The following is a 57,671-nucleotide window of genomic DNA, read 5'->3' as shown; positions in this document are numbered from 1 at the left end:
CGCGAAGGTTCCGGTCGTCTCTTCCGCCCAGGCGATGTGTTCCATACCGATACCCGCGTCCCGACACTGTCGTTCGAGCCAGTAGCCGTCCGGATCCCGCCCGAGTACCGTGAGCAATTCAACCGGCGTTCCCAGCAAGGCGAGGTGATGGGCGATGTTGCGCACCACGCCGCCCGGGCTCCGGTGCATTTGGGAAGGATTCGAGGTATGCAGGACCGGCTCGAGGTCGCAGCGGAAGGTCAGGTCGACCAGGGATGCCCCAAGACAGACGACCGGACCCTTGAACGGGGTTGCCATAACGGCCGTAAATATCGTGTAAAATAGGGAACGCCGGCTGTTGAAATCCCCAAGGACCGGCGGCTCCGCGGGTTCGCTTACTGCACAAACTTCCGGTACGTAGGTTCGCCATGCCTGACGAAACCCGCGCGTTCATACACCGGAGCACCATCGGTGGTGGCATGGAGTTCGAAATAACTCGCGCCCGCCTGTCGGCCGTGTTCGAGCAACAACTCAAGGATCGCAGTAGCAATTCCCCGTTTACGCCAGGCGCTTCGGGTGTACATGTTCATGATGTAGCCGCTGCGGCCGTTCATCGCGCGAAACCCGCCGGGCTTATCGACCAGCTTCATGCCGCCAACGCCCACCCATTGGTCGCCGTCCATAGCCAACCAGGCCACAAAGGTCCCGGCCGGCAGTTCACGCCGAAAGAAATTTTCCAGTTCGTCCCGCAGCTGCTGCGTTTCCTCTTGACCTTTGGCTCCCCAATACTCCGTCAAAAACTCAACACGCGAATCCACCAGCCAAGAAACCTGCTCCAACCCGACTTGCAAATACCTGATCTCACCCATGATTAGCTAAATAATTCGATTACCAATAAGCACGAGCACAAACCAGCAACCAACCGCACACTATTCGCTATTCGCTATTCGCTGTTCACTATTTACTGTTTACTATTCACTGTTCACTGCCTTCTCCCAAGCGCACCAACCTCCCCCTCCGCTTCACAAGATTCTTATAATCCCATTGAATCTCCCTTGCCTTACCCAGCCAGCGCTTCAGGTCCTTTTTCTTCACCTGTTTAAGCTCAGTATAACGGGCCTCCGCCGCTTTGAAACTCCCTTCCGGTGCGAGGCCGGGTTCGTCGAACGACTGTCCGCTCCAAAATAAAAGCCGTATGCAGTCTTTCAATTTACTATAACCCACAACCGGATTACCGTCCAGGAACCAGACGGGGTGCCGGTGCCAGATCTTTCCTTCGGCTTCAGGAAGGTGACGTTCGATCTCGGTGGCCAGTAGCTGGCAGATTTCGCGCTCCGCTTTGTTCAAGGGTTTGGCGTAGGCGGTGATCGTCTTGTCCATATCAACAGGATTTTCAGCGAACACAAGATAAAACGAATCCTTGTTCGACTCAACTTCCTGGAGCAGCTCGGTCGATCGATCTACGAAGGATCACCTCTGTAGCTGTCCGGTTCACTCTTCCCTCCTCTTACTCAAAGTTTGTTAGTCGATGATGAGCACTTTATGTGACACAACGGCTTCATCACCTACCCGGACCTGCACGACATAGAATCCGGCAGGAAGGTCGCTGCGGCTCAGCACCACTTCGTTCCCACTCATGTTGGTGGCCAGCATCACCGCTTTTCCGCAGTTATCGAAAAGTGTAATCGTCGCCCGGTCAAATCCTCCCGGGCGTTTCAAGTGGAGTTGACGTTGGAAAGGATTCGGAAAGAGGCTGACAGCCCCGGCGTTCATTTCATCGATACCGGTGATGCTCACACAGATCGGGTTCGTATCGAAATTCTGATTGTCGAAGTAGGCCAATCGGTTCGGGATATAAAAATTCACCGTGTCAACGGTCTGCTGGGTCACGCGAAGATTACATTGACGAACCGCCAGCCACATCAGAAATGACTCCGCCACATCTTCGCGCGTTGGATTCTGCGCGGCATAACCGGAGATGAAATTCCCATCGGCATTCTGCGCTGCGATCCAGCCGGAAGATGCCGCGTGCGCGGCATCCAGGGAAGTATGGGATAATTCGTGAATGAGGGTCTCTTCAAGAATCCCATCCGCTTCATATACGGTTGAGTAATCCGTGTGAATCAGGACGGAGTTGTTCCCGCCTCCAAACGCTTCCATGCCCTTGTGTATCCACAATTCGTTACAATCCTGTCGCAGCGCGGTCGGCAGCTGCCCGAGTACTCTTCCGTATTTGTCAGCTTCCACAAAGCCGGCGGCACTGCTGCCAAATTCCGGATTGACGATCGCTTCAGCCGTCAGGCCGTCGCTCCAGACTACATCGTAGAGGTACGCATTGATGGTGACCCAATTGGCAGCCCGGCGGTCATAGACGGTACGGTTTCCCTGGCCGGTATACGTAGTGCTCACATGCAGCGTCGGGTCGTTGGTTCTCACGATGTTGGAGTCAACGAAAATGGTTCCCCAATAGGGCTGCTGGGCCGACAAATTTCCGGTATGCAACAAACAGCATCCCAGGATAAAGGCGAGTGATAGAAATTTTTTCATCGTGAATAGTTCTTTCAGTGGAAATGATGCTTTAGGTCCCGTCTAAAATACAAAAAGCAACCTACACCTGACTCCCGCTGCGTAAAACTACCTCCACCTTGCAGTCCTGCCTCACTTCCCTTTTCCTACCTTTCGTTCCCATGACGCATACGCTCCACGGCACCCTCATCGATATTCTGAATCAACGTTTCGTGCCCGTCACCCTGACGGTCGGACAAGGCCGCATTTTAGAGGTTACCGAAGAAAAGGAAGCACGTGCCGGTACGCCTTACTTCCTACCCGGCTTCATCGACGCGCATGTACACGTCGAAAGCTCCATGCTCGTACCGTCTGAATTCGCCCGCCTGGCGGTGGTGCACGGTACGGTCGCTACCATCAGCGACCCGCACGAGATCGCCAACGTATGCGGCGCGGCCGGCGTGGAGTACATGATCGACAACGGCAAGACGGTACCGTTCAAGTTTCACTTCGGCGCACCGAGTTGTGTTCCGGCTTCCGTCTTTGAGACGGCCGGCGCTGCACTCGACGCCGCTGCCGTCACTGCGCTGCTCGAACGTCCCGAGATCGTCTACCTCAGCGAAATGATGAATTATCCCGGCGTGCTGCACGGCGACCCTGAAGTCCTCGCGAAGATCGCGGCGGCGAAGCGGCTCGGAAAGCCGGTCGACGGTCACGCGCCCGGACTCCGTGGTGAGGATGCCCGGCGCTACATCGCTGCGGGAATCAGCACCGACCACGAATGTTTCACCTATGCCGAAGCGAAGGAAAAGATCGGGTATGGGATGAACATCCAGATCCGCGAAGGCAGCGCGGCGCGCAACTTCGAAGCGCTGATCCGGCTCGTCGACGAGCATCCGGAACGCATGATGTTCTGCAGCGACGACAAACACCCCGACGGACTCGTGTTGAACCACATCGACGAGTTGGTACGACGCGGACTGCGCGACGGCATTCCGCTCTTCAAGCTGTTGCGGGCGGCTTGTATCAACCCTGTGCTGCACTATAAGATGAACGTCGGGTTGCTACGCCCGGGCGATCCCGCGGATTTTATCGTCGTTGATTCACCCGAAACACTGCATGTGCTCGAAACCTGGATCAACGGACAACTCGTCGCCCGGAACGGCCACAGCCTGATCCAGCATGTTCCGGCAGGTACGCTCAATCAGTTCTCGTGTTCACCGAAAAAACCGGAACAGTTTCGGATCAAGACTTCCACTCCTTTACAGACACTGGCGATCGAAGCGCTCGACGGACAACTCATCACGAACAAACTGTCCGTGACAATCCCGGCTCGTAACGGATTCGCCGTTGCCGACCTCGACAACGACCTGCTCCCGATCACCGTTGTCAATCGTTACCGGGAAGCGCCGCCGGCTCTGGGCTGGATCCGAAATTTTGGTATCAAGCACGGCGCAATCGCCTCCTCGGTCGCGCACGACAGCCACAACATCGTCGCCGTCGGCGTTGACGCCCATAGTATCGCAGCCGCTGTCAATGCCGTGATCGAAGTACAAGGCGGGGTAAGTGTATTCGACGGCCGGCAAAGTCACGTCCTCCCGTTGCCCGTAGCCGGACTCATGAGTAACCAGGACGGCTACAAAGTCGCCGAAGCCTACGCGGAGCTGGACAAGAAAGCCAAGGAGCTCGGCTCACAACTCCGCGCGCCCTTCATGACGCTTTCGTTCATGGCGCTGCTGGTGATACCGCATTTGAAGCTGAGTGACCTGGGATTGTTCGACGGGGACCGGTTTTCGCTGGCAGGCGACCAGCGCGCGGACGGAAATTGAATCAGCTAGGGGGGGTGTTTTTCCACTGTTCACTCACACTGTTTCTCACACTACACACTCTTTTTAAAAATTAGTGTGAGAAACAGAAACAGTGGGAGTGAGCAGTGGAAAAACTATTCACTCCTTCGGGTCGCCACCCTTCCCCTCCATCTGCCGGATGATCGTATTCACTTCGCTTTCCGTGGCGCGCAGTTTGTCCTGGCAGAACTTGATGAGGTAGCTGGCGCGCTTGACTTTCTCCGCCAGCACGTCGACCGCGACGGTCTCGTCTTCGATCGCTTCGGCGATCGCTTTCAGCTCGGCAAACGCCTGTTCATAGGTCAGTTTTTCCATCGTGGGATGCTATCGTTTCAATGCGTGTGGTGATGTCGGCCTCGGCTGTGCGTACAAGCAAGGGACGGTCCGGATCGAGCTGCCGGACCGAGGAAAGAACCCGCCCCTCCTGCTCCAGCAAGGCATATCCGCGTTTCAGGATATTGGCCGGACTCACCAGCCGTGTAAGCGAAGCGAAATGCTCGAGCCGCTCGGCCTCATCCTGGATCCGCCGACGCAGCATGGATGGCAGCGTATCCTTCAGGAACATCACCGACTGGAGTTCCGCCGCGATGCGCAGCCGTGGTGTTGTGGTTAACCCGGATGCCAGCGCGTTCAGCTCCCGTTCTTCGCCCAGCAGTCGCTCGCGGACAAGGCCCGTGATCTGCTCGCGCTGATCGCTCAACAGGTCCTTGCAGGTCGAAAGGTACTCGCGCGTACGGGCAGGAATACCCGATTGCGTTTCGATCAGTGCTTCGCGGTGGTCCGCCAGCAATTGCTGCGCACGAATGACCAACTGGCCTTGCAGCTCCAGCACCGACTGCTCGAAACTGCGGTTACGCGCGAGAATGAACTCGGCAGCTTGGGTCGGAGTCTTGGTCTGTGTATGCGCCATCCGGTCGGTGATGCTCACATCCTGGTGATGCCCGATGCCCGTGATCACCGGAACCGGGAACCGTGCCACCGCCTGACTGACGCGATAGGTGTCGAACACCAGGAAGTCGGTCTTCGCGCCTCCGCCCCGGATGATGACCACGGCATCGTACGCTTTCTTCGACTGATAGACGTCGATCAAGGCACGCACCAGTTCATCCTCCGCCTCCGCGCCCTGCACGCTGGTGTAATAGTAGTCGATCGCGAAACGATATCCCGCTTCGTTCTCGTGCAGGGTATGCAGAAAATCCTCGTAACCCGCCGACTTCGGTGAAGCGACCAGCGCGATGCGTTGCACCACCGGTCGCAATGCCAGGCGCTTGTTGTAGGTGACATACTCCTCCCCCACTTTTTCCACATAGCCGGGATTGTCGCGTACCAGCCGATCGAGTGTTTCTCTCCGCTGACGCTCCAACACCCCCAGGGTGAAGGTCGGATCCACATCAAGGATCGTAAGTGAAAGGTCGTGTACCAGGTGATACTCCACGGAAACCTGCACCAGCACCTGGATGCCGTCGGTGAACGATTGTCCGGTCGATTGTTCGAAAGCCCGGATGCGATCCGACCCCTGGCTCCAGGCCTTCGCCTTGATCTTGGCCGTCTCCGCTCCGCCTTCTCCGATCTTCTCGACGAAGCTTAGGTAATGGCGGCCGGTATTCGGATAGTACTTATGCCCGGAAATTTCCGCTACGATCCAATACGTGCGACCGGTGAAATGCTGCTGCACCACATCGCGGATCTCGCGTGTGAGGTCGGACAGACGTAAATAATTGTTCGGACCGGACATGCCCGACGAAGGTACACAAAACGAAAAGGGAAAGACTCAGCGTTCGATCACCAGCTTAAATGCGGCCTGCTCGCCGTCGCAGCGCAACAGCAGCGTATAGACGCCTGCCGGCAGGTGCTCGAGAGAAATTTCCTTCGCGGCACGTGCGGTTTCAAATGAGCTGAACACCACTTCACCGAGCGCGTCGAACACGTTCACTTCATACTCGGCGTACGTATTCGTCGTCAGCCCGATGGTGAAGCGACCGGCTGTCGGGTTGGGATAAACGGAAAAGCGGTCTTTCAACTTACCACGACGCAACGCCACCGGATCGCTGTAGGAAAAGTTGCCATCAAAGTCGTTCTGGCGCAAGCGGTAGTACCACAGTCCGTCACCGGCCTCGGTATCGAGGTATTGGTAATGCAGGGGCTGGCTCGAATTGCCGGCTCCGTCGACGCGCGCGATCGTTGAAAACTCCAGGCCGTCGCGGCTACGCTCCAGGGAGAAGTAGTCGTTGTTGGTTTCCGTGGCCGTTACCCATTCCAGGCGATTACCCGGATCGGTGACTTTTCCGGTAAACGAAAGCAATTCGATCGGAAGCGGTTGCGGGATCTTGGTGTACCAGATGGGCGAGGTCCAGGTGACATTACCATCCGGTTGCGTGATCTCCGCGTAGTAGTAATAGGTACCGGTGCCGAAGCTATGCGTGTACGTCAGCGAGCTCGCGCTGCTCACGGTGGTGAGTGCCGTGGGGTTGGAACCGCTGCCCGGCACGCCGTACATCAGGCGGATCTGCGACACGCTTTCGCCGTCAGGATCTGTGACATTGACGTTGAAGGTCGGGTTGATCGTCTGCGTGATGATCGTACCCATCGGCAGGTTGCCGTTCACCGTATACGTGACACGGATGTTGTAATCTTCCGTCGCGTAGAAACGCATGTTCAGCATGGCATCATTGACGGAAGTCTTGTCGAGTGCGGTAGCCAGTACCACCGTGCGGCCCTGGTTCGACTTGCCCATCGTCGATGAATTGTGATTGTCCTGATCGACCGTCGGGCCCAGGTGATAGCCCTTGGCCAGCATCTGGTTGAAAAAGGAAACGGTGTTACCGGGGGCGGGATCCGAATAGGTGATGTTGGTGGAGGAGAACGGGCCGTTCTTAACCGCACAACCGACGATCGCGTTATCATACGTCGCGTTGTAGGCGGATCCCAGGATGTTACCGAAATCGGTATTGTTCGGGTGACACAGCGTGGTAAACGCGCCGGGGGTCGAAGCCACCATGTTGAACACGGTGTTGTAGTCACCTTTCGCTACATAAACATTGTAATTACCGGTATTCCAACCCAGCAATTGGTTGATGCCGTAGATGGTGACGTGTCCGCCCGTAGATATCGTACCGAACTCCATGCCGTAGAAGGCGATGAAGGTCGGATTGGCGGCGGTATATGCCGTGGCTTCCGAGAGGCCGCTGGCGTATTTGGCGGGCGTCATCACAGGACCTTCGTTGTGATTGTGGTCCGAGATGCCCATGAAATTGAAGTTGAGCGCGGTCTGCCCGATGCTGTAACAACAGGTCGCGCTGCCGGCGCCGTTGCAGGTGTTGTCCATGTCACCGTCGGAATAATCCGAATGCGCATGCATGTTACCGTAGTACCAGTTGTAGGTTCCGATCGCCGGCGTGGTGGCGTTGGCGGAAGCGAGCACCGCGGGGACGTAATAGTTCGAGTTGCAACCCGAGCCGTTCATCTCGAACACGGCGAAATAGTAGGTGGTGTTGGGAATGATGCCGGTGACCACGACACTGGTACCGGTGCCCTGATAGACGATGTACTCGCCCGGAGCGGTCGTTGATCCCAGTCCGTACGCGGCATTCGCGGTGTAACTCTGGCCGTCGATCGGAGGGGTCGTCACCGCGCTGAGTGCCCGGCACACAACGATACAGTAGGTCCCGTTGCCGCGCGTCCAGTTCAACTGCACGGAATTGGAAAGCAGATGCGAGGTGTTCACGCCCGAAGCCCCGACCGTCGGCTCCGCGGCAAGCACACAACTGGCCGTGGATTGCGTACCCGTTGCCGGTGTGGTCAACAGATAGTTGGTGGTACAACCGGTGCCGTTGAATTCGAAAACAGAGAAGCTATACGAAGTGGATGCATTGAGTCCGGTTACATTCACGGACGTTCCCGATCCGCTATAGACCACATACTCGTTCGCGGCCATGAGCGTTCCTGAACCCCAGGTGGAGCTGGCGGAATAGGAAGCTCCGTCAGTTGGCGTACTGGTGACGGCCCCACCCTGTCGACCGATCACGATGACGAAGGTTCCGTTACCACGCGTCCAGTTGACGGTCATCGCACCGGCGCCGATCGACGTAAAGGTCACATTGGTCGCTTGCGTTGTGGGCTCCGGACTGGGACTGCATGCGGAAGGAACATAGATGTTATCAAACAGGCCGGCATCCCCCGCTGCGGTGTTGTGATTCCAGAGGCAACCCAGGTACATCAGATCGACTCCGGTATAGGTGGCATCGGATGCGGAACCGAGCGAAACGTAGGTTGCTCCGCTGACAGGATCCTCGAATACGCCCGCGTTCGTGGTATCGGCTTCCAGGGTCCAGGCGTTTCCTACGGGGTTATATGTGACCCGCACCGCCATGTACTGGTTGGCATAATCGATCGCCGGTGAGATGACGTTGGTTAGGGCGGCGTTGGTGTTCATCCCGCTGGCGAAGCGCACCAGGCGCAGGTTGTCGCCGGACAAGGAGTTACCCAATACCACCGCGTATCCGCTCGAACCGCTTAGAAAGTTACTGGAAGAAGCCCCGAGGACGAACGCGATTCCGAAATTACCCGCGTCGAATCCGCTAGGATCCGTTCGCGACTGGCGCAGATTGAACGCCCAGGTCAGTGTTCCGGTATTGGTGTTCAGTACCGTATTATAATAGGTACTGACATCGCGCCAAACGTAGTCTTTTCCGGAAGTGGTACTGGCTAATCGCAGGTTATTGCCACTGATGGTAGCGCCGGTACCTGCAACGGTTTCGGTCTCATTCCAGCCATTGCCAACCGTATTATTGTTGGCCCGATTGAAGTCGTCGAGCAATACGGTTTGCGCGCTCGCGGTCATCCCGCCGAGCAACAAGCTAAAAAGCAGGGTGTAGCCGTATTGAAAGTCGAGTTTGAAACCTGAACGAGGCATGAGGTGCTACCCGTTTTAACAATTACGCAGGCAGAGGGTTTCGGGTTGTAAAAGTATTGAAATGAGCCCTTTAAAACCTGAAAATGGGATGAGCAACGTAAAAATGATGGTGGAATAGCCGAAATGGACGGCTAAATACCGTTTTGAGTACTCACTTAATGAATAATTAATGTGGAAAGCGATGCTACGGAAGTAAGATGACCCGAATCGTTTGCATCAATCCGTCACGCTCAAAGCGCAAAAAGTAGATGCCAGCGGGCAGGCCGGGAGCGATCCGATTTGTTCCGGCGAATAACCGATCCGTCCGAACCAGCATACCGGTTTCATCGAACCAGCGAACATCGATCCGCTCCGCGCTGTTGATGCGGAGTTCCTGCTGCGCCGGGTTGGGATAAACCTGCAACACATCCAACTGTCCGGGTGCTGATACTCCGTTACAGATATCGAACGTCACCGCGATGGTATCGCGGCCCGCACAACCGAAGCTGTTGGTCACGGTAAGGCGGAATGAAAAGGTACCCATCCCTCTTCCCGTCGTATCGATCGTGATGGACGGCGTGTTGGCGCCATTCGACCAAACATAGGTGGAGAAGGTGGTGCCGGCGGTCAGGGTGATGGATCCATCTGCGCAAACTGTCGTGTCGGCGCCCAGGTTCGGCAGCGGAGCCGGGTTGACCAGGATGGCGGATGTGTCGCTGCCGGTGCAGGAGTTGGAATCGGTATAGCTGTAGGTAATGGTGAAGGTGCCGGGGCCGGCAATACCCGGATAGAAATTCGTCCCACCGACCGCGGTGCCGCTATAGACGCCACCGGCCGGACTTCCTCCGCTCAACGCCAATGGACCCGCGTTCACACAACGATCCGGCAGTGAGGCAAAGGTGACCGTCGGCAGCGCGTTCACGAAAATGCTGCCACTCGCGGAGTTCGAACAGGAGTTGCTGTCGGTATAGGTATAGGAAAGCGTCTGAAGACCTGCTCCGGCAACCGATGCCGTGAATTGATTCGAGGAAACACCGGGTCCGTTGTACGTACCGCCGGAAGGACTTCCTCCGCTCAGTGTAAAGGGCGCAGCGTTCAGGCAAACGGCGTTGAGCGTTCCGAAGGTAACCGTGGGAGGAGTATTCACGGTGATCGTATTGGCCGTAGAGGCGGAACATCCCAGGCTGTCCGTGTACGAGTAAATGATCACGTGTGTACCCGTTCCGGCGACATTCGGATTGAAGATATTCGAGGATACGCCCGGACCGCTGTAGCTGCCGCCCGCAGGTATGCCGCCGCTCAGCAGGAAAGCCGGCGTGTTACGACACGTTGAGGGGAAAGTAGGCAAGGTCACGGCCGGCAATGCATAAACGGTGATGGCACTGGAGTCCGTCGCCGAACAACCCTGCGCGCTGGTGTAGGTGTAATAGATGTAGTGATCGCCAGCGCCGGCTTGCGACGGACGAAAGGTCGTACCGACCACACCCGCGCCACTGTAAGTACCACCGCCGGGAGAGCCGCCGGTGAGCGAAAACGCAGCGGCGTTGACGCATACATTGTTGAACGTACCCAGCGTTACCGTAGGCGATTGATTCACGGTGATCGCCGAGGTGTCGGAAGCCGAGCAGCCTGAACCGTTCGTATAACTGTACGTCAGCACGAATGTCCCGTTGCCGGCAGCGGCGGGGTCGAACGATCCCGCACTTACGCCGGTACCGGAGTAGGTTCCTCCCGCGGGCGAACCGCCGGTGAGGGTAAACGCAGCATCGTTGCTGCAGACGCTGCTGAGCGCGGAGAAACTGACGGTCGGCGCGGCACTGACGACGATCACAGAAGTATCGGACGCCACACAATTGAAGGCGTTCGTATAGGTATAGGTGATGACGGCATTACCCGTGCCGGCAACGGCGGGGTTGAATATGCCGGAGCTTACGCCCGGTCCGCTGTAGGTTCCGCCGACGGGACTGCCGCCGGTCAGAGCGAACGGACTGCTGTTCGCGCATACGGGACTGAAGCTGCCGATCGTAACCGTCGGAGCGGGATTGACGGTGATGGACGACGAAGCCGAAGCTGAACAACCATTACCGTCTGTGTAGGTATACTGGATCGCGTAGTTGCCGGCTCCAACCGAGGCGGGATTGAACGAACCGCTGCTGACGCCGAGTCCGCTGTACGTTCCACCGGCAGGTGTGCCGCCGGTTAGGGTGAATGCGGGAGCGTTAGCGCAGACTGCGGAAAAGGCGCCGAGCGAAACCGTAGGAAGCGGAAATACCGTGAGTGCCTGGTAAGCTGTATCGCGACATCCGTTTATATCGATCCCGACAACGGTGTAAGTCGTCGTGACAGAAGGCGTTGCCGTGACCGGATTACCGGTAGTGGCGGAAAGTCCACTCGCAGGCGACCAGGCATAATTCAGTCCGCCGCTGGCTGTCAGGGTTGCGCTTTGTCCGGCACAAAGTGTCGGGTCGTTCGCGGAAACATTCACACTGGCGCCGGTGGCGGTTTCACTTCCGGTCGGTGCGCCACTGAGCAGGTAGTCGGTGCCTCCACCGGAACCGTTGTATTCGAAAACAGCGAAATGATAGGTTTGTCCGCCCGTAAGGCCGGTAACGGAAAACGAATTACCGCTACCTGCATAGACAACGAAATTGCCCAAGCCCAGGTTATCGCCGCTCCCGAAAACGGAAGAGGCGTTGTATTGATTACCATCCGCCGGCGCCTGGTTGACCGCGTTGCCGGAACGTGCTATCACAATCCGCTCCGCGCCGTCGCCGTTGGTCCAGGTCAGGTCGAGCTGGTTACACAAGCCGACCGTGACCGACAGGTTGCTGGCCTGGATCGCAGGCTCCTGGGCAGCGGCACGCGAAGCCAGTGTAAAAGACAGGCAAAAGACGAGGAAAAACAGGGTTCGAGGCGACGGGAAACGTACAGGCATGGTGTTAACAGGAGTTCGGGAAAGAATTTATACCGGAATTATCCCTGAAAGTTATCAATTCGCCCCTTTTTTCGAAACCAGATTTTGGCCAACGGCCTGTCGACTGCCGCGACCCACCTGTAGGAAGCCAATCAGGAACAAAAAGGAGGTGAGTGAATTGAAGATTCCGTTCAGAAACCAAATGCGGTTGTGCACTTCGTCAGAGATCAAAGCTTGCATCAGGTAGGCCGTGAAACTGGAGAAAAAAATACCCAACACGTACCAGTAGGTGGATTGCCGGAATACATTGGTCCGGCTTTCGATCAGTCGCAGCAACAGATACGCATAGAGGAAGGTTGACAGGATACAATAGATGCTGCCAAAAGTCGGATGCATCTTCAAGTGGATCGTGACCCCATCGATGGGGTTGAATTGAAACCACGTCCAGGCCAATAGGCTAAGGGCCGCTAATATGACGAGTAGTTTCTTCAACTTTTCTGATTGAACAAACTGTCGGGCAAAGAGCAGAAAAAACAGGCTCTCGAACAGGTTGAACACATTGATCACGAAATACGCCCGGGGAGGAAAAGAGAACGAGAGTCTTGCAATGGTATCGGTTATAAGACCATAAAACAGGAACGCCCACATTTGCCAATCAAAAACATTGAAATTCCGGTAGCGGAAGATGGAAAAAAGCAAGACCATGGCGGTGATCGCCATGGCCATGTGTCCGAAGAAGAAACGCAGATGTTCTGTATCCATGCTTAATCTGCAGGCGGCCATCCACGTTCCATGTAGATCGCCTCATCACTGCTGGTTCCTGGCTTGACGAGCAGGTTGTTCCCCTCGTCATCCACCCCGATGAGCAAGATACGCACTTTATCACTGCTCCTTTCCTCTTCAAAGCCCCACAAGAACCGCATGCCCACGCAACCTTCCTGATTCAACAAGGCTTCCAGTTCCGTCTTTCCGAAAAAGAAACAGCTTCGCTGATTGGCGGCGGATCCCGCCGAGAGAAAGTGCGAAAGAAAGGTGCCGGCATTGGTCTCCAGGTTGTTGCCTGCCTGGAAAGTAGTCATGGGTTCGATCGGCTCCGGTTCCTGTGCCAGGAAGTCGGAAATAGCCGAAAGTGTCGTATCGGTTTCCGTATAGATGAATTGCGAGGTGCTGACTGGATAATAGTCCGTCTTCTGCAATTCGCAGGGGATCTCCTTGCTGTCCTCGACTTTCATGCCCTGGTAGGCGAGGTAGGATTCATTCTTGAACGTTCCGTTGTAATACGCGGTGGTGAAGACGATCCCGTTGTACGACGCGTCCGCATTCATTGCAGACAACAACGACTCCTTGTCGAGGTATCCGCCGAGGCCGTTTAAGGTGGCGTCTTCCGAATACTTCCGGATGAACGCCTGTGTCAGACGCAGCAGGGTCCGGTAACAGATCCGGTGATTGGAACCGGGATAGGTGTTACAGGTTTCATAACCGGGCGCGGAGTTCGCGGCGGCGCCTGCGTACGATTTCATCAGGGCTTGCGGACTGGAACCGCTTTCGGTGGAGTTGGAAGATGTGTTGCCGCTGCAGGAATACAGGAAGGCAAGCAGAACAGAGAGGCGCAGGATACTGTTTTTCATGGTTGGTTGTGGATTGGTGATACACGAGCAAGTTTATCGGAAGAGCTGCCGGTCCCGGACTACCCATCACTTCGTCAACCGGCAGCTTGGCGCTTCCGAAATTGTTGAGGTCGTGCGAAAAATAAACTGATCCTGCGCGTTAGCGCCGAAAAGGTCCCATGAAAGCCGAAAAGGCTCCTCCATGGATAAAGCTAGTGGAAACGTATGAAGTGACCGCTTCGACTGAGCAAGCGGTTCGATTTTGGCAATCAATGGCCGTACCGGACGATTGAATGGCGGAATTCAAAGGCGCATAAAGGCGTCATAAAACTCTTCGCGACGACGTCTCGAAATTTCCAGCTCCTTACCGTCACGCATTCTCACCAGACCGTCGTTTTTGAGGATGTCTTTCACGAAGCGCATGTTGATGATGTGCGACCGGTGAATGCGGAAGAATTGCGCATGATCGACCAGCAGGTCCTCGAACTCTTTCATCGTCCGGCAGATGAGAATCGGCTTTCCTTCCAGCGCATAGACCGTCGTGTAGTTGCCGTCAGATTCGCAGCGGAGGATCTCATCGACCCGCAAGCAATGGAACCCGAAGTTGGTCGGTAACGCCAGGGTTCGCTGCCCTTTGTCGAGTTGCTGCAGATTGTTCAGCAGGATATCCAGCCGCCGCAGATCCGATTTTTCTTTCTCGCGAAAGCGCTGCTCGAACCGGAAGATCGCGTCCCGCAATACATCCTCGCCGACCGGCTTCAAGAGGTAATCGACCGCGGCTTCCCGCAAGGCCCGGATGGCGAAATCGGCATGCGAGGTGGTGAAGATCACTTCGAAGGAACGCTCCTGCAATTTCTCCAACAGGTCGAAACCGGTATCCGGTGGCAACATCACATCAAGCAAGAGCAGGTCCGGTTGCTGCTCCGCCAATACGCGCAAGGCTTCCGGAACGCTGCTGCAGCTCGCAACAAGTTCGTACGACGGAAATCGTCCCAACATCCCGGTCAACGATTCGAGCTGCGCCGGCTCGTCGTCGACGATCATGGTCTTGTAGCGGTTATTCATCATGTCAGGATCGCATGTAACAGATTGTTTAGTCCTCCTCGATCAACGGGATACGCACGAATACCCGTTTCCCGGCATACGTTCCTTCGGCATCGCGGATGTCTTCGAGCTGAATCACCGACTGTGCCGCGCGGGAACGATTCAGCAGTTCCAAACGCTGCCGGGTAATGGATGTACCCATGGATTTACGCTTTTCCGAATTCATCGGCTGTGCCCCGGGATCGACATTGTCCGGAGCCGCTGCTCCATTGTCTTTTAGCTCGATCTCCAGCATGTCGGCTCGCTTACCGAACCGCAGCCATATCGCGCCTTTCGAAGCACGATGGTGCAATCCGTGCCAGATGGAGTTCTCTACAAAGGGTTGCAACAACAAGGGCGGAACGTACACGGCTTCAGGATCCAATCCGTCAGTAATATCGAAATGATAATCGAAGCCGTTTCTGACGCGCAATTGTTCCAATTGCATATACAATTCAAGGGCTTTTAACTCTTCCGCCAGGGGTATCTCTTTGTGCTCGGAGTTTTCCAGCACCAGCCGGATGAGTCCGGAGAATTTCAGGAGATACTTCCCGGCATGCTCGTGATCGTGCTTTTGGATAAAGAGGTGGATGCTCTGCAGGCTGTTGAAGATGAAGTGCGGATTGACCTGCGCGCGCAGCGCTTTCATCTCCATCTCGGCCGTTTGTTCCCGCAGTTCTGCTTCACGTTGCCGCACCTGCTGCTCACGGCGAATCCGGTAAATGACGAATACCATGAACAGAAAAATCACGACTACCGGGACCAACAATAAGAAGACAAGGGTCACCGTGTCGGCAGGCGTCGATAAAAGCAGAAGCGGGTTAGAAACAGACACAACGAAATCCTCAAACACTCGGGCCGGACAGCGGTACCGCCCAACCCCATCACGTTCCGGATGAGGGCTGTTCCCGTCCCTCTTCGAAATTACAACGGCTTCCCGATTCCGGCAATACAGGCAAGCCGTTCGTTCGCTCTCCCCGACCGTTCGTCAGCCCGGCAGCACCGGTCCATAGACCGCCGCAAATATTGATTGTGAGCCCCGTATCATTGGCTCCGGTATACTTCGGATGGTTCGCAGACTCCCAAGGTTGCCTGATCAGTTTACCCCTTTTGCAGCACGAACTCCAACTTTCCACTCTTTAAGCATGATAACGGGGAGGCGCTCCAACCTCCCCGTCATCTTTTCAGACCGGTTCATTCCGATCAATACTCCGGAAGAATCGGTTTGGGGAAGATCTGATCGATACGATCCATCCGCTCCTGCGTCAGTCGGGGTACAACGTCCAGCGCGCCCAGGTTCTCCTGTAATTGGCTCAGCCGGGACGCGCCCAGGATCACCGTGCTGACATGCGGATTCTTCAGGCACCAGGCGATGGATAACAACGGCAGGGTGGTTTCGCATTCCTCCGCGAGCGACTTCAAGGCTTTCACTTTCGTCATGACCTCTTCGCGCAAGACTTGCTCGCGCAACCATTCGAGGCCTTTCATCTTAAGACGGGTGTCTTCATCGGAGGCGCCGAGGTATTTTCCGGACAAGACCCCGGAGGCAAGCGGCGACCAGATGGTCGTACCGATACCATGGTAACGGAAGAGGTGCAGATACTCCCGCTCCAGCTTGCCCCGCGTCAGCAAATTATACTGCGGTTGCTCCATCACCGGCGCGATCAGGTGGTGTCGCTCGGCCACCAGCATCGCCTCCATGATCTCGGACGCGTCCCATTCCGAAGTTCCCCAATACAGGATCTTCCCTTGCAGTACCAATTGGTGCATGGTCCAGACGGTTTCTTCGATGGGCGTCTGCTTGTCGGGACGATGACAGAAATAAAGGTCCAGGTAATCGACCTGCAGTCGCCGGAGCGCCGCTTCGCAGGCTTCGACGAGATGCTTGCGCGACAAACCCCGCTGGTTGGGCTTCGACTTCGCTCCTTCCGTTCCGAAATAGGCTTTCGAAGAAACAAGGTACGAGCTCCGATCCCAGCCGGAACGCGCCAGGATGTTTCCCATCACGATTTCCGATTGTCCGCGCGCGTAGATCTCCGCATTGTCGAAGAAGTTCACGCCCGCGTCGTAGGCCGCGTGCATCAACTGTTCCGCTACTTCGTCGCCGATCTGTTTTCCGAAGGTGAGCCAGGAACCCAGCGACAACGCGCTGACTTGTAAACCTGACCGTCCAAGCTTTCTGTATTCCATATATCAATATTATCTATCTTGGTTGAAATAAACCATTTCGCATGAAAAGATATTGCTCACTCCTGTTGGCGATGATCGCGCTGGTGGTCCAGGCGAACGCGCAATCACTTTCTCCCAGCGTCATCGCGTCCGGCGGCGGATTCTCCGCAAACGGAACGGCGATGCTGTCGTTCACGACCGGTGAACTGACGATGGTGGAAACCTTCTCGGCCGGCTCGTCGATCCTGACTCAGGGATTCCAGCAACCGGAAGATTTCAGCACCGGCATCTCGGTCGTCACCGCACAAGGTCCCGGCATGTCGGCGTTCCCGAACCCGGCGACCGATGCCATCAACCTGCTGTCGGACTTCACCGAAGCCGGACGCTTGCGGCTGTTGCTGACCGACGCCCTTGGGCGTATCGTCCTGCAGGGCGACGAGCTCGAAATTCCCGGTGGAACATCCCGCATTAGCCAGGACGTTTCGCGCGTTGCTTCGGGTGTCTATTTCGTTCATGCCGTCTTTCAAACGCATTCCGGCAAAGCAACCGCTTCCATTCAAAAGATAACCATCCAACATTAATCGCCAACCCAATGTTCAGGAACCTCGTACTTTCTGCCATCTTTCTATGCTTAGCCGGCGCTTCGATCGCGCAGGCTCCGCAAGCGCTCAACTATCAGGCAGTCGCCCGTGACGGCACCGGCAACCTGCTGGTCAACCAAAACGCCAGCGTACGCTACTCCGTACACGACGGCAGCGCCGGCGGTACGGTCGTTTATTCGGAAACACATTCGGTCACGACCAACCAGTTCGGCTTGTTCACCGCCAGCGTTGGAAACGGAACACCGGTGAGCGGCACCTTCGCCTCCATCGACTGGTCCACCGGTTCCAAGTTTTTGCAAGTCGAACTCGATCTCGGTTCGGGCTACACCGACATGGGCACCTCGCAATTGCTGAGCGTACCCTATGCACTCTTTGCCGCCAGCGGCAACACCGGTCCGCAGGGTCCGGCTGGCCCGCAAGGTCCTGCCGGCGCAACGGGACCACAAGGACCGACCGGCCCGCAAGGTGCAACAGGAGCTACCGGACCACAAGGTCCCATTGGCGCTACAGGTCCGCAAGGTCCTGCCGGCGCGACCGGCCCGCAGGGACCTGCAGGCTCGGCGAACATTTCCGGCACTACGAACAGGGTCATTAAGTTCACCGGCGCCACGACCGGCGGCAACTCGCAGATTACCGATAACGGCACGATCGTGACCGTCGGCACGAGCACCTTCACCGCTACGGAAAAACTGCACGTAGAGAACACCATGGGACCTGCCGTGTACGGCTACATTCCTTCGGGCACCAGCTCGAACGGCGCGGTGCAAGGCGAGTACATGGGCACCGGTAACGGCTCTGCCCTGCTCGGATTCGCCGTCGACGGAAACAGCAACGGCGCCTATGGCGAGTACACCGGTTCGGGTGACGGATATGGTGTGGTTGGATTCAATACCGGTACCGGCACCGGCTCGGGTGGATTCTTCTCCAGCGTGGCAAACGTCGGCCTTGCAGCACAGTCCGACGAGAGCTACGCGCTCTATGTCATGCAGGGCGCCGGTTCCGGCTTCGGGACCGCCGACCTTCCGGCGGCCTTTTTCAATGCCGATACTTCCAACGCACTGGTAGCATTCACCAACGACGGAACAGGAGTCGTAGGTTTTAACCTGGGTACCAGCGGCGGGGTCGGCGTGCTGGGAGAATCCGACAATGGCGGGATCAACTCCTACGGCGTCATCGGCTACACCGGCGCCGATGATGGCACCGGCGTGTTCGGACTGGCCGACAACACCACCGGCGAACCCTGGGCGGTCTGGGGCAGCAACGGCGGATCGTCCAACGCACTGGCCGGACAATTCGACGGCGACGTGAACATCAACGGTACCATGTCGGCCGTTACCAAAGCCTTCCGCATCGATCACCCGCTCGATCCGGAGCACAAGGTGCTGTACCACTCCTGCATCGAAAGCCCGGACATGATGACGGTGTACAACGGAAACGTCACCACCGACGCCGACGGCTTCGCGCGCGTCAGTCTGCCGTCCTACTTCGGCGCGCTGAACACCGAGCTGAAGTACCAGCTCACCTGCATCGGCACCTTCGCCCAGGCGATCATCGCCGAAGAGGTGCGCGACAACCAGTTCGTCATCCAAACCGATAAGCCCAACGTGAAAGTAAGCTGGCAGGTGACGGGCGTGCGCAACGATCCCGCCGCGCGCGCGCACCGCATCGTACCCGAACAGGAAAAACGCGGACTCGAAGTCGGCAAGTACATCTGTCCGGAAGCCTACGGCAAAGGCCACGACCAACTCGCCACCAAGCCGCTGCCCAACGCCAAAGCCCAAGGCGCCACCGCCATTCCCGCGCAAACACCCCTGCGCAAACCAGCCAGCCTCCAGCCGTTGCGCAATAAATAAACCCACCCACACCTAAAAGAAAGTCCCGGCGATTTCGTCGGGACTTCTTTTTAGGTGCGAGATGCGCGGGACGAGGGACGAGGGACGAGGGACGAGGGACGAGGGACGAGGGACGAGGGAAAATAACCAGTAGCCCCTTACTCTTCACTATTCACTGTTCACTGTTTACCAAAAAACTATTCGCTATTCGCTATTCGCTAAACTGTTCACTGTTCACTAATAAAAACTATATGCCACTGCTCTCTACCCATTACTTCCAGCATTCTGCGAACCTCACACTGCCAACTGAATACTGCCTACTGCCAACTGCTCACTGTCCTTTCCCGTACCTCACCGCCTGATACTCCACCCAACTCCCCTTCCTATAAAAATCATCCCCATAAAAATGCGCGATGTCACGCAGGAACCAGGGGGATACGTAGGACGGGATCGCGTCGAGGAGTTGGCCTTGTTCGTCGAGTACGCAGAGCATGGGGATCGCGAAGCCGTTCTTGCCCAGGACGGGGAGCAGGGAGTGGAACTGCTTACCGCCGGGGTAGGCCTTGCCCTGGTATAGCATCGTGTCCTTGCTCTCGGCGTTGAAGCCGACGAGGTTGAACTTGTCGAGCAGGTAGGTGCGCAGGCTGTCCCAGGAAAAGCTCGCGCGGCCCATCACCTTGCAGGAGTTGCACCATTCGGTGTTGATGAACACCAGTGATTTCTTCTTCCCGTCGTTCGGGTTGTTGAAGAACGAACGCGCGTCGATCCAGGGGAGGGTCCTGGAAGTCTGTTCTACCGTTGAATCGTAAAACGCCTTCTGGTACTGGTCGCGGAAATCGTCGATGGAGGCGTTGCGAAAGGCGTTCTCGAGGGTATAGACGAGGATCGGCTCGATCTTCTGGGCATCGAGGTAGCCCGGCGCGAGCATGTTCAGGCGGAAGGCGTTCTTCTCCGGTTCGAAGCCGTTGAGGAAAAGCGTGCTGGGATACATCAACTGGCCCTTGAGCAGTTCGACGGCCAGCTCATGCGGCGCCTTGGGTTCCGGACCGGAGGGCAGGTACTTTTTTCCGAGGAACTCGATCGTGTCCTTTCCCTCGGCGTTGAACTTGGCCGGGTAGAAGTTGGTGTTGATGTACTGCGCGATGCCCGGATTGGCGTAGGTGGTCTTCATCATGTGCTTGCACCAGCCGCACCAGTCGGTATAGAAATCCAGGATGATCGGTCGCGGCTGCTTGCTGTTCTTCTCGAGCGCCTCCTGGAGCGTCATCCATTTGACCAGGCTGCCCTCGGCATCCGGCGTTTGCGCCGTGGTGCGAAGGGAGAAGCCGACGAACAGGAAGAAAAGCAAGAGGCGGTGGACCATGCCCCAAAGTTAAGCATTGCCCAAAATTGCCTTACCTTGACAAGACCGTCGTGAAACGCCTCCTGCTCCTGTTGCACATACTATTGCTTCCGGCCCTCCGGTTGAGCGCGCAGGCCAACGGCCCGGAAGCGGATACCGTCCTGTTCATCTTCGAGCAAAATCCCGGCGACGAAAAATGGATCCTCAAAAAGGCGAAGGACGACCGCTATTTACAAGTACACTACTACCGGCACGACACCCTTCGTTGGCAGTACCTGGCCCTGGCCGATACAACAAGCTGGAACGCCTTCACCTTCCGCGGCTACCGCCGCAACGGCGGCATCGAAAACGAAGGCCTCACCGAACACTCCCTCGAATTCACCCGCCACGACACCCTCTACCGCTTTACCGAATGGACCTCCGCCCGGGAAGAAGGGCGTACCTTGGAACTACTCCTGCGCATTGGGGATAACGAATCCACTTTTTATGGAAAAACGGATGAAAAGCTGGGTACGCTGATGATTTTGGAGGAGTTTTCGGACTTGTTGCCGAACCGGTATTGGCCGGAGTGATGCTGAACGATTGGGCAGATCTAAACCAAGCTAATAGTTCGGTTACCATTAAACCGGCTTCATCCTTGCTGATTAAATTTGACTATTAAAACTTGTTTTTAGGCTTCGAAAATTAGCCCAATCCGACATATAAGGGGCGGCTTAGAATATCAATAACACGCATTTCGCCAATCTGAGTGATTGTTTGTATTTTTGGGTAAGTTCAGAGATTTGAGAGAAATAGAACGAAGTAAAGCTTCGTCTATTTGGGCGTTATAGATAAGGCGGGCAGACATCATTACAAGACAATTTATCGGTAGACAAAAAATCTCGGTTCCCAAAAAAGTGGACTGATTTCCGATACTCAGTCGACCACTCGACCCCAACACAAGAAATTAAATTTTTTACCCCACCGCACTTTGCGGCAAAGCCGTTTTGGCTATCCCACAATGCAGCACATATGCATGCCCGCACAATCCAACCCACAATCATAGGCCTGCAAATGAGCTGCAATCTCCCACCCACGACATAACATTAATGCTAACTATAGTATGTTGATTCATTTGCATACTATAAATAGCTTTATGCCATTCATTTAAAAATGGCAAAGAAAAAAATCCTAATAGCATTTGGTGACAAAGTGAGAGAGCTTCGAAAAGAAAAAGGCCTTTCTCAAGAGGAGCTTTCTTTTAAAGCAGACCTTCATAGAACATACATTGGAATGATCGAGAGGGCTGAAAAAAATATAACCTTAACCAATATCGAAAAAATTGCCAAAGCGTTGGACGTCCATCCTTCAAAACTTTTAATCAATAAATAAACATGGCATCACGTATTCCTTCACTTCCAAAACTTTTAGACAGAAAAATATATAAAACTGGGCAGACCAGAGGCGCTGATGATGATGTTATTTTTCAAAATCGAGTAGGTAGAAATAGTACAGTACTAATTCCTTATTCTCAATTTGAAGTTTGGAAAGCAGCGCCTGATAACAAGGGCGTTTATGAAAATGGATTTATAGTTCTAATTAAACCAGAAGACTACTTTAATAATAAAAACATTACTAAAGAACTTGCACAAAAAGGCTTAAAACTTGGCAGGAACACTTTGATTTTTTATGAAACACGTGAGCAGTGGAATAATCACAATCCAGACAAAGCGAAGCTTAAATATGCTGTTTCTAGAACTTCTCCTTTAAAAGGCGCCTATGTTGCAAGAGTTCCTTCTACAACTTCAGAAAACGATCAGAAAATTCTGAGAGGATTTACCACAAGTGGATTAAAAGGGGCTGGCATTAGAGCATATGAGTATGCAAGTACAGATATTAATTCGCAATGCCGTATTCAATTGGAATATATCTATTGGCGATGTATTGATTCTAATGAAGTTTCCGAACAGCAAGGAATGACAAAAGAAAATATTGAAATTAGAAAAAAGGCCATCAATGAAAAAGCCAAAGAACAAAAACTTGATGACGAAAAAATTCTAAAAGATGTTAGAATTTTAAATGAACATGGTCATACTATTTGCCCTCTTTGTCTTAAGCCATTATCGGCAAATGGTTTTTTCAATAGACTAGAACAAGCTGAAGGCAGGGACGTTCCTGATTTGACAGTAACTCAGTTAAACTTATTCCACATTCAAGAATTAAGAATGGGTGAATTTAATCATCGACCTTACAATTTGGGCTGGGGACATCATCATTGTAACACAGTAACTAAAGATTCAGGAATAATAGAAACGCTGAAATGGATGGACGAAATAATTCAAACTAACAAGAAAATGGGATATAAATTTTAACCTTAGTCAAAAAGAGAATTCACAGATTCTTGCTTTCTTTTTGTAAGTTTCATTATATCATGCTTTTTAGTAGTCACATTTAATACATCTACAGAATGGTTTCCAATTCTATCTACTATTGCATCGACCCATTCAGGTTCAATTTCAAAAGAAATTGTTTTTCTATTCAAATTTAATGCTGCAATTGCAGTGCTTCCAGAGCCAGCAAAGCAATCTAGAACAATGTCATTTTCAAATGTTGTACTTAAAATACAATGCTCAAGCATGTCAAGCGGTTTTTCGGCAGGATGTTTCCCTTTATACGGACGAACAGAATTGAAATTCCAAACATCTGTAAATTCAACGGAGGAATTTACTTCAAATGGTCTTATTACATCTTCATAAATCGGCATTTGATTAACTATACCAGTTGATTGTATTGCTTCACAAATTTTCTCGTACTGCTCTTTACTAGGAATATTTCTTCCCGTTTCCCAATTGGAAACAGCCCCACCATGATTAACTTTACCATACGCTCCTGTCATTTCAGTCAATTGATGCCCTGACAAACCCGCCTCGGCTCTTTTCATTCTCAAAAATTGCCCAAACCATGATCTTTTTAAGTTCCCCTCGACAGCAGGTTCAGCAAAGATTATTCTTTCGGAATGAGGATACCATTGACGCAAAGATTCTTTCTTCATCTTACCTTTCCATCCATCAAAACCAGGGTCATTAGGCTTAGTCCAAACTACATGAGACAGGATGTTAAATCTCTTTGCCATTTGAACTTCAAGCCTTGCTGACATTGCAGTGGAACAGAAAACAAAAATGCTTCCGTTAGGACGCAATATCCTTTTCCACTCGACAAAAAACTTCTCCATCCATTCAATGAATGCATCATCATTATCAAAAGCTGTGTCATTTGTAATATTGTCTTTCTTTGTTGAATGATATGGAGGATCTGTTAGAATTAAAGAGACGCTTTGATCTGGAATTAATTTCAATAAATCCAAAGAATCACCCTTCCCAACTAATGCATTTTCGGTCCGAAAAGCAGAAGCTTTACCAATTGATTTAGCTATCTGCTTAAACTGCTCAGCCCTGCATTGAGTATATGGTAAATTCATTGTTTCTTTCGCTAATTATAGTATGCAAAAATAAAATCTTTTTTCAATCTTCGCAAGACTTTTTGAAAAAGTTTTATTAACAATTTGTCGAGCTCACAATGGCAAGCACATTCACAGCTTTAGATTAAGGAATTATAGTATTTGGCTTCAAATAAGCTTGCCATTTTTCTCACCCGCCTTTATATGCATAGCGTGATAAAAAATCCTCCCCATCTGTAAAATTTAAACTGCGACCGCTCAACCCACCGTAGATAGTACTGACACTAAATTGAGTGGACAAAACAAAACCGCCCTACCTATAACAGCGCACTGGCGAAATAGAGGGGAAGTGGGGTATATAAACATTATTTCATTAAATTTACATTGTGCGTACTCGAAAGTTTGGTGTTTCAAAACCGCTACTGCGCCAGTGCGCAAACCGTCAGACTGTGCAAAAACCTTCCCGCCCTGTTTAAAGAAATTCAATCCAATTAAGGGGATTGCTGATTATCTTCAGAGGATAATCGGCTTCCCATGAAATACCTCACCGGATTTGATCGCAGGCAGGCCACGTTATTCCCGACGTGTATCGATGATTTGATCCCGGAAGATGCCGAGGTCAGGGTAATTGATCTGTTTGTGGATGCGCTCCCGCTTAAGGATTTGGGTTTTTTGGAAAAAGCGCCGGTGGAAGAAGGCCGGCCGATGTATCACCCGGCGGATCTGTTCAAATTGTATGTCTACGGATACCTGAACAGGATCCGAACCTCCCGGCTCCTGGCGCGTGAGTGCCAGCGGAACATTGAGCTGCTGTGGCTATTGAAAGGCCTGCAGCCCTGTTTTCGTACGATTGCCGGCTTTCGGTCAGACAACCCAAAACTGTTCCGCAATGCGTTTACCCACTTCGTCCGGCAGATCAACCGAAAGGGCCTGACCGGGAAAACGCTGGTGGCGCTCGATTCAAGCAAGTTCAGGGCGGTCAACTCCAAGAAGAAAAACTACAACCAGAAAAAGATCGACCGGCAACTGGAGTACATCGACAACAAGATCCAATCTTACATCGAGGAACTCAACGCAGGCGATCTGGATGAGGCCAGAGAAGCCACGATCGCTGAGAAACTGAAAAAGCAAAAGGCCCAACGTCGCAAGTACAAGCGCATTGAAAAGCAGCTTGCGGAAACGGGCCTGGACCAAATCTCCACCACCGATCCCGATGCCCGGACCATGATCCTGCACGGGTCGGTAATCGAAGTGGCCTACAATGTACAGACGGTGGCAGATGAGCGGAACAAGCTCATCCTTGAATACGAAGTCACCAACCAGAACGACCGGAAAGCCTTACTGCCGATGGCGCAGAAAACCAAGCGTATTTGCGATACGGATGCCGTGGCTGTACTGGCAGACAAGGGCTACCACAACGGCGAGCAGCTTACGGGTTGCGAGCAGGAAGACATCTACACCATCGTAGCCTATCAGGAAGTACCCCGCAGTCATCCCGTGCCGACACCGGAGTATTACGGCGAGCGCTTCCGGTACAACCCGAAGAAGGACCAGTACAAGTGTCCGCAGGGTCACATCTTGAAGACCACCGGCCATTGGTATAATAAGAAGTACGACGAGTCGGTAACCAAAGTCAAGCACTACAAGACCAAGGCCTGCGGCAGTTGCGCGGTCAAACACCTGTGCACCCGCAACCCCATGGGGCGCCTGATCGAACGGTCTCAACATGCCGGCGCGGTAGAGCGCAACAACCGCCGGGTGCGTGAAAACACATCGACCTATTCCTGCGCCAGCAAATCATCGAACACATCTTCGGCACCATCAAGCGACAATGGGGCTACGATCACATACTACTCAAAGGCCTCCGGAAAAATGAAGGCGAGTTCGGATTAATCTATCTCATTTATAATTTTCGGAGGGTTATAAACATTTTAGGCCTGCCGAAGTTGAAAAAGTGGCTCACCAGGCTGCTTTTTTCTATTTTTACGGATAGGGCGCTCCGTAATGCAAGGCAATACCAAAAATATTCGTGCTGGCAGCTTGTTCCTGTTATCGTCCGGGAAGGGTGGTGCTGAATTTTTGGGGAGTTGTTGCACGAACTGCCGTTAGCTGCAAGCATAAGACCGAGCCTAACTAAATCGACACTAACACAAAATGACAGTAGAAGATAAAAAGAAAATTGACAACGCTCGGCTAAAATACAAACCTGAAAGCGTGAAAACTTTGTTAGTTGCGGAAGCGCCGCCTGACAGCTTAGAACGATTCTTTTACTACGAAAACGTTAGAGAAAGAGATTATCTTTTCCTAGGTGTAACAGAAGCATTATATCCTAACATGAAAGATGAGTTTATTGCAAGTGGAAGAACTCCCGAAAAGAAGGCTGTTATACTTAACAATTTCAAGAATGACGGTTACTATTTGATAGATTTATCCGACACACCCATAAGTTTACTGAACAGCGTTGCCGTTGAAACCTTTGTTCCGAGTTTAATTGAAAAAGTCAAGAAAATAGCAGACAATAATACGAATATAATTTTAATCAAAGCAAATGTTTATGATTCTGCGTATGACGAACTATTAAAACTTGGCTATAGAGTAGTTAATATAAGGATACCATTTCCAAGTAGCGGACAACAGACAAACTTTCAAAGGACTTTTAAGCAAGCACTAACATTGACAAAAAAAAGTAAAAACACGGGCCAAATAAATCAACAATGAAAAAAATAACCCCGCTCGGCAGAATCTTCCCACTACAGATGAAAGGCGGAATGTTTAGCGCCACACGAAGCGCTGAGTAATGCAGGCACCGTTCCGGCGCGCATCCGCCTTATGCACCGGCGCTGCAAATCAGTGTTTGTTTTTTGAGAGGCCGTTGCGTGTGGGCGGAATGCGCGCTGTTGCATTAGTGCATTTTGCAGCTTTGCGAAGGCGCTAACATTCCGCCCATCATTTGTAGTGGTGCTTATGTATGGAATGCACCCAACTGCTGCAGGGCATTTTGCTCCAGGGCGAAGGCGCTAACATTCGTCTATCATCTATAGTGGTCTTTATGTTTGGAATGCGCACGGCTGTTGCGGTACCACGCACCGGCGCCGCAAATCAACCTTTGCTTTTACGTAGCGGTTGTGTGTGTCTTAATTGGATAAATTCGCAGCTTAGTGAAGCAGCGGACCACTCCCGTCTCCGTCCGGTCTGACATCCCGGCAATAGCATCATCCGCGCGATCCGCACGAATTCGACCCTTTCCCATGAACCGCTACCGTACGAGTATCCCAAACGCGAGGAGATCCGGCATCCGTTTCCTGATCCTGTGCGCTTGGTTGCTGATCTCCCTTAGTACAATGGCCCAGGTGAGCCTGGAGACGCCGAATGTTGAAAGCGTGCTCTACCTGGGGAAGAACAAGAAACAACCCCTGATCGTCGGGCTGGGAGGTTCCGAAGGAGGAAACGCCTGGACCAGCGATCGCTGGAAAGAAACACGGGATGCTTTCCTGGCCAGGGGATACGCCTTTCTGGCCCTGGGATACTTCGGCGCCAAGGGGACGCCCAGCCTGCTCAACAAGATCGCCATCGAGGACGTCTATCGCGCGATCAAAGAGGCGACGAGGAACAAACAGATCGACGGCAGGAAGATCGCCATCATCGGCGGGTCGAGGGGCGCCGATCTCGCGTTGCTGTTGGGCAGTTACTACGAGGACATAGATTGCGTCGTCAGCATCGTCGGGAGCAACGCCGTATTCCCCGGCCACACCCGGCATTTCTCCACCTCCTGTTGGACCTACCAGGGCAAGGAGTTGCCGTTCGTGCCGGTCAACGAAGCGGCCATGCCCCATTTACTGATGCGCAACCTGAAGGGAGCCTTTGAAGCCATGCTCACGGACACCGCTTCCGTCGAAAAAGCAGCCATCCAAGTGGAAAACATCAAGGGGCCCGTGCTCTTCCTGTCTGCCACCGAAGATGAGATCTGCCCGTCCACCGCCATGGCCGAACAGATGAGCAACCGCCTACGCGCGAACAACTTCAACCATCCCTTCGAACATCGGTCTTTCCCCGGCGGTCATACGGAACCCCTGAAGCACTTCGAGCTGGTAGTTGATTTTTTGGATAAATACTTCCTTAAACGAAAGTAACGCTTCAACTTGCTGTAAGTGGACGAGTGCGCTGGTTAGTAGAGCACTGCCGCAGCAGTACTATTTGCTGCATAGCGAAATCTTCCCAATACAGATGATTGGAATGTTATGCGCCATAAATGACACTGAGAAAAACAACTTCGGTTCCGGCGCGCATTCCGCCCTATGCACCGGCGCTGCGAAGCGGTGTTTGTTTTTTGAGCGGCCGTTGCGTGTGGGCGGAATGCGCGCTGTTGATGTAGTGCGATTTACAACAGGGCGAAGGCGCTAACATTCCGCCCATCATCTGTAGTGGTACTTAGGTTTGGAATGCACACTACTGCTGCAGTGCAATTAGCCGCAGGACGAAAGCGCTAACATTCTGCCTATCACCGTTGGCCTGCCGCTCCGAATCACTGCATAACCAACGGCAGCCGCATCCGCTCCCCCTTCTGCACGATCACCACCTGGTATGAACCAGCCGGGAGTCCGGTCAAATCGAAACTGCGCTCCTCCGCTTCCAGCACATTCGAGTAAACCACCCGCCCCTGCAGATCACAAACAGAAAGCTGCGCTCCGGGTAGCGCGGTGGAAAGGTTGATCGTTCCGCTGGTCGGGTTCGGGAAGAGGGTGATGGCGCGGCCGTTGAGGGTGGTGGAGAGTCCGCTGACGAGTACTTCGTAACAGGAGGAGGTGTCCACACAGGTGCCGTCGTCGAGAACTACGGCGTAGAAGCCGTCGGCAAGGGCGATGAACGATTGCGCGATCTCGCCCGGAAGCGCGGTGTAACCGTTCTGGCAATCCACCCAGGTGTAGGCAACGCCCGCCTGGTTGGCGGTCAGCATCGGACCACTTTGCTGCAGACTGGTGTCGATCGCCCAGCTCAGCGTAAGTGCTACCGTGGAATCACAACCGGAGGTGCCGGCGAAGGTCTCGGTGTAAACACCGGGCTCGTCGAGGGTCTGCGTGCCGAAGGTATAGGTAGCACCCCGGCACAGGGTAGCCGACAACGGGATGCGCGTGTCGGCGCCTTCCACCCAGTTGGAGAGCGCGCCGTTGAGGGCGAAGTTGTACAGCGTTCCGTTGATGTTCCCCATGCCGTCGATCAGCGTGGTCAGGCCGGCGTTGTTACCGCCGGCGACGCCCTGGTCGAACTGGTAGTACAGTTGCAGCCCGATCGCGGTCACATCCACCGAGCTCCGGTAGATGCAACGCACTTCCGCCGGCGTGAGCGCGCGGTTCCAGAGACTGACTTCGTCGATGCTGCCCTGCATCCAGTAACTGTAGGTGCCGAACAACAGGTTGCCGATGTACAGAGCCTCGGCGACATTGGTGATGGTTCCGGTTGCGCCCGTATTGCCCACCAGCGATCCGTTGTGGTAGAGCAGGAACTCCGCCCCGTTGTACACCAGCACGAAATGCTGCCAGGTATTCAGCAACAAACCGTTGTAGAGGATGTCCACGTTGACGCCCGCGGAATTCCGGAAGCGCGCCTCCACCTGACTGTCGGTCAACTGGACGATGTAGAAATCGGCATCGACATTGTTGCGGATCCCCGCGAAGCCGTCGTAGTCCGGAAAGGCCGGCGCCGCGTTGGTCGGGTACACCCAGAAGCTGAGCGAAAGCTGACTGGATCCCGCGATGCGTGCGCTGGCATTCGGGACGAGCACCTCGTCGTCCGTATTGTCGAAGTTGAGGGCGTTGGAGGTCTGCGCGAAGAGACTGCCGGAGCAGCAACAGATACCGATCAGGAACATCCAACAGGAGAAGGACAGGCGTCGCATGGGGAGGGGTTTTGTATCGGGTAAATTTAATTTTTTTCGAATAACGCACCCGTCCTCCACGTTGGTAATTACCGGGAAAAGTCCTGTGTTAATTCTTCAAAGTCCCGCTTCATCACCGCCCTTTTCTGATAATTTTACTTCGAATGAAACGCTTCTTCACCGGTTTCCTCCTGGTCTTCGCCCTGACCACCCTTTTCTCCTGTGAGAAAACGGAGTTGGAGACCATCGACGACAACCAGGCTCCGCCCGACCAGACGGTCGAGACGGTCACCCTGGAGAACTACGTGACCCGCGCCTACATCCTCGCCCTCGGGCGCGAACCCGACAGCGCCGAGTTCATCCAACAGGTGAACGCGCTCAAGGCCGCGAACGCCGATTCGGCCAGCCGCCGGGCAATGGTGGACGCGATCTTCTCGGACCCGGACTACCTCCCGCGCCTATACGACCAGAACCGCATTGACCTGCTCAACAATGTCGATACCGCCGAGTACACGGGCTGGATCAACCTGTTCAGCCTGTACCTGCAGGACAGCACGTATCTCTTTCAATGGCCGGTGCTGCAATACGAACTCGACCGGATGATCCTGCTGCGCGACGCGTTCGGGGAACTGACCACCGGCGCGATCGACGTCCGCGAGCTGCACCGACGCATGTGCAACAACTACCTGTACGACCAGATCAACATGGGCTCGGCGAACTTCGTCATCTCCACCTTCCAGCACCTGATCGACCGCAACCCGACGGCTTCCGAACAACAATCGGGCGTCTCGATGGTCGACGGCAACAATGCCGTGCTCTTCCTGCAGGCCGGCGCCTCGAAGAACGACTACCTCACGATCGTCACCTCCGCGCGTAACTACTACGAAGCCCAGGTGGTGCTCCTCTACCGCAAGTACCTGCAACGCGATCCCGGCACCGTCGAAATGACTACCGGCACCGACCGCTTCCTCTCCACCGGCGACTACACCGCCGTACAACGCGACCTCCTCACCACCGACGAATTCATCGGCATCGAATGAACCTGAAACGCTTTCTTCCACTCTTCCTCCTGCCGCTGGCATTATTCGCCTGCAAGAAGGAAACCGACTACCAGTACGAGGTCGATCCGGTCAGCGTCAGCGCGGCCGGCGGCGACAAGACGAACCAGAAGACGACCGTCGAGTTCATCTCCATCGCCTACGCCGACCTCTTCGGCACCAACATCCCGCAGACGAAGCTGGTGAACCTGAACACGGCTTACACTTCGTTCGGCGACAAGAAGGTTGTTGAAGACCTGATCATCCGGAATTTCCTCAGCGATACCGCGGCCGTTATTCCGGCCGCGCTGTCGGTGAGCGGCGACACGTTATTGTTCGTCACCAATACCTACAAGAAATTCTACAACCGCGAACCCAATCCGTTCGAGCAATATTTCTGGCGCGAGCTGATCCGCCGCGACGCGAACCTCTTGCCCCGCACGATCTACTACGCGCTGATGACCTCCGACGAATACCGCTTCTACTGAGCCGAGCATGAAACGACGCGACTTCCTCCGAAAATCCGCGCTGGCCACCGCCGGCGCCTTCGCCGCGCCTTACCTCCTGCCGGGAGGACGGCTCTTCGCGGCCTCTGGCCTGCGCAGGGTGAACCACGTGGTCTTCTGCCTCTACGCCGGCGGCGTGCGCAACCTCGAGTCGGTGCACATGAACGACGGCAACCTGATGCCCAACCTGCTGAACGGCAACCTGCCGGTCAGTCCGGATATCGCCGGCGCGATGGAACCCCTACCCACCGCGCCGTTGCCGATGCCCCTGCAGAACTACGGTACGCTCTTCAAGGAGTTTCGCTACAATTCGGGGCCGACCGGACACTACAACGGCCATACGGTTGCCGTCACCGGCAGCTACGTGGACGTGGACCTCAACCTGCGCGAACATCCGCGCAAGCCCACCATCTTCGAATACTACCGCAAGCACAACAGTCCGCAGCAGACCGCGATGAACTGCTGGTGGGTCGCCAACCAGCTCGGCCCCTATCCGGCGCTGAACTATTCCAGCTCACCGGATTACGGTCCCGCCTACGGCGCCAATTTCATTGCGCCTACTTCACTGATCAGTCCGCAGGGCTTCGACGTGCTGGGCAATCCGCGTAACTTCTCGAGCAACGAGGAAGCGACCATCCGCAACATGAAGGATTTCGTCAACGGCGTCTTCAACCATTCGTACACCGATGGTTCCGCCGGCGTCGTGAATCCGGAAGCCGACGCGAACACGCTCCGGCAGTTCATCGGCGACCTCTACACGAAAGCGCAGACTCCTTCCTGGATCAACTCCTGGAACGCCGGCAGCGCGATGAACAACGACATGTACAACATCCTCTTCGCCGAGGAGATCATCCGCACCTTCCGTCCGGAGCTGCTGGTGGTGAACATGCAGGACGTCGACATCTGCCACTTCAACTACACCTCTTACGCGAACAACCTCCGCAAAGCCGACTTCGCCGTGGCGCACCTCTGGAAGACCATCCAGGAAACGCCCGGCATGGCCGACGATACCGTACTCATCATCGCGCCGGAGCACGGCCGCAACTATTACCCGAACACCTCCGTCGATGCCTACGGTCGTCGCGCAACCGACCATACCGCCCCGACCGATCCGAACTTCAACGGCGACCCGCTGATGCAGATGGCCCGCGAGATCTTCTGTCTGGTCGTCGGTCCGCCTTCGGTGGTGCGGCAGGGACAGGTCATCAATTCGCTCATGGGCGAAAGCACGGAGATCGTTCCCACGATCGCGAGCCTGCTCGGCTTCGAAGACGCGATGCCCGGCGGCTTTGGTGTTAAACCCTATACTGCCTGTGAACTGCAGGCCGCGTTCGTATGAGACACTACCTACTCTTTTGCCTGCTCGCCTGCCTGGGCTTCGCGGTCTCCTCGTGCAAGAAAGACGCGCCGCCGGAGAATCCCTACGACGCGATCGACTACTCCACGAACGAGACGAGCGATCCGGAGCCCGATCCGAATTCCATCGCCGGACTGCACAAGAACATCTTCTCCGTCCGTTGCGCGAATCCGGGTTGCCACGACGGCACCTTCGAGCCCGACTTCCGTACGGTCGAATCTTCCTACGCCACACTCGTCTATCAACCGGTGAACAAGTTCACGCTGGATTCCGTGAAGTTCTATTCGCACCGAGTCCTTCCCAACAACACCGCCGATTCCTGGCTCGTCGAACGACTCGTCACCCCGACGACCGAGTATATGCCGTCGAACAGCGTGCGCCTCAGCACGGCGGATATCGATCACGTGAAGAACTGGATCAACGCCGGTTGTCCCGATATGGACGGCAACCTCCCGCAGCGTCCGAACCTGCAGCCGAACATCACCGGCTACATTGCCGTGGACGGCAGTTTCAACCGGCTCGACACGGCGCGCCTCGACGGCAATCCTGCCAATCCGTTCCTTGTGGACGCCGGTACCAGCATGAGTGTTTACTTCGTAGCCCTCGACACCGCCGACGGTTCGGCCGCTACCGATCCGGCCAACTACACTGTGAAGAAGTTGCTGCTCTCGACCGATAAGAACGATTTCAGTGCTGCGATCAGCGCGAACGCGACCCTGTACATCGGTTCCGCACAGGCCTGGATGGTGCCGGTCAACGTCTCCGCATGGCCGTCGGGTACGACAGTCTATTTCCGTATCGCAGTAAACGACGGTCAACACACCACCGACGCGGTATTCCCGCGCAACGAATCGCTCGATTATTACAAGACCTATTTCGCCTTCCATGTCCGCTAAGCAGCTTCTTCCCTTTTTGCTCATCGCCCTGCTGACGGCCTGTAAGAAGGACGAGAACGAGTTCAGCGAAGTGCCCGAGATCGAATTCGTCAGCATCACGCCGAGTGTCGTCGATCAATTCACCGACCCCGTCACCATTACGCTGCGGTACAAAGACGGCGACGGCGACCTTGGCGAGAACAACGCCGACGCAAGGAACTGTTTCATCACCGACAACCGCATCGGCATCGAGTACGAGTACCGCATTCGTCAACTGGCACCCGACGGCGCCTCCATTCCGATCCAGGGAACGCTGGACGTACAACTCGGCGGACAAGGCATCACCGACACGGCAGCGGCTACGCAGTCGACCAGCTTCACCGTCGTGGTGCGCGACCGGGCCGGACATCAAAGCAATGCCGTGACAACCGGTTCGATCACCATCGTGCGATGATCGCCTTTACAACACCTTCCGTAGGCTTGCTATCTTGCGGCTCCAAGTCGACCAACTTTGTCCGCTGCCGAATTACCCGTTCTGGACGCCTTACCCGGATTACGCGACGCGCTCGCGCGATCCAACACTGCTATCCTGCAGGCGCCACCGGGTGCGGGTAAGAGCACGGTGCTTCCGCTCAGGCTGCTCGACGAACCCTGGCTCGAAGGCCGCAAGATCCTTATGCTCGAACCCCGACGGCTCGCGGCACGCGCCGTAGCCTGGCGACTGGCGGATCAGTTGAACGAAGACCCGGGAGCAACCGTCGGCTTTCGCGTACGCTTCGAATCGGTCGTCGGTAAGACGACGCGCATCGAAGTCGTTACCGAAGGCATCCTCACCCGCATGTTGCAGGAAGACAACGGACTCGAAGGCGTCGGACTGGTCATCTTCGATGAATTCCACGAGCGCAGCCTGCATGCCGACCTTGCCCTGGCTCTTTGCCGCGAATCACAGTCGGTGCTTCGACCCGATCTGCGTATCCTGATCATGTCGGCCACGCTGGACGGCGAGCGGCTCTCCACATTGCTGGGCAACGCGCCCGTGATCTCAAGCCTGGGCCGGCAATATCCGATCGACTACCGGTACCTGGAACCCGACACCACACAACCGATCGCGCAACAGGTCGTGCGCGGCATACTCAAAGCGCTGCGGGAAGAGCAAGGCGACATCCTGGCGTTCCTTCCCGGAAGCGGCGACATCCATCGGGCAGCCGCTTTGCTGGAAGAGCATGGCCCGGGCGGAATTCGGGTGTATTCGCTCTACGGCGACCTGCCGCACGAAGAACAACAACGCGCGCTGCAACCCGATCCGAACGGCTTGCGAAAAGTCGTGCTATCGACTTCCATCGCCGAGACATCGCTCACCATCGAAGGCATCCGCGTCGTCGTCGACAGCGGCTACGCCCGCGTGCCGCGTTTTGATCCGCGCTCCGGATTCACCAAACTGGAAACCGTCAGCGCGACCAGCGACACCACCGATCAACGGGCCGGTCGTGCCGGTCGTCTCGGACCCGGTGTTTGTTACCGGCTGTGGGCCGAGCACGCGCAAGGCCATCGCGTACCACACCGAAAGCCCGAGATCCTCGACGCAGATCTCGCGCAACTCGTCTTGGAACTTGCAGCCTGGGGACACCACGACCTCTCGGCGCTGACCTGGCTGACACCGCCACCACCAGGCTCTGTGGCACAAGCCCGCAACCTGCTCGAATCACTTGACGCCCTGGAATCCGGTAAGATCACCGATGCAGGAAAGCGCCTCTTGAAATTCCCCACTCATCCGCGGCTCGCGCATTTACTTTTGTACGGACAGGAGCATGGGCTTGCCACACTCGCGGCCGATGCGGCGGCCGTCATAGAGGAGCGCGATCCACTCGGGAAAGAAGCCGGTGCCGATCTGTCCCTGCGTGTTGAAACCCTGCGTCGCTGGCGAAAGAAAGAACGCGTGGCTGCCGATCGCGCCGCGCTCGACCGCATCGACCGCGTGGCGCGGCAATGGTGCAGGTTGTTGCACATGCAAACGGAAACCGGCGCCTTCGAACACCACGACCTCGGCAGACTCGTCGCGGCCGCCTACCCGGAGCGGATCGGTCGGCGCGACGACGAGCGCGGACGGTACCGTTTGGCAAACGGTCGCGCCGCGCGTTTACCCGAACACGACCCGCTGACCCACGATGCCTGGATCGCCGTTGCGCAACTGGATGCCGGCACGAACGAAGGAAAGATCTTTCTCGCTGCGCCCTACGATCCTTCCGATGCACTGGCCGATGCTCGTCCGCAGGCGGTCATCGAATGGGATGAACGCAACGGGCAACTGATCGCGCGGGAAGAGTGGCGCCTCGGCAATCTGGTCGCCGCCACCAAGCCGCTCACGAATCCCAAACCGGAGCAGGTAGCCGCCGCGGTCCTGACGACACTTCGAACGAATGGACTCCGCTTGTTCGAGCCGAATGAAACGGTCTTGCAATTCATCGCACGCGCCGGCGCTCTTGCCAATTGGCGACCCGAACTGGACCTCCCTGATTATTCCGAAGCGGGACTACTCGCATCGTTGGAAGAATGGGCAGCGCCTTATCTCGGAGAAATACGAAAGCGGGAAGACTTGCGAAAAGTTCCCGTGTACGATCTGCTGATGAACCGGCTGAGCTGGGAGCAACAATCCATACTCGATCGCCTGGTGCCGGAGCGCATCGAAGTACCGAGCGGATCCCAGATCCGGATCGAATACTTCGCCGATGGCGCGCCGCCGGTGTTGGCGGTCCGTTTGCAGGAAGTGTTCGGCTGGACCGACACACCGACCGTCAACGAAGGACGGACGCAACTGCTGATGCACTTGCTTTCACCGGGATACAAACCGGTACAGGTTACGCGCGACCTGCGCAGCTTTTGGCAAGGGACGTATCACGAAGTGCGAAAGGAATTACGCATGCGCTATCCGAAACATTCCTGGCCGGAAGATCCCTGGACCGCGCAGGCGGTCAGGGGCGTAAAAAAGCGCAATTAACAGTCATCCCGTTCCTGATTTGGAGACTGTGCAGGGGATTCGTTACTTGACTGCCCAAACCCTAAACCCTCCCCACTATGGAATCACACTGGCAGTACATTTTCATCAGCGCGCTCATTCCGATGTTCACAGGATTTATCTGGTACGGTCCAAAAACATTCGGTAACGTCTGGATGCGGGAAGCCGGCGTCAGCGAGGAAAAGATCAAGAGCTCGAACATGGCCCTCATCCTCAGTCTGACCTATGTGTTCAGTTTGTTCCTCTCCCTCATTCTCATTTCGGTTGTGATCCATCAATCGCATATCCTCTCCATCCTGGCAGATGATCCCGGCATGAAAGATCCGAACTCCGAGATCTCGCTTTGGCTCAAGAACTTCATGGATCAGTACGGTCAGAATTTCCGGACCTTCAAGCACGGCGCCTTCCACGGCACCCTGTCGGGCATCTTCTACGCGTTTCCGATCATCGCGATCAACGCGCTCTTCGAACGCCGGAGCTGGAAATACATCTGGATCCATACCGGTTACTGGATCCTCACCCTCGCGCTCATGGGCGGCATTGTCTGTGCGAACTTCTAAACATCCACAGCTTGTTATCGGAAAAGGGGCGAAAATTTCGCCCCTTTTTTCATGCGTACCGGTGGAAAATTACGGGCATCAACCGGACTGAGGGATACACATCCTGAGTAGCTTTGAGAAAAGCTCCTTCGCATGCGCAAATTCCTACTCCTGTCCCTTTGCACGATAGCTACCCTGACCGTATTCGCACAACCGCAGTACTTCAAAGGTTTGGGTACCAGCAACAGCACCTTCCTGCTCGGCAACACTTCCTATGCAAGCAGAAGCCAGATGATTTTTCTGCCGTCGGACCTTGGAAACCCTCCGGCCGGAACCATTCAGCGGATCTATTTCCGCTACGGCAGCACAGGCCAGGCTACGGGTAATACACTCACCGATTTCGAAGTGCGCCTGCTGCAGACCACTGCGATCGCGTTTCCAAACACCGACAACTTTTTCACCGGCTTAACGACCGTGCTGTCATCCCCTTCCTACGTCATCGCACCCGGAACGACCGGTGATTGGTTCGCCATCGAACTGACCAATCCGTTCGCGTACGATCCTTCACAGAACCTGGTCGTTCACACGCAAATGTCCGCTTCAGCCAACCAGGTGTTCGGCACATACGGCACCAACAACACCGGACAAAAACTGGTATCGCCGAACCTCACCGATACAGTCGGCAGCCTCACCAGTTCCACCTGGCAGGATTTCGGCTTCGACTTCCTGCTGAACGGACTTGATCCTTCGGCTGCGAAATTGCCCGCGGTCTCCCTGTATCCGAACCCGACCAGCAACCTGCTGACCGTAACAATCGACGGACCATCGGTCTCGGGCAACCTGGTCGTACGCGATATGCAGGGACGGGAAATGCTGCGCAGACGGATCGAAGAGTCCGGAAAAACGGTGATCAACACCGGCGACTGGAGCACGGGCAGCTATTGGCTGATCGTGGAAACCCCGGAAGGTCACGCTTATCGTCAATTCCTCCGGCAGTAAGTTATTCTTCAAATTATCCGCCTTTATAAAGGCAACCCTTTCCATCCGATCTCGTACACGAATAGATTATTCGCTCCGCCCATGAAAAAAATTTTACCCTTCCTCCTTTTCGCGCTAACCATCGGCTTCTCGGTCAGGGCGCAGGTCAGTACGATCTCGCCCGCCTCCGCCAACCCTGGTCAGTCGCTTACTACCACGATCACACTGGCCACCGGTGTGATGAACTCGGGCTCACCGCCTCAATCCAACGTCGATATCTACCTCCAGCAGGGTGCATATCAGATCTTCACCGACTACTTCGACGAAACCCAGGTGTATCCCGACGGTTTCGGCGGCTATTCCGACTCCCTGTTCACCAATTTCTCCATTCCGGCCAACGCTCCGCTCGGCTGGTATGAGATCCACGTCGTGACCTACACGCCCTGGGATCCCTGGTTTGGCCAGCAGCCGGTCGATAACATGCTCGACTACGGCTTCGTGGTTGCCGACCCGAATAGCTGCCCGGTTCCTTCCGGTGTTTCTACCTCGAACGTCACCGCCACCACCATCGATATCAACTGGACGGATCCGACCGTAGCCGATACGTTCCGCATCCGTTACCAGCCAGTCGGCGCGACGACCTATCAATACCTTGATGTACAAGGCAGCGGTGGACTCACTTCCGCGCCCCTCAGCAACCTGCAACCCGGCACCTTATATAGCTACGAGATCGCGACACGTTGCAATGGTTATCCCAGCACCTACAGCATCATCGATTATTTCATCACCGATGTAGCCATCGTCAACTGCGTGCGTCCATTCGGCCTGGCGATTACGTCCGTGAACAACATCGACGCAACGATCGAATGGTCACCCTTCCTGGCAGCCGACACGTTCCGGATCCGCTATCGTCCTGTCGGCGGCAGTCACTTCTCGTACATCAACCACGACGGAGGTCTCGGGAATTCCGAGTTGCTTGACAACCTCTATCCCGGAACCGACTACGAAGTTCAGGTCAGTTCCATCTGCAATGGCGTGAGCAGCGGCTATTGTCCGAAAGAATATTTCACGACCCTGAGCAATCCTGTATCCTGCGTTGCTCCGCTCGGCGCCAGCGCCGGCAGCATCACGGCCACCAGCGCGGTCATCAGTTGGTCGTCGCTCATCCTGGCGGATACATTCCGGGTGCGCTACCGCGAGTTCGGCGCGTTGAATTATAATTACATCGACCTCGATGGCGCTACCGGAGACACCTCAGTCAGCCTCACCGGCCTGAACCCGAATACGACGTACTATTACCAGGTGAGCTCGATCTGTGGCGGCGTCAGCTACGGTTATTGCAGCCAGTCCAACTTCACCACGCTGAACCAGACGATCAACTGCGGTCGCCCCTTCAACGTCAGCGTCGGATCGATCACGACCGGCTCCGCGGTAGTAAGCTGGGATCCGCTGACCGTAGCCGATACGTTCCGCATCCGCTACTCGATCGACGGTACCACCAACTACAGCTATATCGAACACGACGGCAGTGGACCCAATTCGCAGACGATATCGAACCTGCTGCCCAACACAACCTATCAGGTCCGAGTCAGTTCGATCTGCAACGGCGTTAGCTCGGGTTACTGTCGTCCGCAGGTGACCTTTACCACACTCAATGGTCCCGTCTCCTGTGTCACACCCTACGGGCTCGGACACAGCAACGTCACCGGTACGACGGCCGATATCTCCTGGACGCCGTTGGTACAAGCCGACAGTTTCATGATACGCTATTCGGTGAACGGCACCACCAATTACCGCTGGAAGAAGATCACCGGCGCCGGTGGTGTGACCAGCACCACGCTGACGGGTCTCTCGACCAGCACCGATTACCAGTGGCAGGTACGTTCCATCTGCTCGGGCGTGACCGTTTCGATCTACTCGGCTTCCGATGTCTTTACCACCGCGCCGGTTCGTCTCGCGAATCCGGAAACGGTTCTTGCAAGTGACTGGCAGTTGTACCCCAACCCCGCTACGCGCAACGTCAACCTGAATGTTGAAGCAACAACGGCAGGTACACAGACCGTCCGGGTAACCGACCTGCTCGGCAATACCGTCATCACACGGAACTTCCCGGTTGAATCCGGCGACAACCAACTCCAGCTCGACCTGGCAGGACTGAGTCCCGGCGTTTACTTCGTCACCCTCATCGCCGACAACCGGGAACTCCGCGGCAAGCGGTTGATCGTTAACTGATAACTTACGCGGAACACGTTTGCTGTTCCGGGTTTCGGGTTCCGGGTTCCGAGTTCATCGGGACCCGGAATTTTTTTTAGGGTGTAGTAGTTGCGAAAACCGGAATGGACCAACGGTTCAATGAAGTGGTAACTGGTAATTGGTTATTAGTAATTAGTGATTGGTGATTCGCGAGGTAGATCTTTCTTCTCTCGCTTTCGCCTCTCCGCTCAACAGTCGCATCGCTCGAAAAGGCCGTCGATCTCATCCCCTTCCCTCGGTCACGGTCTCGTAACTCGCGTCTCAATTCCCTCGTCCCTCGCCCCTCGTCCCTCGCCCCTAAAAAAAAGGCCGGCCCCTTTCGGAACCGGCTTTGCTGAGTGGTGTGTGTGTGTAACCTCAGCTCGTACTCTTGTCAGGCAAACGCCCGGTAGATGCGTTCTTTCAATCCTTCGTGCGTGAAGGGCTTCATCAGGTAGTCGTTCATGCCCGCCACGTAACACTCGTCGATCTTCTCTTTCGTCACGCTCGCGGTCATCGCGCAGATGCGCACCGCCTGACGCGGGCCGGTGAGTTTGTTGCGGATGTATTGCGTGATCTCGAAGCCGTCGAAATCCGGCAAGTGAATGTCCATGAACACCAGTCCGTAGTCGAAGTCGGCGGCCATCTGCATGGCTTCTTTCCCATTCGAAGCGACTTCCACCACGATACCCGGAAACAACTCCTGCAAGGTATCCACGGCAACCATCTGGTTGAACTCGTTGTCTTCCACCAGCAGGATCCGCTTGCCGCTCATGTCGATGCCGGCTTGTGAGGACTCGCGGATGGCGTCGGATGGCGGTTCTGCACGCTTGTACTTGACCGTGAAGAAGAAGACCGAGCCTTCTCCGACTTTACTTTTCACTTCGAGCTGTCCGCCGTGCATCTCCACAAGCTGCTTGCTGATCGTCAGCCCGAGTCCGGTGCCGCCGTACTTGCGCGTCGTATCCGAAGAAGCCTGTCCGAAACTCTCGAAGATCTTGTCGAGCCGGTCGGGCGGAATGCCGATACCGGTATCGCGTACGCTGAACGTGATCTCCGGCTCATCGTCGGTTCCGGCAGTGACCTTGGCTCCGATCGTCACTTTTCCCTTCTCGGTAAACTTGATCGCGTTACCCGTCAGGTTCATCAGCACCTGGGTGATGCGCGTTTCGTCGCCCACCACATAGAACGGCACATTCGCGTCGATGCTCTCGACCAGCGTGATGCCTTTTTCCTCCGCCTTCAGGTTGAGGATCGTATGGACGTTCTGGATCGCCGTGACGAGCGGGAAAGGAACCGCTTCCAGTTCCATCTTGCCGGCTTCCAGCTTGGCAAGGTCGAGGATGTCGTTGATGATGACGAGCAGGTTCGCGCCGCTCTTCTTGATGACGTGCAGGTATTTCTCCTGCAACGGATTGAGCGGTGAATTGATCAGCAGGTTCGTCAAACCGACGATCGCGTTCATCGGCGTGCGGATCTCGTGACTCATGTTCGCGAGGAACTGGTCACGGAACTTCTGCGTCTCGATCAGGTTGTCCCGCGTGGTCGTGAGCTCCTGGTTCGTGACCTGCAGTTCCTCCAGCGCGGCATTCAATTCACGTGTACGTTCTTTGACCTGTTCTTCCAGCTTCTGTTCGCGTGCCCGCGCTTCGCGCAAGGCCGCGTCGTTGGAACTCCGCAGTCGCTCGAAGTTGATCGTAAAGATGTTAAAGATGAGCTGCGGATACTTTTCAGCCAGTTCGGTGAACAACTGTCGCGGGATCTGGATCGTCTTCACCTCACTCGCCGCGACGATCGTAGCGGTTGCCACACCGTGCGCGAGAAAACTTTCGCCCATCACCGCCATCGCGCCCAGTTCGGCCAGGAGGATGTCTTCAATGTAGATGCCGACTTTCCCGTCTTCGATTACAAACAAGGCAGGTGGGACCTGACCTTTTTCGATCAGGACTCCGCCTTTTGGATAAACTTTAGCCGAAGCCTTGGCAACGACTTCGTCGATCACCGCCTGGCTGCAATGCTGGAACAAGGAACACTTGCTCCAGTCGGTCTTGGTAGTAGATTGGTTCATAACGTTCAAAAGGCCCGGAGCCCGCGCAAGGGGTCCGGCCGCTTCCCTGTCTTCGTCTAAGATAGAAAATTAGTTTTTAACCAGCCGACCTGTCAGGCTTCCGGCTCGCAGGAGATAACATCCGGCCGAAAAGGCGCTAAGATCTAGGCGGGCCTTGCCACCGAAAATGCGTTCCCGCTGCAACAGCCGACCCGAAAGGTCCAGTAATTCAACCGTTTCGGCAGCCGATGCCATTGGCACCTCAACATTTACCAAATCCGCGGCCGGATTCGGAAAAAGACGGATCCCGGTTATCAAGTCCAATTCATTCGTCTCCAGGATCAGGCAGGCGTCGTCCGAAACCGGCGTCGCTGCCGCTTCCAGGTAGCCCGGATTGCTCACCGTCATCCCCGAATACAGGATCATGCTGGTGTCCGTCGGAACGTAGGTAGCAGTGGTCACCACCGGCTGGATGGCTTGCTCATGACAACCGGTCCAGCCCAGGCTGTCGGTATGGATCAGCAGCATCTGGCTCAGGTTGGCCGGCGTGTAACTCGTCGTGAAACCGGAGATCAGGTACCCGCCGTCATCGGCCTTCGAGCTGCGATAGGCCTCATCCTGCAAACCGTCGCCATACGCCCTGCACCACAAGGTGTCGCCATTCGCATCGGTCTTGATGAGCACCACATTCATCGCGTCGTCACCGGCAGTACGATGTCCGTAGCCCAGCGAATTGGAATAACCCGACAACACAAAATCGCCATCAGGGTCCGCGATGACGGTATAAGCGGCTTCATCACCGATACCGCCATACGTTTTCGACCACAACACGTCGCCGATGCTGTCGAGTCGCAACAGCCAGCACTCGTAACGCCCCGGACCATTACCGACCGATGTCCCCGCCGTGATGAACCCGCCGTCCGCCAAGGGTACGATGGAAGCCAGCTCTTCCCACAGCGTATCGCCGTACATCCGCGACCACAGCAGGTTACCGCTTCGGTCGGTCTTCATTACCAACGCGTTCGACTGCTCCAGTCCCGCCCAGTTGTTATACACCAGCTTGCCGGCGACTACCAGTCCGCTGTCGGCCGTCTCGGCCACGCACAAGCCAATATCGCGCGATGCCGTATCGAACACTTTCGTAAAAATCGTATCGCCGTTGGCATCGGTGCGCATCAGGAACAGACTGTTCAAGGTTCCCGGCGTACTCTGTGTCGCGCCAACAAACAAGAGGTCGCCGTTTCGGGCCTCCGCTGTATAGGCGAATCCGTCGGCTGAGCTTCCGCCGTACGCTTTTGCCCACAACAAATGACCCAGACTGTCGGTCTTGAAAACCAGCGCGTCTTCATTCCCACCCGTGATGTTCAACCGACCCGTACACACGATCCCTCCATCGGCCGTCACGACCGCGTACTCGGAATTGTCGTAACCCGTCGTACCGTAAACGCGCGACCACACAATATTCCCGGATGCGTCCAACGCGCTCAGCATCGCGTCGGCACTGCCCTGCCCGAATGAGGTTGTCGCACCGTTAAGCAGATAGCGGCCATGAGGCCCCATCAGCGCGGTCTGCCCGCGTTCATCACCCGTCGTGCCGCCGACCAGGCGATGAAACGGTTGCGCAAATGTCCAAACAGAGAAAAACAGTAACGAAAGGGAAAGGCTGATCGGTTTCATACCGGAAAGATAACGATTAGAAAAATCAGGAGCGGACCGAACCGCTCCGTAGCACCGCCTCCACCCGTGCTCACTCGTCATGTAAACGGATATTCCCTGATGAACCGATAGTACTTGCCGAGGTCGCCCGGGGCTAGCCTGCCACGCGGGGTTTCATCGGAGCACCCGGAAAAGTGTGCCCACCGATACCCGAGCATATAATTCCCTTCTGAACAGCACAGGAAAGCCGGCCCGCTCTTGCAGAACTCGCTGGCGAGAAATGAGGAATGCATAGTTGCAGGTGAATGGGTACGAAAGTCGGTCGGCAGGAACGCCATCCCACCAACAGCGATCCAAACTTCGTGGATCCACTACGTCTCAATCGGCCCGAATGGATCTGATCACTCGGGGTTGCTGGCGGAATGCTCGCTGACAGTTTAGCAGTAGTGGCCCTCGCCTCCTACGTTAAAGAACGCGCACATCGGCAAATTGGTTCTGAACCACGAGTCCATTAAGGCTGCTGGCATTTCTGACATACAGGAATTCGATCAGGGATTCAGCCTGACGCCAATGCCTGCGCCGAGCACGAGAATTTCAGCGGGAGAAAGGCTGCGGCGGTTTTCCCAATAACTCACGAGGTACAAATCATTGGTCGAAAATTCGAAGTAGGGCGTTATCATATACTGGCTGGACTTGTACCGTATCCCCATCTGAAGGAGCGGCCCTTTCCGCAGCGAGGATGACCACCAATAATAATTGCGCGGATACCGCTGCTTGTCCCATCCCAGATCAATGTTCTTCGAGTGAGTGAGTGTTGCATGCAGCCCCACGCTCAACGGCAACAGGGTCATGCGCTCGTTCAGGTGAATGGACCAGGGCGTGTACAAACATTTTCCCGTAAAAGTGAGAATGCCTCCGTAGGCCGGCGGTGTATAACCGACACCGAAGGAAACGCTGATTCGCTTCAACGGAGTCGCTGCAATGCCGAAGGAGAGAAGACCTTGTCCGCCCGCGAATTGCACATAAGCGTCAATCGGAATCACCCGCTCGTGAATCCGTTTGGCCGTTTGGCCGTTTGCGGCCCCCGCCTCAGAAAGGACGAACAGACAAAATATGATCCAGCGAGCCATCTGCGCGTTTATAGATCTTAGCCAGGGTGTAACTGCGGTAAGCCGGCGAACCGGCATTGAAAAATGTGAGTCCGTCGCCGTACGGTGATCCCGTATGGGCAATGTGATCATGACCGTGTGCACTGAAGAGCGTCACCCGGGCGTCGTCGAGCAACTGCACATAACCTGCTTCCAGGCTCGGATCGAAATCTATTGCGTTGAAGGGTTCGACATGCGAAAGGAAAATACAAGCTTCGTAGGCCGCAGTATCCGCAACGGCATTCCGTAACCACCCAAGGTCCGGCACCCGACCGTTGAAGGAGAACTCCCGGCTGTTGGTGTTGTGGAGCACTAACCGGATCCCGGCCCAGTCAAAGTACTCATTCAGCGGACCGTACGTCCGCTCGAAGATTTCCGTCCCGTTCGCTACACAGTCGTGATTGCCGATCACGCCGAAGAACGGACACTTCAGCCGAAGCAGCGATTCGTTCAGCCAGCCGAACTCGCGTATCAACCCGAAATCGGTTAGGTCGCCTACCAGGAAGACCGCGTCCACCTGCTCGAGACGATTAATATCGGTGACCATGTCGTCCACCTCGTCGTAGAACCGCTGTTGGTCGCCGCTGATGACCAGCACAATCGTATCGCGCGGACTGCTTGCCTGCAGCTTCGCGCGGTTGGAGGCGTTCAGGTCGCGCAGCTCGGAAGCCGGATGCTTCGTCTGATATGGACTATACTCGAACTGCTCGCAGCCATACTGGAACAGCAGGGCAAGACACAGGCAGAACCGACGAAATAAACGTGCGAAAGTGGACATGGGAAAAACTGATAAACAGCACGAATAACAGCATAGCGATCACGCGGTTTAGTTAAATCCGAATAAATAATCGGAGCGACGTGTTTGCACAAGCAAAAAGCCTGTTTTCAGCATCCCGGGAAATCCGCGACAAGCCGAAATCAGGCTTTCGGATGCGGTCGGTACCGGCCGGTCAGTCCTTCACCAGCAGCACTCGCCGGGAGACATCGCCCACCACGACCAGATATTCCCCCGCGTACAAGCGTCGCGTATCGAAGTACGCGATGGTGCTTCCCTGCGGCAGGAGCTTGCGTTCGATCAGCCGGCCGCGGGTATCGAACAGCAGCACGGGGCAGTCGGCATCGAGGAACGACTTCAACTGCACCGCCACCACGTCGCTCGCGGGGTTGGGATAAATGCAGATGCTGGCTTCCTCGGCAAGCGGGTTATACAAGCCGGTCGTGGAAGGAGTATAAACGGTGGTCGGCTCGGTGATGCTGTTCACACGGCTCGCCACTTTGGTTCCGTAGAAGGTCGGGCCGACGATGTACGGATAGGCTGAGTTCCAGTTTTCGTCCACCGTGCAGAAGTACGCATAGGTACCACCCGGATATTCCGGCGTCACGCAATAACGACCGTTGTGTTCGTCGAGTTGATCGGGATCGGTCGAAGCGATGAATTCATAGTCTTCGCGGAAATAACCCAGCGGATAAGTCGCGCTGACAGCCGGGCCATCCGTGACATCGGTGCCATTCGCGTAGTGCGTGCGCGCCGTGATGTTGCGCAAATGATAACTTGACTTCATCCGTGTAATGCCGCCCGTGCCGTTGGTGTTGGCGTAACCGAAGGCGCCGTACACCGGAAACCCGTCGTAGGCGAAGCCGATCAGCGGGGAATGCGCGGTGCTGTCGAGTACGTACAGTCCGTCGGCTGCGTACAGGTCACAGACGTTGCTGATCACGCTCAGATCGAGGTTGAACGCGCTCGGGTTCTGGTGATGATGGTAGTTCCCCATCGCCGGATGCCCCTTGGCACAGTCGAAGCCCGCGCGCTCCGCCACCACCGCGTCGCGGTTCCAGACGTTGTCGCCCATGCCGCCCAACGGTCCGCCGGCGAGCGATCCGGATGAATTCCGCCAGCTCACCCCGTCACGGTGATCGAAGAACGCCACGCCGTTCACGAAGATGCCGATGTTGCCCATCGTCGTGGCGGTCGGGGTGCCGGTATTCTGCACCGGGTTCAGCGGCATGCGGAAAATAGCGTTCTGACTCTGCGCGATCGATGGATTGCCGTCGAGAAACGGTCCGGTGATGTACGAAGGGATCCCGTTCGTACTCACGTACACCCAGTTGGTCGAATACTGCACCGTCTGTACGTTGGCAAGCACCGCGTCGACGATCGGGGTCGAATTGCCGGCGACGTAGTGACGGCCAGTGATGCCGGTGGTGTTCTGAAGCCAGGAGGTGATCTGCGGACCTTGCGCGCATGCGCTACCCGTCCACAAGAGCAAGACGGTCAGGAGTCGGTGGAGGTTCATGGGTGGGTGCGGGATGAGGTGCTTGGATGCGGAAAGCCTCCGAAGGTTTATCCAATATCCGTAAATATCCTGGAGCACCGGGTGCGTTGACCGACATTTTCACCTCACTGGCCGCAGGCGAACATCCGCGACTCACTTACCGCCAAAAAACAATTCCCTCGGAAAGGCATGGGCGCGGTTAAAGACGAAGGCGCTGTCAGAGAGCGTGAGCAGAAACGCCTGCAGGTCCACTTTCTCCTCCGGACTCAGCGTGATCGGCTTGCGGAGTTCAGCCGACAGGCGCGGACCCGCCTGCAGGCCGCCGGTGTAGTGGCGAATCACCTCCGTCAGGGTCCTGAAACGGCCGTCGTGCATGTAGGGATACGAGTATTCGACGTTCCGCAGGCTGGGCACTTTGAACTGCAGGCTGTCGGCGGATACGCGCGTCACCCGGTAACGTCCGGCATCCGGGACGAGCGTGTCGGGCGGGAGTCCGTTGTTGGCAAACGCGTAATTGGTGAAGAGCGGCTCGCGGTGACAGGCGTTGCAATGCTGTCGGAAGAGGCGATATCCGTTTTCCTCCTGCGGCGTGAAGGCGAGTTCGCCACGCCGCATCTTGTCATAACGCGCCTCCGCACTCACCAGGGTCGTCATGAACGCGGCGATGGCTTTTAAAAATCGTTGTCCGGTAATCGCCGTATCGCCCCAGGCGGTGCGGAAGAGTTCGGGATACAGGCGGGAGCGACGCAGCCGCAGGAGGACCGCGTCGAGCGTATTGTCCATCTCGTCGTGCTGCGCGATCGGCGCGAGGGCCTGCACGTCGAGGTGGTTGATCGCGCCGTCCCACATGAACTCCGGCTGCCAGGCCAGGTTGAACAGCGCCGGCGCGTTGCGAAGCCCGATGCGATTCTCGATGCCGTGGCTGCGCGCATGGTCCGTATGTGCGAAGGCGCTATAAGGCGAATGACAACTTTCGCAGGAGATGGTGCTGTCGCGCGACAGCAGCGGATCGTAGAACAAGGCGCGACCCAGTTGCACCTTCGCCTCCGTCAACGGATTCGTCTCGAAGGAATACACGACAGGAGGAAAGCCGGGCGGCGGCTTGAAAAGTTCCTGCGACGAGTTCCACGCGAGCAGCGAGCAAAACACCGCAACGAGCAATACGATAGGTATGCGTTTCATGGCAGCATCCGGAAAGAGCGGGCGAGCACTTCACACAAGCGCACCGCCTCCAGACCGGGAGTGTTGACGGCGGGTTGCTCCGCAGGTTTAATCGCTTCGAGGAATTCCGCCAGGTCGAGGACAAGTTCATTGCCCGCGGGCAGCCGGACTTCCCGGCTGCTCGCATGCGGAGGCAGGTACCCTCCAAGGTGGTATTCGATCGCGTGATGCGGAGCGTTCGACCGTTCCGTCGCGCCTTCGATCTTACAATGGATGTAACCGCTGTTCCAAGCCCAATACATGCCGTGCGCGGGGTCGAGGTCGCCGCCCAACGCGCCGCTTACGTTGAGCAGGCTGTCGGTGCCGAAGCGGAAGTACAGGGAATCATAGGATAGTCCCTCCGGGAACGATAACACCGCGTGCGCCGGATCACGCAGGTCGATGAGGTGCGCAGGCTGGCTGTCGCGCCATACGACCGCGCCGCTCCGCACCAGGCGTACGTCGCTCAAATAAAACCGTACCGAGCGGATGGTAATATGGCCGTTTACACGGGTATTCACTTCCGTACTGTCGGAAAGAAGTTCTTTGTCGCCCGCGCGTACCGTGATCCGGATCGACTGCGCCTGCAAGCGGACGCACGAAAGGCCGGCAATCAAAACCAATACAACTGATCGGAGACCGGGAATCATACAGGGAAGCCTTACCTATACTAAGGTAGGCTATTTCGGGCTTCTCAGGGCCTCTGATCAGACAGGGCTCAGCCTTAAAAAACTCCGTGTGCCTCGTACGTTAGCGCCATTCCTTAAAAGTAGGAAATTAGAGGCAAGGTTGATAAGTAAGGTGGCGGGAGGTGATCCGTGCCCAAGCAGTCCGTGAGACATGCTCTCACAGAGATATGCCCCCGTCATCTTCTTACTCTTTAGAGTCTGAACAGAATCCAAGGCGTCCTGGATGTCAGAGACAGCTTGAGTAGGTTACGAGTAAAGACGAGGGGGAGTATGCTTATCATCCGAGATCAAAACCCATTCAGTCATGGAGAACGTTATTCGCCAATGCATTGGAATTGATTGCGGGATGAAGGAGCATGTTGCCAGCTTCAGCCGCATGTATGCCGACCTTCGGGTGGAGTGTTTATCCACGCTGGCCATCCCCAATGGTCCGGGAGGCTTCGTTAAGCTCTCCAAATGGATCCGGAAGCTGATAGATCCATCCATGCCCTGTCAGATTGTGTTGGAAGCCACCGGTGTTTATCATGAAACGCTGGCGTGCTTCCTTACGGAGAAGGGCTGGCCGGTGAGCGTAGTACTTCCCAACCGGGCAAAGTACTTTTCCAAGACACTTACAGTAAAGACGGTCAATGACAAAGTATCTTCCCAGACATTGGCCGCCATGGGCCTGGAGAAGAAACTGGACGTCTGGTCGCCGCCGGATCCGATTTACAATCAGCTGCGGCAGCTAACCCGGGAGCGAGATCAGCTCAAAGCGGAAAGTACGCAGATCAAATGTCAGTTACACGCAGAAGAGAGCGGAGCCTGGCCCAACAAGTCAAGCATTAAACGGATGAATCAACGATTGTCTTTGATTGAACGACAGGTAGAAGAAGTGGAAACGTCCATCCGGGAAGTCGTTGCTGAATCACCTGAGATTGATCAGGCTGTAAGACGCATGACATCGATTGTAGGTGTTGGGATGCTCACAGCAGTAACGGTGCTGGCGGAAACCAATGGATTCAATCTGGTAAGGAACAAGAAACAGCTAGTCAGCTATGCGGGGCTGGATGTGGTGGAAAGGACATCCGGTATATCGGTCAGGGGAAGGTCCCGCATATCGCATCGAGGGAACCGGTACTTAAGAAAGTGCCTGTACTTCCCGGCCATGACTGCAGCACGTCATTCAAATGACCATAAGGCGTTGTACAACAGGCTCATCAGCAAACACGGAATTGCGATGAAAGCAGCGGTGGCGGTTCAACGGAAATTATTGGTTATGATGTATGCGATCTGGAAAAACGGAACAATCTACGACCCCAACTACGAATTAAAAAAGCAACAAAATGAATTAGGGCAGACCCGAAGACCTGCCCTAACGGAACTGGCTTAAAGCCGTTCTTTGTAATCCCGAATTTAGAAAAAATCTAACACGGAAATTTGGCGGTTAACACAGAATCTCTGTGTAACCTCTGCGAAACTCTGTGCTACTAAACCCTACAAAGCACAACAATCGAACACTGTAATCCAAGCCGATACCAGACCATTCATTCATGACATTGATTACATTTATTCACCCATTACCCGCAAACCATGAAGAAACCCCTCCTCCTCACCCTGGCACTCGCCTGCTCATTCTGTTTTGGTTACGCGTTCAAGAACCTAATCGATCCCGCGTCCAAAGACATCACGCATTTCAAACGCGTCACCGGCATCGGCGGGATCTTTTTCAAGTGCAAGGACCCCGCCGCGCTGCGCGCCTGGTATCAGACCCACCTCGGACTGCAAACCAACGCCTATGGCGCCGTCTTCGAATGGTGGCAGGGCGCAGATTCGAGCAAGAAGGGCTTCACACAGTGGAGCCCGTTCAAGGAGACGACGAAGTACTTCGAGCCCTCGACGAAAGAGTTCATGATCAACTACCGGGTCGCCGACATGGAACGGCTCGTCGACGCGCTGCGAAAGGAAGGCGTCACGATCACCGATTCCATCCAGGCCTTCGATTACGGCAAGTTCGTACACATCCTCGACCTCGAAGGCAATAAGATCGAGCTCTGGGAACCGAACGACCTCGTGTACGAACAAATGGGCGTCCAGATGGGCAGCCCGACGACGAAGTGAGACTCCGGAGGTTTATGACCACTGGGACATAGCGATCAACGCAGTGCTACTTTTTCAAAATCACCACAAATTGTCTGATCGCTGAAAACCATCCGCCGGACGCAATGAACTCGAATGATCGAACACGACGGGCCTGATGCCGGTCATTCTATGACTACTCGATACTGCATCGCCTGCTGATCGCTGCCCTGAACCAATAGGATGTAGCTGCCCGCCGCGAGTTCGGTAGTATTGATCCGGAGGCTGCCTTCGCCCGACGCCGCGGAGAATACCGGTCGTCCAGCAAGGTCAAACAGGAACACGCGTGCGATCGTGCCCCGCAAGGAACGCACCGTCAGGTAATCCCGGGCCGGCGAAGGTCCCACAAGGAACATCGGCGAGGCGTTAGGACTGCCTGTTCCGGTAAGCAGGTCTGTCAGTTTGCCGGCATCCGCCTGGAGAATGCGTCGGTCGAAGGAATTAGCGCTGTATTGCTGAACCAATCCGACCAGGCTGATTGAAGCCGAATCAATCGTATTGATCTGGCCGCTGGATCCCCAATATTCCTCTGGCACAGCGAGCGAGTAGGTCTGTCGATACTGTGTACCAGGCAGGAGCGTCGCGGGTAGTACACCCGGAGTACCCCATGCGCCGCCGCGCATCGACAACAAGACATGCTTGTGTCGAAATCCGATGATCGGATCACCGAGTCCGTAAAACGGATGTCCAACCTGCGTGTTCGCCGCGTTCACCTGGTCCCAGCCGGTGCCCAGTCCGTACACTTCGTCGGCCAGCAACCAGAGATTGGGGCGCAAATCCGCTGTGATCGTATCGTACGCCTCGACTACCACGGTCGCACTGACCGTACGGTGCGTCACATCCCACTGGATCCCTTCGAGCTTCACGCCGACCGGCTCGTAGCTGACGAGCCGTTCCGCGAGCAGGGTGCCGTAATTGTATGGTTCGGTGGTGAGCGTGGGCAGTTCGGGAAACTTGTATGCGTCGCAGCTCAGCTTGGGATAACCTCCGTTCATCAGCGCGTTGGTGAAGACCGTGCCGGTGAAAACGGAAGAGCTGGAAGAATCCATCATGTCGCCACCGTGAATGGCTACGCCGATGGCTTCAGGGTTCCAGACCACCGCGGAGTCGAGTTGCATACTGCCGTCGGCGCAATAGGTACACCAGGCCCCGGTCTTGTCAATCAGCACCGGTCGTCGGTCGGGCACGTTCGGGGCAACTTCCACGACAAAGCTGGCTGTGTCGTTGGAAGGGTTCTCGTCGAGCGGCTGGCCGTTCACGGCCCGCAGCGCGAAGCCGATGCGCTGACGTCCGGGCCCGAGCGAGGGCAGGCGCGTGGCCGGCATACAGTCAAAATCGCGCGCGTAAAGCAGCGAGAGTCCTCCAAAGGACTCGGAAAACGCGGGAGTTCCGTCCACGGTAACATCGAGACGAAAGTCGGTGATCGTATCAAGGCCGTTGTTGCGCAGCTTCATGCCGGTGCGTGCGCCGCTGACCGGAACGACAGTGCCGAAGTAAGGCCGTACGATGCCGAGGTCGAACTGGCCGGGATCGCTCAGTACTACATGGTCGATTGCCAGTCCGTTGGCGGAAGCGCCGTTATCGCTGAACCCGATGCGGAATCGGAAATTAGCCGTGTAGTAGGCACGCGGGATGTTCCAGCGAAAACGGTTCCAGCCGTTCTGTTCGTTGATGCTGAAGAAGTAATTGTATATACCACCGTTTGACAATGCCACGTTGGCGCGTCCGTCGATGTCGGGCGGAATGAAATAGTCGAACTCCAGTCGCAACGAGTCGGCGACGGAGCAATCGATGATCGGCGAGTACAGGTAACACCAGTTGGCCAGGTTGGCGGTGCCCGCGGCGTTGTCGTAACGGTTGTCGTTCACGGCGGCGTACATGCCGTGCGGCGGGATCGGGAAGCCGGCGGATTCCAGGCTGTCACCAAACTCCCAGCCGATGCAAGGACTCTGTTGATTGAAGACCGTCCAGCCAGACGGCAAACTGCCGGCGGAAAAGTCTTCCGACAGGTAAATCGTCTGCGCCGATAAGCTCGGCCTTACAAGGCACAGTAGCACCACAAGAAGCGTGCATGCCCGGGCATTACGGCTATTCCAACACGGATCAAAACTTGCGTACATGGTTAAATCCATTTGTCCGGTGGAAGAGAGTCGGGCTTCTAACGAATATAGGAAGAAGCAGGGATTCCTCGGCTCTGTCGGAAATTGTAGCACAGCGCCTCGCAGAGGCCCACAGCTATTTCTCTCCATGACCGCCTACGTACCCTTTAGTTTGCCTTAGTATCCGCCACAAGGCCCGCCTTTGAACTACCTATACTCGAAAACCATAGCGAAATTCTTCCTCCATCACCGTAACCCGCCTGTTCGTTCTACTTCACTGTGATGTTCTAAACTCTTACTATTTATAGATCACAATTCTCTCTGTAAATATCTTATTGTTCACCATGTCGTTTATCACGACTGAGTAAAGTCCATTTGCAATGTAGGATAAGTCAATGCTCGATCCATAACTATCCAATTCGCTATAAACTATTTGGCCAGTGCTATTCAGCAAAGTCACTTTATATAAGTCACCGCCTCCATTTATTTCCAAATAATCGCTTGCGGGATTTGGGCCTATATTAATGTGCATGGCTCCATTCTTTTGATTCGATTCCGATTCCTGCACAGTAATACTACTGCTGCTTATTCGATAATTACTACTACTGCAGCTATTCAACTCCTCTTCAATTAGAGCCCTATCGATTGCCCCCAAGAGAGCCGCCTCTTCTACATTAATCTGGCAGATCATTGAATTTATCACTGCAATACAATCTTGGTCGGGGGCCCATGATAACATTTCATTTAAAAGTTCGATGGATTCACTTCTTAAACAGGCCAACCATAATACTTGAGCTTTGTCAAGAGAATAAACATATTTTTCATACTTATCATCTTGACTGTTAGCCAAGGAAATTCTGTTTTGAATAATATCGATTATTCTTGATATCAATAGTGAATCTGAATTACAAATAAGATCCTCAGACCTATAAGCAAATCCTAACGCCTCCATCAATTTAATATAACTGTAATTTAAAAGATATATTTCATCATTATTAGGATTATTGTAGTTCTCATTTAATATTTGAATTAACAAATTAATTGCTTCAGTATATTTATTTTGACTCTGAGAATTAAACTTATCAATTGCTTCTTTTGTTGCCTCATTCAGCGGCTTGTTAATGAAATCGTCAGTATTTATCAAATCGCATTGAGGGCAATATTTCAGCGGATCACCCATATCACATGGAGGACTCCCACAGGGTGGAAATGCTTGGCCACATGATGAAGCATTACTTAACACAATACCTGTAAGAGAATAATTATTAGATACGCCATCAGTCAAATTATACTCCGCGGATGAAAGCCCTTGGGCTCCCCACCAATTATTATCAACATTGATCGAATATGGAGGCGCCATCAGCAGTCCGAATACACTGTGGCCTATTCCGGTTTGAATTGGCTTTAGGTTATTTTGACCCTTAAAAAGATACAGGTATCTGCCATAAACCGTGCGAATTGAATAGTAATTATTCTCAATTGTGACATTCGCAGGATGAGGAATAGCCACATTGTCATCCATATGCAAGCTCGCACCATAATTAAAAACCACACCATTCTGATTCCATGATATGGTCCCACATTTTATATACAGGGGACAGTTATCAACACGAGTTGCTATATTATTAAAATTAATCAATGGATCATCGAGTGTCAGTACCGGGGTTGAAGCCCCTTGCCATCTAATTCCATTCTCATTAGAACTAACCTGCGTACCCCCCCACTACAGCTTGATAGAAATAAGAAGGGTGAGTCATATTGCCACCATAAATACCATATTGATTATTAAAATAACTGCAATTAAACAAATTTAGCCCCTTATCTTGGACACGGATTCCAAACACATTGTGTCTAAAAACCGAAGCTATAACAGTAAGAGAACCTCCACCCAGTGTTTGCCACGCAAATATCCCGTACTTACCATATTCAAAAATACAACTGCTAACAGTACAATTAGATTGACCGAATAGATTAAGCCCACGATGATTGTTATTCTGGCCAGCGACATTACTGGTAAATTTTGAAAATGTCACGCTAACATTTGTTGTAATACCTTCTACTTGTAGCCTGGAGTTGCTATTAAGTTCAACTTTTCCTCGATTCAAATTAAAGAAAACAATATCCGATGGGATATAAAGTGACTCTTGATCAATTTGAATAATCTTCCTGCTTTGTGAAGCGCCACTAATATCAATAGAGCAATTAGCCCCACAAATAACATTTCTTGAGGGCGAAAGTGAAGCATTATTAAAACGAAAAAAGCCATGATTTGAAGTCGTGCGATTTAATCGCAAAGTTGCATTGTCTTCCAATTTCAATATGCCATTTATCTCAAATACAGCAACATTGCCGTCAAGGTTTACTGTACAGTTCGGAAAATAGTTAACATAGCCGTCATCTTCAATAATTATTTTTCCATCATTCACATTTATCACAGCTCCAGTATTAATGACTAAACGCCCTCCCCTTTTAACTCTTAGAGTTGCATTTTGACTTAGGTCAATTCTACTATTGGATTCAAGAATTAACTGGCTATTGTTATCAACCACAAATTCTCCATTTGACTCAATGTTAATGAAAGAGCCAGCTTTGCAATAGAACTTTGTAGGATCAGAAAAAACCAATAATCCATTGACAGTTATTGGATTATCCATCTTTGTTTCCGTCAATCCTTGATCTAGGGTTATCCTCTTCCCGCTCTTCAAATTTAATGAATAGCCTCCAGTATTTCCGATTGGGTTCAGGTGAATATCTGGAGCACACCATCTTTGGTCATTAACAACATCGACATCATCAAATCTAATTTTAACTTGAATGTTTCCACCATTTTGAGAAACAATTTCAATTGAAACACTATTTAGATACACAACTCTCTCATCTTTTGGATCACCAATAGGATCCTGTCGACTAGAAAGATTAATCATTGATGAAGTTGTTGGATTAAAGCCTAATCCAAACTTTCTAGCACCACTATACTTAAAGACTTGCCTCGGATTTCCTGCTTGAAACACATTATATTGATAGACGCCTTGATTATTCTCATAAATCTTTGGATACCTATCATCATAATCCAGCTCATTGATAGGCGGTACTCTATCAATCGAGATTTCATCGAGGTCACATCCTCCTGTAAGTGGATTAGGCAGCCCCTTAATAAAGGGCAGAATTGGCACAGGCCAACAACTTGTTACTTGGGCTGTGGCCTCCAAATTCACATCATAAAAACCGTCCGCAGAAATGTATCGTAAATAATCGGAATGTGAACCATAAACATTTGATGCTAGATTATCGTTTATCACATCTTTCCCTATTTGTAGATAAGCATAGAGGCCATAAGTTGCGGGGTCTATGCATGGATTTCCAATTGCGGTTCGATATTCATCAAATAATACCCCATTCATGGTTCTACCATTGTGATTCTCCAACCAGATATATTCTTGATATTTATTTCCTGGTGTAAATGGCAATTTTATCCTTATTGCATCGCCAGTAACAGTAAAATCACGTAATGTATACGTTCCGGAATGACTCGAAACAGAAGCATCTAAATCTCCTGAAACTTCCATCGAATTAGTTTCGTCTCGGGCGGATATTGAATATTGATTTCCCGGCGCGATCCAGTTTAATCTGTGTCGATCCCATGCGCTCCAACAATTTAATGCCGCACTGGTTAAACTTAGCATAGCATGTGCGCTATTTTTACCAATCCACATATTTGCTTCACTCCCTCCAGATACATGAAAATTATTTCCACCAATTATTAAATGTGAAAATTCATGTCTTGCAATGTCCAATGGCATATTAACCTGCGCCCCAAACTGAGAC

46 protein-coding genes (2 of these 46 only partly in view) are annotated in these 57,671 nt (G+C 54.4%); 20 read left to right on the top strand and 26 right to left on the bottom strand.

Annotated features, from left to right (window positions below):
- The 4 genes from IPJ96_02725 to IPJ96_02710 form a co-directional block, all read right to left on the bottom strand.
- On the bottom strand, positions 1-297 hold the 5' portion of the coding sequence (locus IPJ96_02725) for a carbohydrate kinase family protein (protein ID MBK7909261.1). It extends 627 nt beyond the left edge of the window; 297 of the gene's 924 nt are visible here — the first part of the coding sequence; its start codon is at positions 295-297; its stop codon lies off the left edge, out of view.
- A 77-nt stretch (positions 298-374) separates the two neighbouring features.
- Positions 375-848 (bottom strand): GNAT family N-acetyltransferase, encoded by a 474-nt coding sequence (locus IPJ96_02720; protein MBK7909260.1) that lies wholly within the window; start codon positions 846-848, stop codon positions 375-377.
- A 106-nt stretch (positions 849-954) separates the two neighbouring features.
- Entirely contained in the window at positions 955-1,359 is a 405-nt protein-coding gene (locus IPJ96_02715; protein MBK7909259.1) for a DUF1801 domain-containing protein, read from the bottom strand.
- Positions 1,360-1,500: 141 nt separating this feature from the next.
- The gene (locus tag IPJ96_02710) at positions 1,501-2,526 is read right to left on the bottom strand and encodes a T9SS type A sorting domain-containing protein (GenBank protein MBK7909258.1); all 1,026 of its coding nucleotides are present in this window, start codon (positions 2,524-2,526) and stop codon (positions 1,501-1,503) included.
- A gap of 140 nt (positions 2,527-2,666) precedes the next feature.
- Here IPJ96_02710 and ade point away from each other — a divergent pair, with 140 nt between their 5' ends.
- A complete protein-coding gene (gene ade, locus IPJ96_02705) occupies positions 2,667-4,313 on the top strand; it encodes an adenine deaminase (GenBank protein ID MBK7909257.1) in 1,647 nt (548 codons plus the stop codon).
- 117 nt (positions 4,314-4,430) lie between these two features.
- Here the strand turns inward: ade and xseB are convergent, their stop codons facing one another.
- From xseB to IPJ96_02660, 9 genes are all read right to left on the bottom strand, one after another.
- Positions 4,431-4,646 (bottom strand): exodeoxyribonuclease VII small subunit, encoded by a 216-nt coding sequence (xseB, locus tag IPJ96_02700; GenBank protein MBK7909256.1) that lies wholly within the window; start codon positions 4,644-4,646, stop codon positions 4,431-4,433.
- A complete protein-coding gene (xseA, locus tag IPJ96_02695) occupies positions 4,627-6,066 on the bottom strand; it encodes an exodeoxyribonuclease VII large subunit (protein MBK7909255.1) in 1,440 nt (479 codons plus the stop codon). Before xseA ends, xseB begins: the two co-directional genes overlap by 20 nt.
- Before the next feature lie 36 nt (positions 6,067-6,102).
- A complete protein-coding gene (locus IPJ96_02690) occupies positions 6,103-9,243 on the bottom strand; it encodes a T9SS type A sorting domain-containing protein (protein MBK7909254.1) in 3,141 nt (1,046 codons plus the stop codon).
- Positions 9,244-9,427: 184 nt separating this feature from the next.
- Positions 9,428-12,157 (bottom strand): T9SS type A sorting domain-containing protein, encoded by a 2,730-nt coding sequence (locus IPJ96_02685; protein ID MBK7909253.1) that lies wholly within the window; start codon positions 12,155-12,157, stop codon positions 9,428-9,430.
- 54 nt (positions 12,158-12,211) lie between these two features.
- Positions 12,212-12,898 (bottom strand): hypothetical protein, encoded by a 687-nt coding sequence (locus IPJ96_02680; GenBank protein ID MBK7909252.1) that lies wholly within the window; start codon positions 12,896-12,898, stop codon positions 12,212-12,214.
- Between the two features lie 2 nt (positions 12,899-12,900).
- Positions 12,901-13,764: a hypothetical protein gene (locus IPJ96_02675; protein MBK7909251.1), complete on the bottom strand. Its 864-nt coding sequence runs from the start codon at positions 13,762-13,764 to the stop codon at positions 12,901-12,903.
- 282 nt (positions 13,765-14,046) lie between these two features.
- Positions 14,047-14,811: a response regulator transcription factor gene (locus IPJ96_02670; protein ID MBK7909250.1), complete on the bottom strand. Its 765-nt coding sequence runs from the start codon at positions 14,809-14,811 to the stop codon at positions 14,047-14,049.
- A 25-nt stretch (positions 14,812-14,836) separates the two neighbouring features.
- Positions 14,837-15,661, bottom strand: coding sequence for a histidine kinase (locus IPJ96_02665; protein MBK7909249.1), 825 nt, complete (start codon positions 15,659-15,661; stop codon positions 14,837-14,839).
- Positions 15,662-16,029: 368 nt separating this feature from the next.
- Complete coding sequence (locus IPJ96_02660) at positions 16,030-17,016, bottom strand: aldo/keto reductase (GenBank protein MBK7909248.1); 987 nt, start codon at positions 17,014-17,016, stop codon at positions 16,030-16,032.
- A 41-nt stretch (positions 17,017-17,057) separates the two neighbouring features.
- Here IPJ96_02660 and IPJ96_02655 point away from each other — a divergent pair, with 41 nt between their 5' ends.
- Both IPJ96_02655 and IPJ96_02650 read left to right on the top strand, forming a co-directional pair.
- Positions 17,058-17,576 carry a T9SS type A sorting domain-containing protein gene (locus tag IPJ96_02655; protein ID MBK7909247.1) on the top strand — a complete coding sequence of 173 codons (519 nt, stop codon included), beginning with the start codon at positions 17,058-17,060 and terminating at the stop codon, positions 17,574-17,576.
- 353 nt (positions 17,577-17,929) lie between these two features.
- Entirely contained in the window at positions 17,930-19,450 is a 1,521-nt protein-coding gene (locus tag IPJ96_02650) for a collagen-like protein (protein MBK7909246.1), read from the top strand.
- A 310-nt stretch (positions 19,451-19,760) separates the two neighbouring features.
- On the opposite strand, the gene IPJ96_02645 is transcribed toward IPJ96_02650, so the two are convergent.
- Entirely contained in the window at positions 19,761-20,792 is a 1,032-nt protein-coding gene (locus IPJ96_02645) for a thioredoxin family protein (GenBank protein MBK7909245.1), read from the bottom strand.
- A 50-nt stretch (positions 20,793-20,842) separates the two neighbouring features.
- On the opposite strand from IPJ96_02645, the gene IPJ96_02640 reads away from it, so the two are divergent.
- The 3 genes from IPJ96_02640 (at position 20,843) to IPJ96_02630 (ending at position 23,122) form a co-directional block, all read left to right on the top strand.
- The gene (locus IPJ96_02640; protein ID MBK7909244.1) at positions 20,843-21,343 is read left to right on the top strand and encodes a hypothetical protein; all 501 of its coding nucleotides are present in this window, start codon (positions 20,843-20,845) and stop codon (positions 21,341-21,343) included.
- A gap of 580 nt (positions 21,344-21,923) precedes the next feature.
- Positions 21,924-22,142, top strand: a complete 219-nt coding sequence (locus IPJ96_02635) for a helix-turn-helix transcriptional regulator (GenBank protein ID MBK7909243.1) — start codon at positions 21,924-21,926, stop codon at positions 22,140-22,142.
- Between the two features lie 2 nt (positions 22,143-22,144).
- Complete coding sequence (locus IPJ96_02630) at positions 22,145-23,122, top strand: BstXI family restriction endonuclease (GenBank protein ID MBK7909242.1); 978 nt, start codon at positions 22,145-22,147, stop codon at positions 23,120-23,122.
- Between the two features lie 2 nt (positions 23,123-23,124).
- Here the strand turns inward: IPJ96_02630 and IPJ96_02625 are convergent, their stop codons facing one another.
- Complete coding sequence (locus IPJ96_02625; protein MBK7909241.1) at positions 23,125-24,228, bottom strand: site-specific DNA-methyltransferase; 1,104 nt, start codon at positions 24,226-24,228, stop codon at positions 23,125-23,127.
- Between the two features lie 513 nt (positions 24,229-24,741).
- Between IPJ96_02625 and IPJ96_02620 the strand changes: the two genes are divergently transcribed.
- From IPJ96_02620 to IPJ96_02610, 3 genes are all read left to right on the top strand, one after another.
- Positions 24,742-26,100, top strand: coding sequence for an IS1182 family transposase (locus IPJ96_02620; protein MBK7909240.1), 1,359 nt, complete (start codon positions 24,742-24,744; stop codon positions 26,098-26,100).
- A gap of 261 nt (positions 26,101-26,361) precedes the next feature.
- On the top strand, positions 26,362-26,925 hold the full coding sequence (locus IPJ96_02615; GenBank protein MBK7909239.1) for a hypothetical protein: 564 nt from the start codon (positions 26,362-26,364) through the stop codon (positions 26,923-26,925).
- Positions 26,926-27,455: 530 nt separating this feature from the next.
- The gene (locus IPJ96_02610; protein MBK7909238.1) at positions 27,456-28,337 is read left to right on the top strand and encodes a dienelactone hydrolase family protein; all 882 of its coding nucleotides are present in this window, start codon (positions 27,456-27,458) and stop codon (positions 28,335-28,337) included.
- Positions 28,338-28,729: 392 nt separating this feature from the next.
- Here the strand turns inward: IPJ96_02610 and IPJ96_02605 are convergent, their stop codons facing one another.
- The gene (locus IPJ96_02605) at positions 28,730-30,100 is read right to left on the bottom strand and encodes a T9SS type A sorting domain-containing protein (GenBank protein ID MBK7909237.1); all 1,371 of its coding nucleotides are present in this window, start codon (positions 30,098-30,100) and stop codon (positions 28,730-28,732) included.
- 143 nt (positions 30,101-30,243) lie between these two features.
- On the opposite strand from IPJ96_02605, the gene IPJ96_02600 reads away from it, so the two are divergent.
- The 9 genes from IPJ96_02600 (at position 30,244) to IPJ96_02560 (ending at position 40,616) form a co-directional block, all read left to right on the top strand.
- Positions 30,244-31,119 (top strand): hypothetical protein, encoded by an 876-nt coding sequence (locus IPJ96_02600; protein ID MBK7909236.1) that lies wholly within the window; start codon positions 30,244-30,246, stop codon positions 31,117-31,119.
- Entirely contained in the window at positions 31,116-31,604 is a 489-nt protein-coding gene (locus IPJ96_02595) for a hypothetical protein (protein ID MBK7909235.1), read from the top strand. The genes IPJ96_02600 and IPJ96_02595 overlap by 4 nt, the downstream gene beginning before the upstream one ends.
- Before the next feature lie 7 nt (positions 31,605-31,611).
- Complete coding sequence (locus IPJ96_02590; GenBank protein MBK7909234.1) at positions 31,612-32,961, top strand: hypothetical protein; 1,350 nt, start codon at positions 31,612-31,614, stop codon at positions 32,959-32,961.
- Positions 32,958-33,875, top strand: a complete 918-nt coding sequence (locus IPJ96_02585; GenBank protein MBK7909233.1) for a hypothetical protein — start codon at positions 32,958-32,960, stop codon at positions 33,873-33,875. Before IPJ96_02590 ends, IPJ96_02585 begins: the two co-directional genes overlap by 4 nt.
- Positions 33,865-34,308, top strand: a complete 444-nt coding sequence (locus IPJ96_02580; protein MBK7909232.1) for a hypothetical protein — start codon at positions 33,865-33,867, stop codon at positions 34,306-34,308. Before IPJ96_02585 ends, IPJ96_02580 begins: the two co-directional genes overlap by 11 nt.
- 57 nt (positions 34,309-34,365) lie before the next feature.
- On the top strand, positions 34,366-36,849 hold the full coding sequence (gene hrpB, locus IPJ96_02575) for an ATP-dependent helicase HrpB (protein ID MBK7909231.1): 2,484 nt from the start codon (positions 34,366-34,368) through the stop codon (positions 36,847-36,849).
- A 77-nt stretch (positions 36,850-36,926) separates the two neighbouring features.
- Positions 36,927-37,427: a DUF1761 domain-containing protein gene (locus tag IPJ96_02570; GenBank protein ID MBK7909230.1), complete on the top strand. Its 501-nt coding sequence runs from the start codon at positions 36,927-36,929 to the stop codon at positions 37,425-37,427.
- A gap of 132 nt (positions 37,428-37,559) precedes the next feature.
- Positions 37,560-38,405, top strand: coding sequence for a T9SS type A sorting domain-containing protein (locus IPJ96_02565; GenBank protein MBK7909229.1), 846 nt, complete (start codon positions 37,560-37,562; stop codon positions 38,403-38,405).
- 81 nt (positions 38,406-38,486) lie between these two features.
- A complete protein-coding gene (locus IPJ96_02560; GenBank protein ID MBK7909228.1) occupies positions 38,487-40,616 on the top strand; it encodes a fibronectin type III domain-containing protein in 2,130 nt (709 codons plus the stop codon).
- Positions 40,617-41,010: 394 nt separating this feature from the next.
- On the opposite strand, the gene IPJ96_02555 is transcribed toward IPJ96_02560, so the two are convergent.
- The 7 genes from IPJ96_02555 to IPJ96_02525 form a co-directional block, all read right to left on the bottom strand.
- Positions 41,011-42,684 carry a response regulator gene (locus IPJ96_02555; GenBank protein ID MBK7909227.1) on the bottom strand — a complete coding sequence of 558 codons (1,674 nt, stop codon included), beginning with the start codon at positions 42,682-42,684 and terminating at the stop codon, positions 41,011-41,013.
- Positions 42,685-42,753: 69 nt separating this feature from the next.
- Complete coding sequence (locus IPJ96_02550; protein MBK7909226.1) at positions 42,754-44,340, bottom strand: T9SS type A sorting domain-containing protein; 1,587 nt, start codon at positions 44,338-44,340, stop codon at positions 42,754-42,756.
- Positions 44,341-44,867: 527 nt separating this feature from the next.
- The gene (locus IPJ96_02545) at positions 44,868-45,362 is read right to left on the bottom strand and encodes a hypothetical protein (GenBank protein MBK7909225.1); all 495 of its coding nucleotides are present in this window, start codon (positions 45,360-45,362) and stop codon (positions 44,868-44,870) included.
- Between the two features lie 46 nt (positions 45,363-45,408).
- A complete protein-coding gene (locus IPJ96_02540; GenBank protein ID MBK7909224.1) occupies positions 45,409-46,245 on the bottom strand; it encodes a metallophosphoesterase in 837 nt (278 codons plus the stop codon).
- 172 nt (positions 46,246-46,417) lie between these two features.
- The gene (locus IPJ96_02535; protein ID MBK7909223.1) at positions 46,418-47,761 is read right to left on the bottom strand and encodes a YHYH protein; all 1,344 of its coding nucleotides are present in this window, start codon (positions 47,759-47,761) and stop codon (positions 46,418-46,420) included.
- Positions 47,762-47,893: 132 nt separating this feature from the next.
- On the bottom strand, positions 47,894-48,922 hold the full coding sequence (locus IPJ96_02530) for a c-type cytochrome (protein MBK7909222.1): 1,029 nt from the start codon (positions 48,920-48,922) through the stop codon (positions 47,894-47,896).
- Positions 48,919-49,590 carry a hypothetical protein gene (locus tag IPJ96_02525; GenBank protein MBK7909221.1) on the bottom strand — a complete coding sequence of 224 codons (672 nt, stop codon included), beginning with the start codon at positions 49,588-49,590 and terminating at the stop codon, positions 48,919-48,921. Before IPJ96_02525 ends, IPJ96_02530 begins: the two co-directional genes overlap by 4 nt.
- 343 nt (positions 49,591-49,933) lie before the next feature.
- Here IPJ96_02525 and IPJ96_02520 point away from each other — a divergent pair, with 343 nt between their 5' ends.
- A complete protein-coding gene (locus IPJ96_02520; GenBank protein MBK7909220.1) occupies positions 49,934-51,001 on the top strand; it encodes an IS110 family transposase in 1,068 nt (355 codons plus the stop codon).
- 293 nt (positions 51,002-51,294) lie between these two features.
- A complete protein-coding gene (locus IPJ96_02515; GenBank protein MBK7909219.1) occupies positions 51,295-51,729 on the top strand; it encodes a VOC family protein in 435 nt (144 codons plus the stop codon).
- Positions 51,730-51,872: 143 nt separating this feature from the next.
- Here IPJ96_02515 and IPJ96_02510 read toward each other — a convergent pair whose 3' ends face one another.
- The 3 genes from IPJ96_02510 to IPJ96_02500 all read right to left on the bottom strand — a co-directional run.
- Positions 51,873-53,867, bottom strand: a complete 1,995-nt coding sequence (locus IPJ96_02510; GenBank protein ID MBK7909218.1) for a T9SS type A sorting domain-containing protein — start codon at positions 53,865-53,867, stop codon at positions 51,873-51,875.
- Between the two features lie 277 nt (positions 53,868-54,144).
- A complete protein-coding gene (locus IPJ96_02505; protein ID MBK7909217.1) occupies positions 54,145-55,374 on the bottom strand; it encodes a T9SS type A sorting domain-containing protein in 1,230 nt (409 codons plus the stop codon).
- Positions 55,375-55,549: 175 nt separating this feature from the next.
- A protein-coding gene (locus IPJ96_02500; GenBank protein ID MBK7909216.1) for a hypothetical protein crosses the window boundary here: on the bottom strand, positions 55,550-57,671 show its 3' portion. 671 nt of this gene lie beyond the right edge of the window; only the last 2,122 of its 2,793 coding nucleotides appear in the window; its start codon lies beyond the right edge, outside the window; it ends in the stop codon at positions 55,550-55,552.

It is taken from the genome of Bacteroidota bacterium (assembly GCA_016713765.1).
Classification (GTDB): domain Bacteria; phylum Bacteroidota; class Bacteroidia; order AKYH767-A; family 2013-40CM-41-45; genus Pollutiaquabacter; species Pollutiaquabacter aromativorans.
This window is presented reverse-complemented; position numbering and strand designations above follow the sequence as displayed.

Bases quoted from the DNA above. Each gene is read 5' to 3' on its own strand.
- IPJ96_02580 (MBK7909232.1), top strand. From the start codon at position 33,865: ATGTCCGCTAAGCAGCTTCTTCCCTTTTTGCTCATCGCCCTGCTGACG.
- IPJ96_02525 (MBK7909221.1), bottom strand. From the start codon at position 49,590: ATGATTCCCGGTCTCCGATCAGTTGTATTGGTTTTGATTGCCGGCCTT.
- IPJ96_02560 (MBK7909228.1), top strand. From the start codon at position 38,487: ATGAAAAAAATTTTACCCTTCCTCCTTTTCGCGCTAACCATCGGCTTC.
- IPJ96_02530 (MBK7909222.1), bottom strand. From the start codon at position 48,922: ATGAAACGCATACCTATCGTATTGCTCGTTGCGGTGTTTTGCTCGCTG.
- IPJ96_02570 (MBK7909230.1), top strand. From the start codon at position 36,927: ATGGAATCACACTGGCAGTACATTTTCATCAGCGCGCTCATTCCGATG.
- IPJ96_02510 (MBK7909218.1), bottom strand. From the start codon at position 53,867: ATGTACGCAAGTTTTGATCCGTGTTGGAATAGCCGTAATGCCCGGGCA.
- IPJ96_02595 (MBK7909235.1), top strand. From the start codon at position 31,116: ATGAACCTGAAACGCTTTCTTCCACTCTTCCTCCTGCCGCTGGCATTA.
- IPJ96_02630 (MBK7909242.1), top strand. From the start codon at position 22,145: ATGGCATCACGTATTCCTTCACTTCCAAAACTTTTAGACAGAAAAATA.
- IPJ96_02685 (MBK7909253.1), bottom strand. From the start codon at position 12,157: ATGCCTGTACGTTTCCCGTCGCCTCGAACCCTGTTTTTCCTCGTCTTT.
- IPJ96_02610 (MBK7909238.1), top strand. From the start codon at position 27,456: ATGAACCGCTACCGTACGAGTATCCCAAACGCGAGGAGATCCGGCATC.
- ade (MBK7909257.1), top strand. From the start codon at position 2,667: ATGACGCATACGCTCCACGGCACCCTCATCGATATTCTGAATCAACGT.
- IPJ96_02675 (MBK7909251.1), bottom strand. From the start codon at position 13,764: ATGAAAAACAGTATCCTGCGCCTCTCTGTTCTGCTTGCCTTCCTGTAT.
- xseB (MBK7909256.1), bottom strand. From the start codon at position 4,646: ATGGAAAAACTGACCTATGAACAGGCGTTTGCCGAGCTGAAAGCGATC.
- IPJ96_02635 (MBK7909243.1), top strand. From the start codon at position 21,924: ATGGCAAAGAAAAAAATCCTAATAGCATTTGGTGACAAAGTGAGAGAG.
- IPJ96_02710 (MBK7909258.1), bottom strand. From the start codon at position 2,526: ATGAAAAAATTTCTATCACTCGCCTTTATCCTGGGATGCTGTTTGTTG.
- IPJ96_02520 (MBK7909220.1), top strand. From the start codon at position 49,934: ATGGAGAACGTTATTCGCCAATGCATTGGAATTGATTGCGGGATGAAG.
- xseA (MBK7909255.1), bottom strand. From the start codon at position 6,066: ATGTCCGGTCCGAACAATTATTTACGTCTGTCCGACCTCACACGCGAG.
- IPJ96_02605 (MBK7909237.1), bottom strand. From the start codon at position 30,100: ATGCGACGCCTGTCCTTCTCCTGTTGGATGTTCCTGATCGGTATCTGT.
- IPJ96_02550 (MBK7909226.1), bottom strand. From the start codon at position 44,340: ATGAAACCGATCAGCCTTTCCCTTTCGTTACTGTTTTTCTCTGTTTGG.
- IPJ96_02650 (MBK7909246.1), top strand. From the start codon at position 17,930: ATGGGCACCTCGCAATTGCTGAGCGTACCCTATGCACTCTTTGCCGCC.
- IPJ96_02655 (MBK7909247.1), top strand. From the start codon at position 17,058: ATGAAAAGATATTGCTCACTCCTGTTGGCGATGATCGCGCTGGTGGTC.
- IPJ96_02600 (MBK7909236.1), top strand. From the start codon at position 30,244: ATGAAACGCTTCTTCACCGGTTTCCTCCTGGTCTTCGCCCTGACCACC.
- IPJ96_02660 (MBK7909248.1), bottom strand. From the start codon at position 17,016: ATGGAATACAGAAAGCTTGGACGGTCAGGTTTACAAGTCAGCGCGTTG.
- IPJ96_02690 (MBK7909254.1), bottom strand. From the start codon at position 9,243: ATGCCTCGTTCAGGTTTCAAACTCGACTTTCAATACGGCTACACCCTG.
- IPJ96_02670 (MBK7909250.1), bottom strand. From the start codon at position 14,811: ATGATGAATAACCGCTACAAGACCATGATCGTCGACGACGAGCCGGCG.
- IPJ96_02720 (MBK7909260.1), bottom strand. From the start codon at position 848: ATGGGTGAGATCAGGTATTTGCAAGTCGGGTTGGAGCAGGTTTCTTGG.
- IPJ96_02625 (MBK7909241.1), bottom strand. From the start codon at position 24,228: ATGAATTTACCATATACTCAATGCAGGGCTGAGCAGTTTAAGCAGATA.
- IPJ96_02585 (MBK7909233.1), top strand. From the start codon at position 32,958: ATGAGACACTACCTACTCTTTTGCCTGCTCGCCTGCCTGGGCTTCGCG.
- IPJ96_02540 (MBK7909224.1), bottom strand. From the start codon at position 46,245: ATGTCCACTTTCGCACGTTTATTTCGTCGGTTCTGCCTGTGTCTTGCC.
- IPJ96_02620 (MBK7909240.1), top strand. From the start codon at position 24,742: ATGAAATACCTCACCGGATTTGATCGCAGGCAGGCCACGTTATTCCCG.
- IPJ96_02565 (MBK7909229.1), top strand. From the start codon at position 37,560: ATGCGCAAATTCCTACTCCTGTCCCTTTGCACGATAGCTACCCTGACC.
- IPJ96_02535 (MBK7909223.1), bottom strand. From the start codon at position 47,761: ATGAACCTCCACCGACTCCTGACCGTCTTGCTCTTGTGGACGGGTAGC.
- IPJ96_02590 (MBK7909234.1), top strand. From the start codon at position 31,612: ATGAAACGACGCGACTTCCTCCGAAAATCCGCGCTGGCCACCGCCGGC.
- IPJ96_02615 (MBK7909239.1), top strand. From the start codon at position 26,362: ATGACAGTAGAAGATAAAAAGAAAATTGACAACGCTCGGCTAAAATAC.
- IPJ96_02680 (MBK7909252.1), bottom strand. From the start codon at position 12,898: ATGGATACAGAACATCTGCGTTTCTTCTTCGGACACATGGCCATGGCG.
- IPJ96_02715 (MBK7909259.1), bottom strand. From the start codon at position 1,359: ATGGACAAGACGATCACCGCCTACGCCAAACCCTTGAACAAAGCGGAG.
- IPJ96_02555 (MBK7909227.1), bottom strand. From the start codon at position 42,684: ATGAACCAATCTACTACCAAGACCGACTGGAGCAAGTGTTCCTTGTTC.
- IPJ96_02645 (MBK7909245.1), bottom strand. From the start codon at position 20,792: ATGGTCCACCGCCTCTTGCTTTTCTTCCTGTTCGTCGGCTTCTCCCTT.